We start from the raw sequence: 55,417 nt of genomic DNA, 5'->3' as shown, positions 1-55,417 counted from the left end.
GGTCAAGACGCCCAGTCTTGACCCCGATTCGCGCCTTGCACTTCATCCCAAACAGGGTAAGCTCGCACTCACGCCTATTTATGAAATGAGTTCTAATCATGATGAGCCGCTTGTTGCCGTTGCTCTGTTTTCCTATCGTGTCTTGCCTTCAGCGGCCAAGGGTAAACAAGACATTCAGCATGTCGCTGGCCGCCTGGATAATCTTGGCTGCCGCCTGATAACTTGTCTGGTTCCTGATCATGTTTGCCAGTTCTTCATCCTGATTCACGCCCGACTCGGATTGCTGTTCTTGCTGAATGGCGGTCAGCCTGGCTTTTCCGGCCTTGTTAAGAATATCGACCTCATGGGTCTTGTTGCCGATCATGCTGACCATTTGTGAATACGATCCCTGGAAGGAACTGCTGCCGATGGTGTTTGCCGTCTGCAACGCATTCAACGCCTGGGCATTGCGATTGTCGTTGACGCCATTCGTATTCGGCGAGACGTAGAACTGATCGCCGTTCGCCGGCTGGCCGGTGATCGCAAAGGTGATGCCGCCGGTGGTCAGCTTGTCGCCGGAAGCGATGGCGATATTGGCGCCCGCGGCATAATTCGTGGTGGTGCCGTCCGCGTGCTTCACGGTCACCGCGCCGACATTGGCCGTCGGCGTCAGCGTGTTGCCGCTCGAGTTGAAGGTAAAGCCGAGCTTCGTCCCGGCGGCCAATGGCGTTCCCGCATACGTGGAATCGACGGTCCCCGGCGAAATGACCGCGGTGCCGGTATTGGCAGGCTTGGGCGAAAAGACGAATTTATCCGCGTTGCCTGGCGTGCCGCTCAGCACGAAGCTCACGCCACCGCTGCCATACGTTGCGCCGGAAGCATAGGGAATTGCAGCTCCGGCGGCATACGTTGTGGTGACGCCGGCCTTGGTCGTGACAGTAACGGCAGCTGGTGGCGTCAGCACCAGCGTATTCGGTACACCAGCTGCATAGGTGTATGTTTGCGTAGAGTTAGGCGCAAACACCGACTTGTTGACGTTGGTCGACGTGACTGCGCCGGTCCCGGTATTGCCCGTCGTCACGAGCCCCATATCGGTAACGGCATTTATGGATGTGATGACCGGTGTCGCAGCGGCGATTTTTTGCGTATTCGTGATGGCGACGCCCAGCATGGCGGCGCCGTTGATGCTTGGCTTGATGAGGAAGCTGTCGCCGGCAGCCATCGTCGGTGCGGAATAAGTGACTCCGTCCAGCGTGACCGGAAAGGCAGCTCCCGGCGGCGTGATGGTAGTGGCATTGCCATCGGAGACACGCGTGATCGTGTACCTCGTGCCGTCATAAGCAAGCTTGTAGTCGCTGGCGGTCAGCTTGGATGAATCCGATATCGTCGCCGTCACCGCCGCAGCCGCAGAATTTCCAGGCGCGCCGTTGACCTGCGGAACGCCGACGGTGAAAAAATCCGTGCCCAGGGCGCCGTTCTGATCCTGGCCCAGCTTGTGTTGCGCGTTGAATTGCGTCGCCAGCGCAATCGCCACGCGGCCGAGGGTATTCTGGGCCACGTCCAGGATCTCCGTGCGATAGGACATGATCCCGCCCAGGCTACCTCCTCCAAAGGCCGTATCCGGGATCGGAATGCTGCTGCCGTTGTTCTTGAGGGATACCTGCAGACGCGTCGGGTCGGTGGCGGCCGGTGTCGACACCAGCGTCGACACCTGACTGCCAAGCACCAGCGGCTGGCCGTTCGCGATGAAGACGCTCAGGGTGCCGTTATTCTGCGGCAAGGTCGTGACCTGGACGATTTTGTTCAGCGCGGAAACGACCTGATCACGCTGGTCAAGAAGATCGTTGGGTGCGGCGCCGTTGGCGCCGGATACCTTCATGATCGCCTTGTTCAACTCGTCTATCTGCGCGGCATAGGAATTGATGGTTCCGACGCTCGACGCGATCTGGCCGTTGATACTGGTGCGGCTTTGCGCCATCTGCTCGTCCAGGCTGTGAAACCTTGCCGCTAAAGTCTGACCAGCCGACAGTACCGACTGACGAGCTGCCGCATTGCCCGGCAGCGACGCCAGATTATGCATCGACTTGAAAAAATCCTGCAAAGCCGGCGACAAGCCCGCAGCCGTATCTGCAACCATATTGTCGAGCTGGCGAATCTGGGCATGGTATGCATCCAGCGCGCTGGTTCCCGTCGTCGCCGCAATGACTTGTTTATTCAGGAAATCGTTATAGATGCGCTTGATTTCCGTGACCTGGGTACCTTGCCCGACAAAACCATAGCCATAGTTAATACCACCGGCAGTACTTTGCACCGCAACCTGACGGCTGTAGCCGGCGACAGTCGCATTGGAAATATTATGGCTGGTTGTCGCCTGCGCAGCCTGGGCTGCGGCAAGCGCACTCCGTCCGATACTAAAAATATTGGTGCTCATGCCATTCCTGCTTCAGGATGTCGTCCGGATCTAGCGCAGGCTGATCAAGCTTTGCAGGACGGTATCCTGCACCTTGATGGTCTGGGAGTTGGCCTGGTAGACGCGTTGCGCAACGATCATGTTGACCAGTTCGGTCGTCAGATCGACATTGGAGTCCTCCACTGCGCGCGCCTGCAACGTGCCCAGGCGTCCGGTGGCCGGCGTCCCCAGCAATGGCTCGCCGGCCGCCGCGCCGGCCGCATACAGGTTGTTTCCCAACGGTTGCAGGCCGTTGGGATTGGCGAAATTCACCAGCAGCACTTGTCCCAAAGTCTTGGCGTCGCCGTTGGAATAGCTACCGATAATCTGTCCGTCCTTGCCAATGGAAAAACTGGAAAGCACCCCCGGCGCCTTGCCATTCTGCGATTGTGCGACCGGCGTGAATGCCTGGCCGGTTTGCGTGGTGCCGCTGTAATCCAGCGTAATACCAGCCGCGAAGGTCGCTCCCGGCTTGACGTTGTTGGCGTTCAGATTCGCAGCCGTGAGCGTGCCGGCCGGTTGGGCGCTCGTCAGAACGCCGGCATTGTCGAATGTCAGCGTCCCGACTTTCGCTTGCGTCGCCGCCGTTGGGTAAGGCACGCCATTGATCGTGGCGTAGACATCCCAGTTGGTTGCCGTGGCGGTCGACGTCGTCGCGTTTTTGACATAGTAGGTCTGGACGTTGTAACTATTGCCCAGGCTGTCATAGGTCGTCACGCCGGTCGTGTTGTTGTAGGTCGTCGGGTCGGTCGCGTTGAACGGTTTTGTCGCCGGTGCGATGCCGGTCTTGCGCGAATCCAGATTGAGTTTCGTCGTCACCGCCGTGGTCGCCGTCGCAGGTATGTTTGATGTATCGATCTTCAACGGGACCGGATCGCCCCCGATGGCAGTGCCCAGCCAACCGGTCAGATAGGCGCCCTTTTCGCTGGGATTGACGATGTAGCCGTTTTTATCCAACTGAAATTGCCCGTTGCGGCCGTACAGCGGCGACGTATCCGCCAGATTGCGTTGCATGCGGAAGAAACCGTCGCCGTTGATGGCGATATCGAGCGGGTTATTGGTCGTCGTGACGTTACCCTGGGTGAATGCCTGCTGCACGTTGGGTACGGCGACACCGATGCCAACCGGCGAATTGCCGGAACGATTCATCGAATTGGCGTACATGTCGGCGAACTGGGCGTGTGCCGATTTAAAGCCTACCGTGCCGGCATTGGCAACGTTGTTGCCGATCACGTCCAGATGTTTGGAAGCGCCGTGCAAACCGCTCAGACCTTGCTGAAAACTCATGTTATTTTCCTTGTATGGGAAGCGATTGGTAATTCGAAGAATGGAGATGAAACCGGCTCGATTCGGCTGACCGATGTTCACCGCATGCAGCGCAATCCCCGTGCATTTCGCACTGTGCACGGCACATCAATTAGAAGCCCTCGATAATCTCGACAGTTGTTGCGTCAGGTAATTCTGCGTTGCCGTCATGCTTGATAGCGTGCGGTTAAGGTGGTTAAATCTTTTCGTATATTGATCTTCCAGACTGTTCAGCCTGTTCTGCACGATAGTCTGGCGATCCGTATTGATCTTCAAGCTTGCTTGCATGCCTTTGGTCCTGACATCGATGACGCCGCCGTCCCCCAAGGCGCCATTCAGCAATTTCTGCAGTTTGACCAGAATGCCGCCGGCACCGGAGGCGGCTGTTTTGGTATTGCCGGCTATGCCTGCCGTCACCGTCGCTGCCGACGCGAACAGATTCTCGACACCTGCCAGGTTATTTTTCACTGCCGCATTTAATTTTGCGGAGTCCAGCGCAAGCGTGCCGTCCTTTTGAAAACTGATTCCCACGTCCGACAGGCTGTTGATGCCATTGCCGCCGTCGACCTTGCCGAGCAAAATGCTGCGCAACTGCGTGATCAGGTTTCTGGTCGACGAGTCGGCTGCCAGTGGCGACGACGTGCCGGCTTGCCCCGGTGTCCTGGACGGAGTCTGCAGCGTCAAGCCTTTGACGGCCTTGACAAGCGCGTTGTAGGCAGAGACGAACGTCGTCGCCGAAGTCGTGATGGCGCTCGTATCGTGCGAAACTGTCAGCGCAAAGTTGTCCGATGCAGTGGTGACTTTGCTCAGGTTCAGCGTCACGCCGGCAATTGCGTTGGCCACCTTGTTTGACGCGCTGTCGACAGCAACGCCGTCAATGCTTAACCTGGCATCCTGGGCGGCCGCCAACTGCCCCATCATGCTGCCGCCGAGACTGGAAAAATCTCCCGTTCCCATCAAGGCAACAGGGCTGGTCGCGCTGCCGCCTGAAGGCGTCAACACCAGATGATCGGCGGCGCCGTCGTTCGCAATGCTCGCCATGACGCCGGCATTGGCCGTGTTGATGGCGTCGCGCACATGTTGCAGCGTCCGGCCGGCACCGTTCAGAGGGATGCTGGTCGTTGTGCCGCCTACCTTCAACGTCAATGCACCGGTGCCGGCATCAAAGGTCTGGCCCGGCGGCACGCCGGCGGAGGTGTACTTTCCGCTTGGGTCGAAAGAGAGAGACGCATAGCTTCCTGTTCCCGTGACGCGGATGGAATTGGTCTTTCCGCTCTCTTTCGCCGTCATGACCAGGTGCGAAGAAGTGCCGTCGTTCACAATACTTGCGCTGACCCCGGCATTGCTGGAATTGATCGCATCGCGAACGCCGGCCAATGTGTTCGTTACAGGCTTGATGATGGCAGTGGAACCATTGCCGGTTTTGATCGCGAGAATGCCGCCGTCAAACGCGGCATTCGCCGGAAAACCTGCAGATGTGATCTTTTGCGCCTGCGCCAACTGGGATACCGCGATTGTGTAGCTGCCGGCCGCAGCGACCGTGGCGTCCCGCGGCGCCTGGATCTGGCTCATGGTGCTCGGAATCGATCTGGAAGGATCGTAGTTCAAACCGGACAGCGTATTGTTGGCTTGAATCCTGATCGTGTTTGCCGTACCGGCAGTGTTGGATTCCAACACCAGATGGTCGCCCGTGCCATCCGAGGCGATACTTGCCGTGACGCCCGTCTTGCCTGCATTAATTGCATCGCGCACGCCGGCCAGAGTCGCGTCTGCCTTCAGCGTAATAAAGACAGGCGGATTGCTGCCGACCTTGATCGCCAGCGAATCCCCGGCGTTGAAAATCTGCGACTTGGGGAATCCGACCGACTGAATTTTCTGCGCCAGCACTTTGGTCGACTCATCGCTATTCACGTCTGCGGTGAATGGCTCGGTCGTGAGCGTCGTGCCGGTGCCGCGATTGGCGACGGCGGCCTTCAGCGCGCTGAAACTTGCCGGCGCAAGACGATTGAGTTCGGCCTGATAAGTGGAAACAATGCTTTTAAGACTGCCGTAAGCAGAAACCAGACTGTTGTAGCTGCGCGCCTGTCTGGCCAGAGGATCCAGCGCGACCTTCTCTGCCGCCATCAGTTTGGCGACAAGTCCGGGAACGTCGAGAGGTCCCGCAGCAGTTGAAATGGTGCCGCTAGAGATAGCCATTTTTCCCCCTTACTGAGTTTGCATGCCCCCGATAAGGGCGATCAGTTTGCCGCTGCGGTTATCCGGATTTTTTTCGGCGCATTGTTCCGAGACGGCATTCAATGAAAAGACAGGCAAGCCGAGCGCGTTGCCTGCCGATTTCCATCATTACTTCAGCAACGACAGCACGCTTTGCGGAGCGGCGTTCGCTTGAGACAACATGCTTGTCCCCGCTTGTTGCAGAATCTGCGCACGCGTGAGGTTCGCCGTTTCTGCCGCGTAGTCGGTATCCATGATGCGGCTGCGCGATGCGGTGATGTTTTCGCTCGAAATCTGCAAGTTGCTGATGACGGCGCTGAAGCGGTTCTGAACCGCGCCGAACTCCGCGCGCTTGGACGAGATCAGGTTGATCGCCTGGTCCAGGTTCTTGATCGCCTTTTGCGCATCGCTTAGCGCCGACGGATCGGCGATTGCCTTGTCCAGAGTCAGTTTTGCCGTGTCGATCGCCGATTGCAACGTCACCGCGGAAGATGCCAGTGCAGTTGCCGTCATGGTCGAACCGGTTGCGAACAGATTGTCCAGCGCAGCCTTGGCCGAGGTGTATGTCACCTGGGCGGCATCAACCGCGGTTGTGTTGCCCAGACCGATCAGGCCTTTGGCGCTGGTGCCGATCACGCTGGCGATGGTGCTGTCGTTGGACAGATCGGACAACGAAATACTGATCTGGTCATTGCGCTTGTTGTCGACCACATTGGCGCCGACCTGGAAGCTCAGCGTCAGCGAAGCCGAAACGTTGGCCACGTCGGAGCCCGTACCGGCGCTGGCGCCCGAGCCGATACCGGTGAACAGGCTCTGGCCATTGAAGGTGGTACCGTTCAGGACACGGAAAACTTCGCCCGACAATTGCTTGTATTCGTCATTCAGCGTCTTGCGGTCTTGCGCGCTGTTCGAACCGTTCGACGCCTGGACCGCCAGCTCGCGCATGCGTTGCAGGTTGTCGGTAACGGTACTCAACGCGCCTTCCGCCGTCTGCGCCAGGGAAATACCGTCGTTGGCGTTGCGTTGCGCCACTGCCAGGCCTTTGACCTGCGAGGTCATGCGGTCGGCAATCGCCAGGCCCGCTGCGTCATCCTTTGCGCTGTTGACACGCAGACCCGATGACAAGCGTTGAATCGACGTGGACAGCGAGGATTGCGAGATTCCCAGGTTTCGCTGGGTATTGAGTGAGGCAAGATTAGTATTGATGACGGATGGCATTGCATTTCCCCTAATTTCTGATGAGCACTCGAAGGATCAAAGTCAAAGTTGCGCAAGTGAAGCCGACTTCGCCTGCGGATTGTTGATGCGAACAAATTACAAACATCTGATGCGAATAATTTCTTTGCGCCGCCAGTGCCGGCGCGCACCCGCCACCGCCCATCACCCCTCTTCCAGGACCGGAGGCAGTATCTCGCCGTTGTGTGGAGATTCCGTGCTGCCGGCATGTGCGTTGCGTGATCTTTCGACATGTCGCTCATGCCGCTCATGTTGATCGAGCGATACGAATGGAGCACAGAATCGGCGCACGAGACCGGACCGCTTGAATCTATTGCCTGGTGTATTGAGGAAAGTGAACTTCAAATACGGCACCGCCCCCAGGGGCGTTGCGTGCGAAGGCTTCTCCTCCATGGCAGCGGGCGATCGCCTGCACGATCGACAGCCCCAGTCCGATGCCGCTGCTGCCGCCCACGGCCGTGCCGGAATGCTGGCCGCGCCAGAAAGGATCGAACACGGATGAGCCGGCCTCATCGGGGAGACCCGGCCCTTCATCGGTGACTCTCAATATGGCGTAGTGCCGGTGCGACAGGGTTTCCACCCACACCCTGCCGGGCGATGCATAGCGCCTGGCGTTGTCCAGCAGTGCAAGCAGGATCTGGCGTATGCGCGCACCATCGGCAAACAACATCACCGGCGCCAGCTTCTCTTCAATTTTCAGCCCTGCTTCCGTACACACGGGGCTTGCCGCTGAAACTACCGATTGCACTTCCTTGCTCATATCGATGAACTCACGCAGCAATTCCAGATGACCGTTGTCCGTCCGGGCAACGGTGCCGAGATCGTCGACGATGCGCGTCAGGCTTTCGACCTGGTCGATCAAGGTGGAAAACAATTTCGGGTCCGGCGCAAAGATGCCGTCGGCGAGTCCCTGCAATCTCCCGCGCAAGACCGTCAACGGCGTGCGCAATTCATGCGAGATCACCATGTGCCAGGTCCGCATGTTGCTTCTGCTGAGCTCAAGTTGATGCGCCATCGTGTTGAAGTCGGCGACCAGATGCTGGGTTTCCTTGAACGTCGCACTCTCCGGATGCGAACTCGCGCGCGCGCTTAAATCCCCGGTAGCAATCAGTCTGGCCGCGGAGGCCACGCTATTGAGCGGGAGAATCAGCTTTCTTCCGAAATAGATGGCGGTCAGCGCAGAACCCAGAAGGCCCAGAATCCATAGCGCAAACATGACTACCCATTCGATGGGTTCCGGCCATGGCGCTTCCTTCGCCGCATCTGCCAAAAATTCGAATTCAATCCAATAGAACAGAAACATGCCGGCGCTCAGCCCGACCAGCGCCAGGCCGGTGGCGCCGGCCATGTACAAGACCAGCTTTTGCCCCAGCGTCACGGATTGCTTCATTGAACTTGCACGAGCCGGTAACCGACGCCTCGTACGCTCTCGAGGAATCCATCGATGCCGGCAATCTTCAGTTTTTGCCGGAGTTTGCTGGCGTGGCCGTCGATGGCCCGCTCCAATGCATCGCCCTCGGGAATGCAGGCATTGACAAGTTCTGTGCGCGTAAAGGCTTTGGTCGGAAAATGCGCCATGTAGGCAAGGATGCGGAATTCGGTCAGCGTCAAATCCAGCCTTGACGGCTGTTCTCTCCTTCCCACAATGACCATGTGCGATACCAGATCTATTTCCACATCGTTGACGCGCAGCACGGAGGCATGGATCACATTGCGCACTCTCCGCAAAACAGCCTTGACGCGTCCGACGATCTCCAACCCATTGAAGGGCTTCACGACATAATCGTCTGCGCCGATATGCAAAGCCTGAATCTTGCTCGGCACATCGTCTTGATGACTCACCACAATCACCGGGGTGTCGCCGGCTTCACGCAGTGCCGTCAACACGGAGAAGCCGCTGACGCGAGGCATCTTGAGGTCGAGCAAGACAATATCCGGGTGCGACGAATAATAGAGATCGATCGCAAGCTGGCCATCTACCGCGACGATCGCCCGCAAGCCTTCGCGCTCGAGATGGGCGCACAAAACATGGGCAATTTCGGAACTGCTTTCCGCGACGAGCACGAGTGGATTCATGTCGTCAAACCCTGTTGAAACCAAGGAGTACCGCTTCGATCGCACGGTCCGTCAAAGAGATGCGCTTTCTCGTTTCCGAACGTTTGTGAGAAGGAACATCCATAGGATTGGAAAGGCGGATGTTTTCGCAAGAGATCTGGTAGTCCCCGTCGGGGCGGCGCATGGCCCCCATCTCCCGCCAAAAATCGTCGTAGTCGGCAAGCAGCTTCCCGGTTCGTATCTGGCGGACCAGAACGCGATTCCGATTCCCGACCAGGATCGCCTTTTTGCATCCGCAAGTACGGCCAAGCTCTTGCGCCAAACGCAGCATCAGTGCTTTTGGTCGCAGGCCGAACATGTCGCGGGTGGCGTTGCGGACACGTCCCTGTGCATCGCAGCCTTTCGGCCCTTGCAAACAGCCGATGCCGACACACCAGTGCAAATCACTGTTGTAGAACGTGAAGGCAATGGAGAACAGAGGCCGTTGGTCGCAATACAGCTGCAAGATCAATTCGCCCTCCCGTTCAAGCGGGGAAGCGGCGGACAAGCGCAACTCATAGACAGCTCCGGATTTTCCGGCAAAGCTGCCGAGCAACGCCGGCGACCTTGTCGCACTCAATACCAGCGGTTCAAGCCCATGCCGGCAGATGAAGTCATAGTGGCTGATCAGGACATCGATCCGGTCCCGACCGCGCAAACGCAGTGATTGGTAAGGGCGGTAGATTTTCGGCAATAGCTTGGGCATCGCCCTTGCCAATTCGACGCGCATCGGTGTCGAATTCCAATAAGCCAGCCATCGCTGCGTCCGTCGGAAGTGAAAAATGCCTCTGGCGACGAGCTTGATCTTTTTTACCAGCAGCGCCAGTCCGGGGCGGTCGTGCGCCAGGCATGTCAACAGTTTGACGGGGGCGCCACGGCTGACGCCGCCGGCGCCATTCAAGCCGTAGTACCGGTGCTGCGCCCCCGTTGTCGAAGCAGCGTTATCCGGCATGCTCTCTTTGCGGGCGACAAACAGCATCTTGCCGTGCAGGCGACGCTTGCGAGAGATCGTCGCTGTCAGCACAGATGCCTGGTGCAACGCCCACCTGGAGTAATGGAGGGCCGCATAAAAAGCCAGCGCGAGTACGGAGATTGCGCAACACACCCACAACGACCCGGCGCTTTCCAGCGCCAGGGGCAAGAGTGCAACGTGAAGCAGAAACGGCCAGGAAGTGTATTTGTAATACATCGTCAACTCATGCAAAGAGAAGTTCGGAGAAGCTTTCTACTTTGTATGTGCAACGAGACGGACAAAATGACGGCCTGTTACAAATTATTTTTATTCCGGTCTTTTCTGCGCGAATTTCCCCATAGGCGGACTCATCCGCTGCCGTCAAAACTCGGAGATGTTCGTCAGCAGAAGTGTGCGGCGCGGCTCTACCCCCACCGTCGATGCCGAGAAATCGCTATAAAGACGGCGATTGAAGAGATTTTTGATACCCAGCGTCGTTCTGCCATGCCGGGATCGGTAGTAGATGCTGGCGTCGGTGCGCGTCTGACCTGCCAAACGCACCAGCGTATCGGTTTCACTAAATGCCTGATATCCGCTGCGCATGGTGAGGCCGAGGCCCACGCCCCAGCCGCGCCAGCCTTCCGCCTGAAAATCGTAGGTGCTCCACAGGCTGGCCCGATGCCGGGGAAATTGCGACAGTTGCGGATCCTCGCCCGGAGGCTTGGCATATTGAAAGGCAATATAGCTGTAACTGGCGGTCAGATTCCAGCCGGCCATCAGTCGTCCGGCGATGTTCAACTCGACTCCGCGACTGATCGTGGACGGCAGCAGCACATAATCCACAAAGGACGATGTCGTCTGCTGCACACTGGTAGGCTGCAAAACGTTGGTATGCGTGGCCCGGTAGAGTGCGGCGGAGAATGTCGCGCGATTATCCAGCAGGTTCAGCTTCAGACCGATTTCAACGGACTTGCCGGTCGTCGGAGGGGCGACAATCGTGCCGGGCGGTCCGCCATTGAGGGTCGCGTCGAGAACTCTGTTTCCCGGCGTAAAACTGCGGAAAGCATTCGCATATAGCGTCGCACGCTCGCCAAGCCGGTAGGCAATGCCAAGGTTATACACCGGAGAATTTCTGGGCGGCGAGGTATCGCGTTCTACGCCATTACGATCGACGTCGAGAGAAAAATTGTTTCGTTCCTGCTCGTAGCCCACATTGACCAGCATATGCCAGCGCCGCCATGTCATCTGATCCTGCAAAAAGACATTGCTGGAGTAAATGGTGTCGTCGGTGGCGATGAGGCTTTTCGCTCCCGTGACGGGTGGCAGCTGCATCCCGGACGGCGGCCAGGGTACGTCAACCGCGTCCGGGGAATCGAGATCGTTATAGGATCCCAGCCTGGTCTGGCGATAACTCATTCCGACCAGCATCGTATGTTGCAACGAACCGGTTTGAAATTTCCCCCGTACGCTGGCTTCCATGTACCGGCTGTAGCTGGTGAGCGTCGATTGATCGGGCAAACAAACTCCGGTGGTCGCGCCCAGGTCAGAGGGCAAGCAGGATACGTATCCTGTCGAGTCGTAGCGCAACTTGGCAAACTGCGCCTTGCTGAGAAATGCCCAGCCCTCTCCCAGGCGTTGTTCCAGATCGTAGAAAACCTCGGTTTTTGCCGCGTAGCTGTGGTCGTCGGCACGCCCCCATGGTGAAGTGCGAATATTCGGGCCGGGCCCCTGGTCGGTCAATTGCGCATTCTGGTAACCACCGAACGGCGCACGCGCGAGTTGGTGACTTGCCCCTGCCACCAGCGATGTACCGTCGTGTCGATATCCTATCGACGGTGCAAGATAGAATTCGCGGGCGCCGTCATAGCCGTCGAATGTGCGCGCATCATGCGTAGCGGAAACAACGGTACGATAAGTCCAGATTTGATCGGCCGACAAGCTGCCCGCCAGATCGAGCGCCGTGCGCCGGTGCCCGTCGTTGCCTATTTCCAGCGTCAGCTCCCTGACTGCATCCGCCTGCGGCCGCTTGGTCAGGATATTCACGACGCCACCAGGCTCCATCGGGCCGCCGGCGATGATGGAGTCGGCTCCGCCCAGTACTTCCACGCGTTCAATTGCCGCTATTGGCGTATCCAGCGAAGTAATCGAACGCGATCCCGCTACCCGGCCGTTGGTTACGTTTGTCAAAGAAACCAGGTCTGCCACGCCATTCTTCATGACAGGAGCGACAAAACCGCGCACATAGAGGGTGCCCGCCTGGTCCACGCCACTGCCGCGCTCGAAGGCGACCGAGCTGGCGTTGCGCAAGGCATCGACGACCGATTGCGCCTGCTGCCTCTCCAGCAGATCTGCCGTGACCCCCTGGACCGACTGAGGAATCTCGGACAAGGGCGTGTCAGTCCGGGTCGCGGATCTGGTGGTGCGCGTGACGAAACCGATATCGTTATAGCCATGGCTGGTTTGTACGTCGCTGTTGTTACTGATAACGACCGTCGGCAAAACGGAAGGTGCAAGTTCCAACGAGGAAGCCGATGCCGCAGGACTCTCCGGCGCAGCCGGCGTGGCGGCTTTGGCGGCAACCCGATGCACGCCGAACGAGCCGTCGGGATTGGCGCGGGCTTCCAGGTCGCTTCCTTTCATTGCCTCGCGCAGCGCATCCTGAACGGTGAAGCTGCCCTGGACGCCGGGCGATCTCAACGCCCCCGTCAAAGCGGGATCGAACAGGATGATGCCCCCGACGGATTTGGCAATCGCGATCAGAACATGATCCAGCCGATCGGCAGGAATGTTGAAGCTGACTTTGGCAGGTGTTGCAGCAACGGCAACGGGCTGGTGCGCCGACACCGGCGCAGCGACACCTCCCAGCAGCGATGCGGCAAAAACAGGCATCAACATTCTTGTCGCGTAACGATGTCGCATTGTCGTATCGGAGGAAGGGCGTCGTTGTCGATCTGCTTACGGCTCTGATCAACGCGCTTGGAGACTTGGCGAACAAACGCCAGTCGGTCACGCAGCGCAATGGGAAGGTATTTTAAAGGCTGGACGGGCCGGCTATCCCAGCGCAGAAATCGTGACCCAATAGGGAGTGACGCGCGTGACGGCAATCGGCAGACTGGCGGCCAGCGCCGTGAGGGCGTGATCGGTATCATCCAGCGGAAAGGCGCCACTGACCCTGAGTTGCGCAATGGCAGGTTCGAGCCGGATCACCCCTTTGCGATAGGGGCGCAAGGCGCCGACCACCTCCATCAGCGGCGCGTCGAACGCCGTGTAATAGCCGTCAACCCATGAACTTTCAGTACCGCGATTGGCCTGGATCGAGGCGACGGAATCCTCGGTGAACCACGTATGCTGACCCGGCTGCAATCGCGCGCTTTGCCCCTTGAGCGTCGCCAGGTCGGCAAACGCCTGCAAGGAAACCACTTCCGTGCGCTCTGCCAGAGCGCGAATCAACAGCATGCCGCTTTGCGTGCCGGTACTGCCGTGCACGGTTTCTATCGAAAATGGGCGCAGGGCTTGCGCCGCGACCCGGATCTGCAATTCGCCGCTCAACAGCCTGATCAGCCGGCGGCTCTGGTCGATCCACTGGTCGGCGGAACTGCGCGCGTTCAATGTCACGACGCTGCCATCCGCCAGGGTGTAGGTCTGACGCTCGCCGGTACCCGTATGCAGGTCGGCGCTGATGCCGCGGATCGGCGTAAATTGATTGATCAATGCGCCGGCGCCAACGCCCAGGCCGGCCAGAACGGCAATGCGCCGCAGCGTTTTGCGGCGATCCTTTTGTTGTTGCAGCGTAGTGCGCAATACCTCTGTTGTCGCACCTAGCCGGCGAGGCACGTCAAACTGGTGCACCGACTGCGTCAGATTGGCATAGGCAAGTTCGTGGCGGGGATCGGCAGTACGCCATTGCTCAAAAGCCGCGCGATCTGCATCGGAAACCGTGGGCAACTCCAGCTGGAGCATCCATTCAATCGCTTGTTCCACGATTTTTTCTTCGCTCATGTCAACACTCAAGCCAGGGGCGTAAAGCCGGAGGCCTTATAGCACTGCAAGAGTCCTTTGGCGACGTATCTTCTGGCCACGCTCGGCGAAACGTCCAGTTGCGCCGCAATCTCCGGATAGGTCAGATCATCCAGTTTGTATAACAGGAACGCCATGCGTTCACGCGACGACAGCCCGGCCAGCGCGCGATCCATGGCGCGCAATGCTTCGAGCAACAGCATCTGATCTTCCGGCGAAATTGCATACTGGTCGCTGCTGCCATGCGCCAGCGCTTGCAAGCACGCCTCTTCCAGATCACGACGACGCCACATTTCATAGACGATGCGCTGCGAGATCGTGGTCAACAATGCTTTGGGTTCGCGAATATGCTGCGTAACCGGAGCCGCCAGCAATTGCGTGAACGTTTCAGCGGCGACATCTTCGGCCGCAAACGCGTCGCCGACACTGCGTCGAAGACGCGTTCGCAACCAGCTATGGTATTCAATAAAAATGGCTTCGATATGATTGGCAGTAATTGATGATGTAGTCACAATGTCATTTCTCCCATATGCTTGCTCTCGGTCTCAATCGATGGGATCCGTGAAAAACCTGTAATAACGGTGACTGCACAAATGCGCCTGTGCCGTTCTTTTGGCAATACGGTTCCACGCCACCACACCGCTGACGCCGAGACGATCGTCCGGTCGAATTCCCTTCCAAAACCATGCTTTATAGAGCCGCTATCAGAGCCGCTATCGTTTTTGCTTTGATCAGGCGACATCCGCAAAACGGGCTTTATTTTACCTTCATCTCATTACCGCACTTTTTCTTTTGGTTTTCGCACGCCGTTGTCATCACACCCAGGTGCTACGAGCAGACCAGATCGCGAAGGCAGCCGGCATCGAATAATGCCCGGCAGCGCCATGTTGATCACGCCGATCTCTTGCTGATGGCCATCAGCAGAATGGCGTTCCATACAGGGGTCAATTCTTGGAGTGAACTCTTGGGGCCCTGCATTCCGCCAGGGATTGGCTGGCGCGCGGCGGACCCGTGTCTTGCATGGCGGGCTATGCCGCCGATAGGGACCTGTTGCCGGCAAGAGGTCCCTGCTGAGAAGGCTCGACAAGCGTATAACTTCATCGCCTGGCCTTGGGCCTGCCTCAGGGGATCACTCACCAGGGGAGGCAGTTCTGAAGGCAAATATGCTGGAGGCTGCGTTTTTGTTTCCTGGATCCGGTCGATTCCGTTTCCGGGAGTGTTGCACTTGCTGATCTGAATCCACCCACTGAGATGAGACATTCACTCGCGCTCTTCCCCCTGGAAAAATGGACATGCTGCAACTCATTGCTGAGGTTTTTGATAGACCCTGATATGTTCGATTTCCATCTGAACCGGAAAAATACTATCGTCAACCGGTCCGGCCATATCACCGCCAATAGCCAGATTGAGAAGCATGTATTGAGGAGCGTCGAAAGGCCATTCGGCTACTCCCGATTTGGGGTTTGCATAGGTGAAATAGGCATTGTTATCCACGCCTATTACCAAGCTATCCTCCGTCCAGGTCAATTGATAATCATGAAAAGCCGTACACGCATCCGCAATTTGAATCGAGCCGCTTTTTCCTCCCAAATTTTGGCCGGTCGATGCTGTATATATCGTTCCCTCAATGGACGTCGGATTTTTCCCGACTTGCTCCATGATGTCGATTTCGCCATTGGCGGGATGGGGAACGTTAGCAGTACCCAGCATCCAGATGGCGGGCCAGGTACCTATCCCGCACGGCAATTTTGCGCGTATCTCAAAGAAGCCATAAGTCCAACTCGCCTTGCCACGCGTAGTCAACCGGGCCGACGTATATTCTTGGCCGCCATAGTCTGATGCGGTCGTTAGCGATTCCTTGCGTGCCGTAATAATCAGCTTGCCGTTGCTGACGCGGGAATTCTCCAAACGCGCTTTGGCATAGTATTGCAATTCATGGTTATACCAACCCGTTGCATTCGCTTCAGTGTCATAGCGCCATTTACTTTGATCCGGCAAACCATCGGTCTCGAATTCATCCGACCATACCAATGCATATTCAGGAGGAGCATTGGAACTCATGGTGGGAACCTCGGCAGCGAGTGCAACAGATTCTTTGCCATATCCGCTCCAAAAAACTGACAAAGCTGCCATTGCCAATACCCGAAAAGCGAATGTTCTGAAAAGTTGATTCATCTTTGACTCTTTGTCCTTGCTTCGTTCCGTTCGAGTGATCGGCTAGTTGAACTGAATAGAAAAACGACTGCCGATGGTGCGGCAATCAAGGGCAATTAAGGCTAATGGAGCTTCGTTAAGCTTTGTTGTTGAATTGATGGAGATTGCGTCAATCTGTTGATTGACTCGCGGGATGTCCCCTCTCCAATCAGGAAGCGCTGAAATATCTCCCATCGCAAATATTTATTTAAGGGCCGAAAATCAACCTGCTTTAAATAATTGCCACACCACTGGTATACCAGTATTATTCCAACATGAAATCCACTGCTGCCATGACCTCCAGCCGAGACGTTGCCTACGAGAAAATCCATGAAATGATTGTTTCGGGCACTCTTGCGGCCGGCTCGCCCTTGTCCGAACGCGGCCTTTCGGAAAGCCTCGGCATCGGCCGCACGCCGGTGCGCGAAGCCATCAAGGCGTTGGCGCGGGATGGCTTGCTCGAGATATCCCCCATGCGTGGCACTTTCGTGCGGCAGTTGTCCATCGACGATCTGCGTGAGATTCACGAAACCCGCCTGGCCCTGGAAGGCATGGCGGCTTTCTTGGCCGCGGAACGCGGCCTCACCGATGAGTTGCGCCGCTGTGCCGCAGATCTGTTGCGCATCGCGGAAGAAGACCGGCAAGGGCGACTCGACGTGGCCCTGGCGCAAAAAGTCGGATGGGAATTTCACGAAGCGATGTTCCGCGCCGCCAATAATCAACGACTGCACGAGTTCTATCGCAACTTGCGTGTCCAAAACGGCCTGGCCCTGCAAAAGGTTGATGGCTATGACGCTGAACGCACGCGCGCGGCGGTGCTGGAACATCTGGAAATTTATGCCGCCATCGAAGCACGCCAACCCGCTGAAGCGCAGCGTCGCGTCTGGGAGCATCTGAGTCGTGCCTTGCAGGTCCGCCTGCGAGTGCTAACCCCCGCCGGCACTTTGAATTAAAGCGCGCGCGGCCCCATTGATCTTTTCTCTCGTCTGGAGTTCGTCATGCCGCAATCTCGTGCCAAGCGCTTCATTCCCCTGCCTTTCCAAATGCTGCTCGGCCTTGCGCTGGGAATGTTGTTCGGATTTCTGACGCCGCATCTGGCACAGACTTTGCAGCCGGTAGGTACTGCTTTTGTCCAGGCAATCAAGATGATTGTGGTGCCGCTGGTCTTCACCGCCATCACCCTGGGTATCTATCAAATGGGCAACCAGGCCAGACAACTGGGCAAAGTGTCGGCAATCAGCATGGTGTACTTTTTCGTTGCCACCATCATTTCCATCTGCATCGGGCTGGCGCTGAACTATCTTTTTCGTCCAGGACTTGACGCCAATCTGGCACTGACGGCCAAGATCCCCAAAGACATCAACGCGACCGTTGACTGGACCAAGTTCTTCCTGGAGATGATCCCTTCCAATGTCGTGACAGCCATGAGCGGCAGCAACTTGTTGCCGGTGCTTGTGTTTTCCGTATTGCTGGGTATGGCGCTGGCTTCGATAGGTCCCCGCGCCAAACCGCTGATTGACATGCTGGATGCGCTGATGGGCGCCATCTTCAAATTGACCGGCTGGATCATTGCGCTCTCGCCGATTGCGATCTTTGCGATCATCGCCTGGCTATTCGCGACACAAGGAATCGGCACCATTGTCTCCCTGGTCAAACTGGTCGGCGTGATGTATCTCGGGCTGGCGGTGTTGCTGGTGATTTTTTGGGGACTGCTCAAAGCCATTGGTGAAAAGCCGTTCAAAGTCACCCGCGATATCGGTGAGCCAATGATCCTGGCGTTCACTACACGCTCATCGGAAGCGACATTGCCGCTGCACATGGAAAAACTGGTCGGCATGGGCGTTCCCAAAGCGATCGCGTCGGTCGTACTGCCGCTCGGCTACGCCTTCAATCGCGATGGATCCATCATGTATTTCGCCCTGGCGGTCGGCTATCTCGCGGATGCTTATCATATTCCGCTGGACTGGCACACGCTGCTGTCGATCATCATCGTTACCACGCTGGCCAGCAAAGGCAGCGCGAACGTGCCGTCGGGCGGCCTGGTCGCGATTGCCATGGTACTGACGACAATAGGCATTCCGGTTGAAGCATTGGCGCTGATCGCAGGCGTCGACGCCTTTCTCGACATGGGGCGCACCGCAATCAATGTATTCAGCAATACGGTCGCAATCAAGCTGGTCATGAAGTTGGCCGGCGTTCCTTATGTAGCGGCCGATGCCGTCATTGACGAAGCATCTGCAGCATCTGCAACCATGTCCGCAGAAAACACCAATCCCAAGGAATTCGCATGATCGATTTACGCAGCGATACGGTGACGCGACCGACGCATGAAATGCTGGAGGCGATGCGCTTCGCCACGCTCAATGACGACACCCTGGAAGGTGATCCCACGGTGCGCCGCCTGGAAATTCGCGCAGCCGAACTGAGCGGCAAGAAGGATGCCTTATTCGTCGTCAGCGGCACGATGGGCAATGTGATCGCGACCCTGGCGCATGCGCGCGAGCGCGGCGAAGCCCTGGTCGACGAACAATCCCATATGGCCCGCTCGGAAGCCGGCGGCCTGTCGCATCTGGCCGGTTTGTTCTGCGTCCGCATTCCGTCTCACAAGGGAGAAATGCAGCTCGATGCCTTGCGCGAATCGATCCGTCCGGCCTTTTCCCGCTATGGATTGCCGACCGCAATGATCGCCGTCGAAACCAGCCACAATCATTCCGGCGGTTATGTCCCCAGCCTGGCCTATCTGCAACAGGTAGCCGACATGGCCCGCGCTGCCAAGGTGCCGGTCCACATTGACGGTGCCCGCGCGTTCAATGCCGCAATTGCCCTCGGCGTGCCGCTCTCGACGATTTGTGCGCATGGAGACAGCGTCAGCTTATGCCTGTCGAAAGGTCTCGGTGCACCGATGGGCTCCGTATTGACAGGCTCGGCTGATTTCATCAGTCGCGCCCGAGTCTTCCGACGCATGGTAGGCGGCGGTTTGCGACAAGCCGGCATCATGGCTGCAGCAGGTCTTGTCGCGCTGGAGACAATGACGGAACGTTTAGCCGATGACCATCGCCGTGCCCGGCATCTGTGGGAATTGCTGCGTGCTTCCGCTCCGGAGTTGGTCAATACGGACGCGCCGCACACCAATATCTTGCAGATTCATGTTCCTGCCGACAGCGCCCCTCAATGGGAGCATGCCTTCCATGCGCATGGCATTCTGGTTCGTGCAAGCAATCGCAAGAGCTTGCGCCTGGTCACGCATCGGCATATCGACGATGCGGATATTCATCAGGTTCACCAGGCCATTATTCATATACAAGGCAATATGCAAGGCAACGTGGTTCGACGCTGATCCCTCAAACAGGCAAATAAGCAGTCCTTGCAAACGTCGTACCCATCGTATTTGAGCCCCGGTTGCCGAAAACCGGGCATCAGAATCGGATAGTCCGGAGTCAAGCGGACAAAGTCCCGGCTTCAACGAATTCCGACAATCTGGCGCCTGAAACAATCCCGCCCTTGAAAAACCCCCACTCCGCCCCTATACTTAGCACTCGTTAGGGGAGAGTGCTAACAACTCCTCCTGGCCTACCCACTTTTCCGATGTGGCACGGATTTCTTGCTGCAGGGCTTAAGTACACTTTGCAGCCAATGCCGCAATTTATTTATAACTTATTGAATTTTAAGGAGTTTTCATGAGCCTTCGTCCTTTGCACGATCGCGTTATCGTCAAGCGTCTCGACCAAGAAACCAAGACCGCATCCGGTATCGTGCTGCCTGACGCAGCAACTGAAAAGCCAGATCAAGGCGAAATCCTGGCAGTCGGCAACGGCAAGATCCTGGATGACGGCAAGGTCCGTCCGCTGGCAGTCAAGGTCGGCGACCGCGTTCTGTTCGGCAAGTACTCCGGCCAAGCCGTGAAGATCGACGGCCAGGAACTGCTGGTCATGCGCGAAGAAGACCTGTTCGCCGTCGTCGAAAAATAATCGACGTCCCCTGCTTCGGCGCGGCGTGAAACGTCATGCGCCGGCAGCGAGCAATTCTGATCGAAGCTGATCAAGTCAATTCAAACGAATTTTTGGAGAATCCAACATGGCAGCAAAACAAGTAATTTTCGGCGATGACGCACGTGCAAAAATCGTCAATGGCGTCAACATCCTGGCGAACGCAGTCAAGGTAACCCTGGGTCCCAAGGGCCGCAACGTGGTTCTGGAGCGCAGCTTCGGCGCCCCGACCGTCACCAAGGACGGCGTGTCGGTTGCCAAAGAAATCGAACTGAAAGACAAGCTGGAAAACATGGGCGCGCAACTGGTCAAGGAAGTTGCCTCCAAGACTTCCGACAACGCAGGCGACGGTACCACTACCGCTACCGTGCTGGCTCAAGCGATCGTTCGCGAAGGCTTCAAGTACGTTGCAGCCGGTTTCAATCCGACCGACCTGAAGCGCGGCATCGACAAGGCCGTCACCGCCATCGTCGCTGAAGTCAAGCTGCTGGCAAAGCCAACAACGACCAGCAAGGAAATCGCACAAGTCGGTTCGATTTCGGCCAACTCGGATTCCGATATCGGCGACATCATTGCCAAGGCAATGGACAAGGTCGGTAAAGAAGGCGTCATCACCGTGGAAGACGGCAAGTCGCTGGAAAACGAACTGGACATCGTCGAAGGCATGCAATTCGACCGCGGCTACCTGTCCCCATACTTCATCAACAACCAAGAAAAGCAAGTTGTTGCGCTGGAAAACCCGTTCGTCCTGCTGTTCGACAAGAAGGTTTCGAACATCCGTGACCTGCTGCCTATCCTGGAACAAGTCGCCAAGGCCGGCCGTCCGCTGCTGATCATCGCTGAAGATGTCGAAGGCGAAGCACTGGCAACGCTGGTGGTGAACAACATCCGCGGCATCCTGAAGACTGCAGCCGTCAAGGCTCCTGGCTTCGGCGACCGTCGCAAGGCAATGCTGGAAGACATCGCTATCCTGACCGGCGGCCAGGTGATCGCCGAAGAAGTCGGCCTGACTCTGGAAAAAGCCACTCTGGCTGAACTGGGCCAAGCCAAGCGCATCGAAATCGGCAAGGAAAACACCACCATCATCGACGGCAACGGCGAAGCCATCGCCATCGAAGCACGCGTCAAGCAAATCCGCGCGCAAATCGAAGAAGCGACTTCCGACTACGATCGTGAAAAGCTGCAAGAACGCGTTGCCAAGCTGGCAGGCGGCGTTGCTCTGATCAAGGTTGGCGCAGCTACCGAAGTCGAAATGAAGGAAAAGAAAGCACGCGTTGAAGATGCTCTGCACGCAACTCGCGCAGCGGTCGAAGAAGGCGTTGTGCCAGGCGGCGGCGTTGCCCTGCTGCGCGCTCGCGCCAACGTCAAGAACCTGAAGGGCGACAACGCCGATCAGGAAGCCGGCATCAAGATCGTTCTGCGCGCTGTCGAAGAGCCACTGCGTCAGATCGTGTTCAATGCAGGCGACGAACCTTCGGTCGTGATCAACGCTGTCCTGGCAGGTACCGGCAACTACGGTTACAACGCTGCCAACGGCACCTACGGCGACCTGGTTGAGCTGGGCGTTCTGGATCCAGCCAAGGTTACCCGTTCGGCATTGCAAAACGCCGCTTCGGTTGCCGGTCTGATCCTGACAACCGACGCACTGGTTGCCGAACTGCCGGAAGACAAGTCGGCCGGCGGTATGCCAGGCGGCATGGGTGGTATGGGCGGCATGGGCGGTATGGACGGCATGATGTAATTCGGCTGCGCCTGCATTCTGCGGAATGCGGGCGCACCGGAGAGCACAGCTTTCCATGCAGCTTCACGCAGCAAAAGAAAAGGCCTCGAGCAATCGAGGCCTTTTTTATTGTGTGCAGAGTTTGCTTATCTGCCTGCTGATCAGATCAATCCGCGAACAGCAAACCCTGATTCGGATCCGGCAGCTTGCTGCGGCGCTTTTGCGGGACTGCGGTGCCAGGCTTGTTGTGCAAGGCATGTGCCCCCTCCAGCGTGAGCAGCAGCTCCTTGGCCTTGAGGCCGCCGGCGAATCCGGTCAGCTCGCCCGAGGCGCCGATCACGCGATGGCATGGCGCGATGATGGAGATGGGATTTTTGCCGTTGGCTGCGCCGACCGCACGCACCGCCTTGATGTCGCCCAGTTGCACGGCGATTTCACTGTAGCTGCGGGTTTCGCCGAAGGGGATGGTCAGCAGCGCCGCCCACACCCGCTTCTGGAAATCGGTGCCGGTGAAATCCAGCTCGACTTCAAACTGTTTGCGCTTGCCGGCAAAGTATTCGTTCAACTGGCGCTCGGTTTCGAGCAGCACCGCGCTCTCCGGGTCGGCGCGCATCTCGCCCAGCCGCACGCGCGTGGGCTTGTCGTTTTCCCACAAGATGGCCGCCAGTCGCTCTTCCCTGCCGACCAGCGTCAGTTCGCCGACGGGCGACTGCATCGTTTTGTAGACATATGCCATGAATCGCTTTCTTCCAAGACCGGATTGCCATCTTAGCGGCTGTAGCGAAATGATGCAGACGAAGCCATGCAATACATTCCCGGAAGAAACATTGGAAATACTCGCTTTTTAGCGCCATTCGGGCCGGAAAGCGCTTGGTTATGCCTTTTCCTCATTAAGGAATATGCAAAATGTAGTTCCGCCTGCAACGAAATCCTCATAAAATCACGGCTCTATATAAAAAATATAGGCAGCAGCTTGCCCACGAGGCCGATCTGCTGCCTTTTTCATTGCAAAGCAATATGATCGAAATCCAAGGGGTGACCCAACGCTTCCCGAATGGCAGCGGTACGGTTGACGCCGTACGCGACGTCAACCTGTCCATCCGCAAGGGAGAAGTCTTCGGCATCATCGGCCGCAGCGGCGCGGGCAAGAGCACGCTGGTGCGCACCATCAACCTGCTGAACCGTCCGACCTCCGGCAACATCATCCTCGACGGCAAGGACATGACCACGCTGTCGGCCGACGACCTGCGCGATGCGCGCCGCCATATCGGCATGATCTTCCAGCACTTCAACCTGTTGTCTTCGCGCACGGTGTACGACAACATCGCCCTGCCGCTGGAACTGGCCGGGCTGTCCAAAGCCGACATCGCCAAAAAAGTCGAACCGCTGCTGGAACTGGTCGGCCTGACCGCTTTGAAGGATCGCTACCCGGCGCAAATCTCCGGCGGCCAGAAGCAGCGCGTCGGCATCGCCCGCGCGCTGGCCAACGAGCCGAAAGTGTTGCTGTCGGACGAAGCCACCTCGGCGCTCGATCCGGAAACCACGCGCTCGATTCTCGAACTGCTGCGCAAGATCAACAAGGAACTCGGCCTGACCATCGTCCTGATCACGCACCAGATGGAAGTCATCAAGGTAATCTGCGACCGCGTCGCCGTGATGGAAGCCGGCCAGGTCATCGAACAGGGCGAAGTGCTCGACGTGTTCCGCGAACCCAAGCATGAAGTCACGCGCGCGCTGATCGGCGACGTGATCGCGCACGAATTGCCCAAGGGCGTGCTGGCGCGCCTGCGTGAGCGTCTGGCCAATACCAAGGATGGCGCAGGCACCGACCATCTGTTCCGCTTCGCCTTCACCGGCTCCGGCGTGGATCAGCCGCATCTGTCGGAAGCCGTGCGCCGCTACGACCTGGACTTCAACATCCTGCACGGACAGATCGATGAAATCCAGGGCCAGGCCTTCGGTTCGCTGGCGATCCTCGCCAACGGCACCCCTGAAAACATTACCAATGCAATGAATTACCTGCGTGCGCAAGGCGTCGTGGTGGAGGAGCTGAACCATGTCATCTGAACTGATCGATCTCTTTATCAGCTCCTTCGGCGAAACCCTGATGATGGTCGGTATTTCCGGCCTGCTGGGCGCCGTCTTCGGCGTGCCGCTGGGCATCGCCCTGCACCTGACCGAACGCCAGGGCATCCTGCCCAACGTCGCGTTCAACCGCATCGCCGGCCTGCTGGTCAATGCCGTGCGTTCGACGCCGTTCATCATTTTGCTGGTGGCGGTGATCCCGTTCACGCGCTTCTTCGTCGGCACCTCGATCGGCACCGCCGCGGCGATCGTGCCGCTGACGATCGCCTCGGCGCCGTTCATCGCGCGTCTGGTGGAAACCGCGCTGCGCGAAGTCGATCACGGCCTGGTGGAAGCCGCCCAGGCCATGGGGGCCACCACCTGGCAAATCATTTATAAAGTATTGGTGCCGGAAGCGTTTGCTGGTATCGTCGCGGGTCTCACGATCACCTTCGTCAGCCTGGTCGGTTACTCCGCCATGGCGGGCGCGATCGGCGGCGGCGGCCTGGGCGACCTCGGCATCCGCTACGGCTATCAACGCTTCCTGCCGGAAGTCATGCTGGCAGTGGTGCTGATCCTGATCGTATTTGTACAATTGGTGCAAACGCTGGGGGATGTCCTGGTGCGACGCCTTAGCCACCGCTAAGTCACCACTGGCCACGGCTGGGGCGTTAAAAATATAAGCAGCTATCCGCTGCCATCTTTGAAGAATGAAAGGGAAACAATGAATCGTCGTCAATTAATCCAGTTTTTCGCAGGTCTCGGTGTTGCTGCCAGCCTGGTCTCCGCTCCGGCCCTGGCGCAAGACAAGCCGATCAAGATCGGCGCCACCGGCGGCCCGCACGCTGAAATCCTGGAACAAGTGAAGAAGCTGGCCGAGAAAGACGGCCTGAAGCTGCAAATCGTTGAATTCAGCGACTACATCCAACCGAACGCGGCGCTGGCCGCAGGCGATCTGGATGCCAACAGCTATCAGCACCAGCCGTACCTGGACGCGCAAGTCAAGGATCGCGGCTACAAGCTGGTCAGCGTCGGCACCACCATCACGTTCCCGATGGGCGTGTACTCCAAGAAGATCAAGTCCCTGAAGGACCTGAAGAACGGCGCCCGCATCGGCGTGCCGAACGATCCGACCAACGGCGGCCGCGCGCTGCTGCTGCTGCAAGCACAAGGCGTGATCAAGCTGAAGCCTGATGCAGGCCTGAAGGCAACGCCGCTGGACATCATCGACAATCCGAAGAAGGTCAAGATCGTCGAACTGGACGCTGCCCAGCTGCCACGTTCGCTGGATGACTTCGACGCCGCCGCCATCAACGGCAACTTCGCCGAATCCGCCGGCCTGTCCCCCACCAAGGACGGCATCGCCATCGAAGCCGCCAAGGGTCCTTACGTCAACGTGATCGCCGTGCGCGTCGAAGACAAGGACAAGCCATGGGTCGCCAAGCTGATCAAGGCCTACCACAGCCCGGAAATCAAGAAGTTCGTGATCGAGAAGTACAAGAACTCGGTTGTGACTTCCTGGTAATCAGGACGCTGCAGTACGAAAAAGCCGCCTCATGGGCGGCTTTTTTTATGGGCGACTTTACGCGTCTCGGCTAGCGCCAGTGTCCCGGCTGTTCACGCTCGAACTTGTCTTCGGCCTCACGCAGATGCCGGATCAGGATGTGCGAAATCACATTGGTGCCGACGCCGCCCAGAAAGGCCGGCAGCAGATACAGGCAAAGCGACATTTCCGAATTGAAGAAACCGTCGTCGAGCGAAGACAAAGACGTTCTCGCCAGCCACGCCAGCTTCTTCAGCAGCACGATATCGATTCCCGCCAGCATCAGCAGCAACATGCCGAACAGCAGAACGACGGAACGCGCCAACGCCCGCTTCAACAGCATCGTGGCGAAAATGACTGCCGGCAGCACCAGCGAGAAAAAGATAAGAAGATAGAACTCGGTCTTGAGAAAAACACTATCGGCCATGGTTGCCTCGCGTAAGAAAAGTCATTGCACGCAATGGACGTCAGATCGACGCAGAATCCGCAAAAGCATGCGGAATGCTGAATACATCGCAATGTAAGGTCGATGAAGAGCGGCGAGCACGTTTTTTACAACTCATTACGGCTGCCTGCTGTCGGATACAAACCCGGCGACCACATCGCTACCTGCACGCAATAAAAAAGCCCGCCTGAGCGAGCCTTTTTTCCTGACTGGAACACGGCGCCATTATTCCGGGCGGCCGCGATTCCGTTCCGCTTCTTCCGCCTCGGCTGCGGCGAGTTCGGCAGCCTCTTCCGCAGCCGCAATCGCCAGTTCCTCCTGATACGCCGCCAGCAGTTCCGCGCGCGTCGCCGGCGTTTCCAGCGTGATGCGACCCAGCGCCCCGGTGCGGTAGTCTTGCAGGAAAGTATGCGCAGCCTTTTCATAGTCAAAGTCGCCGCCCTTGAGGCGGAAGCCGCGCTTGGCGGCCACGCCCTCCACCACCGCCACGCCGTCCATGCCTTCGGTCTTGAAACCGTAACGCGCCGCCAGCAGTTGCGGATAACGCTTGAGCAATTCATCGGCGAGGAAAGTCGCAACCTCTTCTTCGATCAGCGCATTGCTGCCGACCGCATGGCTGGCCGCCAGCATCAGACCGTCGCTGGGATGCATGATCTTCGGCCACAGCATGCCGGGAGTATCGATCAGCACCATGTTGTTGCCGAGGTAAAGACGCTGCTGGGTCTTGGTCACGGCCGGCTCGTCGCCGACGGCGGCCACACGCTTCTTGAGCAGCGCATTCATCAGCGTCGATTTGCCGACGTTGGGGATGCCCATGATCATCATGCGCAACGGCTTGAGCGGCGTGCCGCGATGCGGCGCCAATGCCAGCGCCAGCTTCGGCACCTTGGCGACGTCGCTGGGCTTCTTGCAGCTCAGGGCGACCGCGTTGACGTTCTTCTGGCTGTTGTAATGCGCGATCCAGGCTTGCGTGACGGCCGGGTCGGCCAGGTCGCTCTTGTTGAGGATCTTCAGGCAGGGACGCTGACGAAACAGACGGATCTGCTCGATCATCGGATTGCAGCTGGCCTGCGGCAGGCGCGCGTCGAGCACCTCGATGACCAGGTCGACCTTTTCCATTGCTTCCGCCGCCTTCTTGCGGGCGGCGTTCATGTGACCTGGGAACCATTGAATAGACATGCGGAATTCTTCTTTTTGCAAAATAAGCCGCTATTTTACGGCCTGCGGCCTATTTACCCTGCATTTGCACTTAAAAAGAAGCCAATCCGACGCTTATTTCGTCACTGATGCCCCAGCAGCAGAAGTCGCGGCCGAACGCGCATTGACGTAACGCAACACCAGCACCAATGCCAGCACATACACGATCGCAATCACGCCGTAAGCCAGCACGATGCGCGTGGTCCAGCCGCTAAAGGTATGCAGGATCGCACCCATCAACGCCACGCCGACCAATGCGCCGATCTGGCGATTGGCGTTCAGTGCGGCGGCGGCGCTGTTGGAATTGACCTTGCCCGCCACTTGCATCACCGCGGTGGTCATCGCAGGAATCGCCGTGCTGATGCCCAGATTGGCCAAGGCTCCCGCCACGGCGACCATCCAGTAAGGCGTCTCGGGCGTGAGCGCCATCTGCAATGCAGAAAACACCGCGCCGACCGTCAGGCCGAGGCGCAGCGGCAGACGCGGCCCCCAATGCGCCGTCATGCGTCCCGACGACAGATTGCCGATGAAGATCACCGCCATCATCGGCAGCATCTGCAAACCGGTTTGCAGGGCATCGGCGCCACGCGCCTGCTGCAGGAACAGCGCCAGGAAAAAGAACTGGCCGTACACGCCGAAATTGATCAGGAAGCCGATGCCGTTGGCCGCCGCGAACTGCGGCGTGGCGAACAAGGCGCGCGGCAACAGCGGCGCCGAACCGCTGCGTTCGCGTTGCACCAGCGTACCCAGCGCCAGCGCCACGACGATGACGGCGGTGACGATGGACATCGAGGTCCAGCCGTAGACCGGCCCCTGGATCAGCACGAAGCTCAGCGCCGCCAGCATCAGCACGCCGAGGAAATGGCTGGTGATGGTCAGCGCGCGCATGTGCTTCTCCACCGCCGGAATCATCTTGACCGCCATGAACAAACCCAGCAAGCCGACCGGCACGTTGATCAGGAACACGCTGCGCCAGCCGAACGAGTGAATCAGGATGCCGCCCACCAGCGGGCCGACCGCCGCCGCGCCGCCGACGGTGGCGGACCACACGCCCAGCATGCGGGCGCGCACACGGTCGTCTTCGTAGACATGGGTCAGCAGGCTCAGCGAACTCGGCATGAAGAACGCCGCACCCAAACCTTGCAACAGGCGTGCCGCCACCAGCATGCCGCCATTGGGCGCCGCACCGCACAGCAGCGACGCCACCACGAACAGCACCAGGCCGAGCAAGTAGATGTTCTTGGCGCCGTAGCGATCGGCCAGCGCGCCGCCGACCAGCAGCATGGCGGCGAAGCTCAGCGTGTAGCCGTCGACGATCCACACCAGCATGCTCAGCGGCGTGGCCAGGCTCTTCTCAATCGACGACAGGCCGACATTGACGACGGTCACGTCCAGCATCGCCATGACGAAGCCGATGGCGAGCGTGATCAGGGGCAGCAAGCCGGTATGCGCATGCGGCTTGGCCGCAGCGGGTGCGGCTGCAGGTATCGCTGCAGCGGCGGCAGTGGCCGCCTGCGAGGGGCATTGTGTTGACATGGGGCACTTCTCTTTCTGTGGAGGGCTGCCGACGAGCTTGTTTTTCAAGCCGGGCCAGGCAGCCGGGAATACGAGCAAGGATGCCATTCTATGCTTCTTGCACAATGCAATAAATAAGCATAAGCTCATGACTCTGATGCAAAAATGCATCATGAAAGCACCCTTCAATTCCTCCGGAAACAAGCATGGACTGGAATCATGGATTGGGATAACGCCCGTATTTTCCTGGCGATCCAGCGGGCCGGCACGCTGCGCGGCGCGGCTGAGCAATTGCAGATCGACCAGGCCACCGTCGGCCGCCGGCTCAACGCGATGGAAAAATCGCTGGGTGCGCGCCTGTTCCTGCGCACGCCGGCAGGCTATGTCGCCACGCCCGCAGGCGATCTGGCGATTGCCGCCGTGGAAAAGATGGAGCAAGCCGCCGACCAGCTGCAACGCCAGATGCAGGGCATCGACGAGCGCCTGTGCGGCGTGGTGCGCGTGGCGGCCACCGACACCATGGCCAAGCACGTGCTGATGCCGGCCATGCAACAACTGGCGGCCGAGCACCCGGCGATCCGCGTGGTGCTGACCACCTCGACGCAAGTGTCCAACCTCACGCGCCGCGAAGCCGACCTGGCCGTGCGCAGCCTGCGCCCCACCAGCCCCGATCTGATCTCGCGCCATCTGAAACGGCTTGCCGTCGGCTTATATGCGTCAAAAGCTTATCTGAAGAAGCGCGGCATACCGCAACCCGGTTCCGCCCTGGCGGGACACGACGTCGTGATTTACCAGCGCGCCATTTATGCCTCGCAAATCGAAACCATCTGCGGCGAATCGACCGCCAATGCGCGCGTGGCGATGGAAGTCAGTTCAGGCTTGATGCTGATCGAAGCGGTGGCCGCCGGATTGGGCATCGGCGAGTTGCCCACGCATATGGGGGACGTCGTGCCGCAACTGGTGCGGCTCTGGCCGGAACGTTCCGAGCCTTACGACATGTGGCTGGTGCTGCACAACGACCTCAACCGCACCGCGCGCGTGCGCGCCGTGGCCGATGCCATCGTTGCCGCCTACGACAAGCTGGAAGCTTCCTGAGTCAATTGCCCCTCAGTCGAGGTCGGCCAGCACCTTGAGATGCGCCACCACGCTGCGGCCCAGCGCCGACAGGTTGTAGCCGCCTTCCAGACAACTCACGATCCGGCCGCGCGCATATTGCCGCGCCACGTCCATGATCTGTCTGGTCATCCAGGCGTAATCAGCCTCCACCAGCGCCATCTGCCCCATGTCGTCTTCGCGGTGCGCATCGAAACCGGCCGAGATGAAGATCATCTGCGGCTGATGCGCGTGCAGGGCCGGCAGCCATTTCTCCGTCACCAGCTTGCGCACCACGTCGCCTGCGGAGTATGCAGGCAACGGCTCGTTGAGGATGTGCGGCTCGGCCGGATCGGTGCCGCTGAACGGATAAAACGGATGCTGGAAAAAACTCACCATCAGCACGCGCGGATCGTGCTTGAAGGCCTCTTCGGTGCCGTTGCCGTGGTGCACGTCGAAATCGACGATGGCGACGCGTTCCAGGCCATGCATGTCGAGGGCGTGACGCGCCGCGATGGCGACGTTGTTGAACAGGCAAAAGCCCATCGGCGTGGTCGGCGTGGCGTGATGTCCCGGCGGACGCACCGAGCAAAAGGCGTTTTCCAGCTCGCCGGCGATGACGGCGTCGGTTGCGGCCACGGCAGCGCCGGCGGCGCGCAAGGCGGCCTTCCAGCTGTGCCGGTTGATCGAGGTGTCGCCGTCCAGCGGATAGTGCGCCGCGCTGCTTTCGGCCAGTGCGGCGGCATTGTCGCGGATCAGGGCAACCGCGTCGTCGGTATGGATGCGTTCGATGTCGGCGATCTCGGCCAGCGGGGCTTCGCGGCGTTCGATGAACTGGTCGATGCGGCTGGTGATCAGTTGATCCTCGATCGCCTGCAGGCGCAAAGGCGTCTCGGGATGCCATTCGCCCATCTCGTGGCGCTGGCAATCGGCATGGGTATAGAAAGCGGTAGTCATTGTTGTCTTTTTGAATATCTGCCCGTCAGCAGGTCTCGCTCATTGTCATTGTCATTGTCATTTCCATCGCCTCAGGCTTCTCACCGGGCGCCGGGCGCCTGAATGTCGACAGTGACAACGCTAGTGTACATCCCCGAGGCGGGCGTGGCGCGGATCGCCCAGTCGTTCATGTATACTGGCTGACTTGCCTGTCAGCCGGCTTACGAGCAGCCGCGCGACGGAGCACTCCGGTTTCCCTGAATTTCCCCGAATTTCCATGACCTTTTGCGCTTATCCATGTCGATGAAACATAGCTTCCGCTTCCGTTTTCCCTCTTCCCTGCTTGGCTTGTTCGCACTTTCCCTGGCTTGCCTGAACCCGGCGGCGGCCCATGCAGAGTCGACGACGGCAAAGGCCAAGAGCAATGCCGGCAGTAAAACTGCCAAGCAAAAAGCCAAACCGAAGAAAAAAGCCGCAGAAGCCGACGACGGCGAATTCGCCAATTTCAGCCAATGGAAGGAAGTCAACGCCTTCATCGATGAAATGGTCGAGCGCAACGGCTTCGACAAGGCCGCGCTGCAAGCGGTCTTCAGCAAGGCGCGCTATCTCGACACCGCCATCCAGCTGATCAAACCCGCACCCAGCGGCAAGCCGAAGAACTGGCAAGCCTACCGCGCCCGCTTCGTCGAACCGAAGCGCATCAACGCCGGCGTCGATTTCTGGAACGAGCATGAACTGGCGCTGTCGCGCGCCGAAGCCCAATACGGCGTGCCGGCCGAAATCATCGTCGGCATCATCGGCGTGGAAACCGTCTACGGCCGCAACACCGGCAACTTCCGCGTGATGGATGCGATCACCACGCTGACCTTCGATTATCCCAAAACCGCCAACCGCGACGCGCGCATGGCCTTCTTCCGCGGCGAGCTGGAAAACACGCTGCTGTTTGCGCGTGAGTCGAATGTCGATCCGTTCTCGCTGCTGGGTTCCTACGCCGGCGCCATCGGCTGGCCGCAGTTCATGCCGAGCAGCATCCGCCAGTATGCCGTCGATTTCGACGGCAACGGCAAGATCGATCTGCGCAGTTCGCCCGTGGACGCCATCGGCAGCGTCGCCAACTTCCTCAAGATCCACGGCTGGCAGCGCGGCGAACCGACCGTGTTCCCGGCCACCGTCACCGATCCCGCCAAGGCCGCAGACCTGATCAACCAGGGCCTCGAAGCCAAGTTCTCGCCGGATGAGCTGAAAGCCGCCGGCGTCGTGCCTGGCGCCGAGCTGCCTGCCGGTCTGCGTTACGGCGTGGTCGATCTGCAGAACGGCGCGGCGCCGACCGAGCACTGGCTGGCGACCAACAACTTCTTCGCCATCACGCAGTACAACCGCAGCTATTTCTACGCCATGTCGGTCATCGACCTGGCGCGCGCCGTTCGTACCGCGCGCGGACAACAGTAAGCCGTCCTGTCCTGCCCGTATCGTCTCAAGAAAAGTAAAGCAATACCGATGAAACGTTTTTCTCCTCTCGCGATTTCCCTGACGCTGGCCGGCGCGCCGTGCGTCTTCACCACCGGCGCCCGCGCCGAAGAACCGGTTGAAGCCGGCTCGCTGCCGACCGTCAGCGTCACCGCCGAAGACGACTCCGCGCCGACGTATCGTGCACGCTCGTCGAACATCGCCGGTTTCGGCGAGACACCCTTGCTCGATACGCCCGCTTCGGTCGCGGTCGTGACCGAAGCGCAACTGAAGGACCAGCAAGCCCGCCTGCTCAGCGACGTCATCAAGAACGACGCCAGCATCGGCGAGAACTACGCACCGGTCGGCTATTACGAGAACATCAGCGTGCGCGGATTTCCGCTGGACCTGGCGAGCGGTTACCGCATCAACGGCCTGTCGGTCGTCGGCGAACAGAACATCGCGCTGGAGAACAAGGAACAAGTCGAGATCATCAAAGGCTTGTCGGGCCTGCAAGGCGGCGTCGTCAATGCCGGCGGCCTGGTCAACTACGTCACCAAACGTCCGGCCGACGTGCGCTCGGTGATGTTCGGCACCGACTCCAACGGTTCGCGCTATGCGTCGACCGATCTGGGCACGCTGTTCGGCGACCGCAAGCAATTCGGCCTGCGCGTGAACGCCGCGCACGAAGACATCAATTCCTACGTCGACAACAGCAACGGCTATCGCGACTTCGCCTCGGTGGCGGCGAACTGGGACATCACGTCCACGGCGCATTTGCAGTTCAATATCGAGTATCAGAAAAAAGCGCAAAAATCGGTCGCCGGCTATCAATTGCTGGGCGGCACAACCGTGCCGTCCGACGTGTCGCCGAGCACCATGCTCTCGCCGCAGTCCTGGGCGCAGCCGGTGCGCATCGATTCGCTCAACTTCAATACGCGCTTCGACCTCGAACTCAATGCCGACTGGCGCGCCTACGTCAACGTCGGCCGCAGCCGCGCCGTCATCGACGACTACCTGGCCTTCCCGTACGGCAGCAACGTGGCGACCAGCTTCTCGCCGACTTTCGCCGCCAACGGCGACTTCGACGTCTACGACTATCGCAGTCCCGACGACACGCGCCGCAACGACGACGGCCAGGCGGTATTGCAGGGCAACTTCAACACCGGCTTCCTCAAACATGATCTGACCGCCGGCCTGAGCATGTCGCGCCGCGTGGTCGACAAATCGGACGGCATTTCGATTCCGGTCGGCAGCGACAATATCTACGCCGCGACGCCGGCCGTCCTGCCGCCATCGGGTGCCGCCATCCCGGCGTCGTATCGCAATCTGGACAGTCGCCAGCAAGCCGTCTTCTTCACCGACCGCGTGCGGTTCAGCGATCGCTGGCAAGTGCTGGCCGGCGGACGCCAGGTCTGGCTGAAAGAAAAAACCTACGACGCGACCGGCGCCACCACGCGCGACACCGACCGCAATCAGTTCCTGCCGCAACTTGCGCTGATCTTCAAACCGCAAGCCAACATGTCGCTGTACGGCAGCTATGCCGAGACGCTGAGCATGGGCACGTCCGCCGCGTTCTGGGCCAGCAATTACCCGACCACGCTGCCGCCGTCGGTGGCGCGCCAGCTGGAAGCCGGCTTCAAATATGACTGGAGCAAGGACCTGAGCTTTACCTCGGCCATCTTCCGCATGAAGAAGGCCTATGAATATCCGCAACCGGACGCGAGCGGCACCACCTTCACCTACGTGCAGCAAGGCAAGGAAACCCATACCGGCATCGAGCTCGGCGCCTCCGGCAACGTCACCAGGCAACTGCGCCTGGCCGCCGGCGTGGCCTTCATCCAGGCGCGCGCCGACGGTACCGGCACGCCGGCCTACGACGGCAAGCAGGCGATCAATGTGCCGCGCGTACGCAGCGCAGTCTATGCCGACTACGCGCTGGCAAGCCTGCCCGGCCTGAATCTGCAAGGCAGCTGGCTGTACAGCGGCAGCAAGGCGGCCACGCGCGACGGCAGCGCCACCGTGCCGGCTTACCATATCTTCAATGCCGGCTTGCGCTACCGGACCAGCATGAGCGGCCATGCGACCACGGTGCGCCTGACCGTCGACAATATCTTCGACAAGCGCTACTGGAAAGACACCGGCGAATCGCTGGGCGACAGTTACCTGCACCTCGGTGCGCCGCGTCAGGCACGCCTGACGGTGCAATACGATTTCTGACCGGGGAGCGCCTGCATGGAAGCCGCTTCCCATCACCTGACCCGCGTCCTCAGCCACGGCATGAATGCCGATGCGGTGATTTCGGACTGGCCGGCGCTGACGTCGGCGGAAGTCGCGCGCGTACTGCGGCACTATCCGCAGGCCGGCCTTCCCACGCGTCTGGTGTGGCATAGCCCGCGACCGTTCTCGGCGGGATGCGTGATGACGACGTCGACCATGGAAGTATTCGTCAAGCGTCACCATGCCTCGGTGCGCGACGTCGACGGACTGAGCGAGGAACACGGCTTCATCAATCACCTGCGCAGCCGCGGCATCGCCGTGAGTGAAGTGCTGACCACCAGCGACGGCGCCACCGCCATCACCGACGATCACTGGACATATGAAGTGCACGGCGTCGCCTCGGGCATCGACCTGTACCGCGACGCCGTGTCATGGACGCCGTTCAGCAGCCGCGTGCACGCGCACGAAGCCGGCAAGGCGTTGGCGCGCCTGCACCTGGCGGCCGAAGACTACGCCGCGCCCGCGCGCAAGGCGCAAACGCTGGTGTCGAGCTTCACGATTTTTTCGCAGCAGGATCCGCTGCCGGCGCTGCAAGGCTATGTCGACCAGCATCCGGCCATCGGCGATTATCTGCAGCACCGCAACTGGCGTGAGGAAACGGCCGATACGTTGCTGCCCTTCCATGACAGGCTGCATCCTTACCTGGACGAGCTGACGCCGCTGTGGACGCACAATGACTGGCATGCGTCGAATCTGCTGTGGACCGACCGCAGCGCGGCAGCCGGCGTGGAAACCATCCTCGACTTCGGCCTGAGCGACCGCACCTGCGCCCTGCACGATCTGGCGACGGCGATCGAACGCAACATCATCGAATGGCTGGCGATACAAGAAATACAAGATGCGCAGGCAGGCAAGCGGAACGTGGTCCATCCCGATCTGCTCGACGCCATGCTGGACGGCTACCACCTGATCCGTCCGCTGGGCGCACGCCAATGGCTGGCGCTGGCGGCGCTGCTGCCGCTGGTGCATGCCGAATTTGCGCTGGCCGAACTGGCCTACTTCCATGGCGTCACGCGCTCGGCGAAAAATGCGTCGCTGGCCTACGACACCTACTACCTCGGTCATGCCGCCTGGTTCAACAGCGCGCAAGGACAGCGGCTGCTCGAACAAATCCGGCAGCGCGCCAAGCATTCTTAATCGGGAATGACGGCGGTCGCGTCGACCTCCACCAGGTATTCCGGGCGCGCAAACGCCGACACCACGATGCCGGTCGATACCGGAAACACGCCCTTGAGCCAACGCCCCACCACGCGATACACATCTTCACGATAGCGTGGATCGGAGATGTAAATCGTCACTTTGCAGATGTGCTCCAGCTTGCCGCCGGCTTCCTTGAGCAGCATGTCGATGTTGTACATCGCCTGTTCGGTCTGGCCTTTGACGTCGCCGATGCAAACGCTTTCCGAGGTATCCAGGTTCTGCCCGATCTGACCGCGCAGAAATACGGTGGTGCCGCGCGCGACGACGGCCTGGCACAGGTCGTTGTCGATCTTTTGTTCCGGATAGGTATCCTTGGTGTTGAATCTGCGAATGCGCGTGTGTTCCATGAGAGCCTCGGTGAAAGTGTGGGGTGAAGTGATTCGGATTGATTACGCTTTGTTCTTCTTGTCGAAATAACCGGCGCGAATGGTCGCGCCGATCAGATTGACGATCAGGCGGCCGGCGGTGACGCAAGTCAGTTTGCTGGCGTTGTCCTTGACCGGTTGAATCTCGACGATGTCCATGCCGACCACACGCCCCTTCTTCACCAGTCCGTGAATCAGCTTGCGTGCCTGCACGAAACTCACGCCGCCGGGCGCCGGGCCGTCGACGGCCGGCATGATGGTCGGATCGAGACCGTCGGCATCGATGGTCAGGTAATAGTTGCCGCCATCGGGAATGCGCGCCAGCACGGCATCCATGCCGATATCGTGCAACTCATAGGCCGAGATCAGATCGGCGCCCCAGGCTTTGGCGGCTTCGTAATCGGCCGGACGTCCGCTGCCCTGTGCGCGCAAACCGATTTGCACGATGTGCTTCACGAACGGCAGTTCGGACGCGCGGCGAATCACGCTCGACAAACCGTCGCGCACGCCATTGACTTCGTCGCGCCAGTCCAGATGCGCATCGATATGCACGATGGTCACCGGCCCCGCTTCGTCGAAACCGCGCAAGACCGGATTGGTGATGCCGTGGTCGCCGCCCAGCACGATGGGCATGCCGCCGCCGCGCAGGATCTGGCGTATCGCCAGTTCGGCGCGGCGCTGATGATCGCCGGGTACGGCAAGATCGGGCAACACGTCGCCGCAATCGACGAAGCGGATATCGCTGCGTCCTTGCAACAGCGGACCGTCGATGTCGAAATCGTAATGTTCCGGCGCGCGCACGATGCGGTCGGTCACGTCGCGGATCGCTTGCGGCGCATTGCTCTGGTCGTTGGTGAATTGACGCGGCGTATACGCGGATCCGAACGGCACGCCGAGGATGGCGATGTCCGCTTTCAGATCCGTCATGTCGGTGACCAGCTCCGAGTAAAGCAAGGTTTTGTGGCCGGTGCGTGGCGCTACGGTGAGTTGTTCCATGACCTGGGATCCTTTGGACGAGATGTAATAAACGAGAAGAAACAAGCCAATGTCCATGCAAGATCCAACGCCAGCGCATGTGCCGACACAGCCGAGTGCGTTTGACTCTAGCAAGCAATGCGGATAATAAAAAATGATTGTTTTGCAGGTATAGTCTTGAAATTCAATACCTTGCATTTCTGACCTCTACTTACCTTCCCGGCAGGCAATCATGATCCAACTGGACTTCGACGAACGCGACCTGCGTTCTTTGCGCGTGTTTTGCAATGCGGCCCAGGCCGGTGGTTTCGCTGCTGCGGAGAAGCGCCTGCACATGTCCAAGGCCTCCATCAGCCGCCACGTGCGCGAGGTGGAAGAACGCCTCGGCGTGCGCCTGTGCGAGCGCGGACCGGCCGGTTTCAAGCTGACGCCCGAGGGCGAAGTCGCGCTCAAGCTGGCGTCGGATGCCTTGCGTTCGCTGGAACGCATCCGCTCCGAAATCGACGCCGTGCATGGCGTATTGTCCGGTTCGCTGTCGATCGGCATCGTCGAGCACACGCTGACGCATCCCGATTGCAAGATCCCGGAAGCGCTGGCCGTCCTGCGCGAGCGCGCCCCCAATGTACGGCCGGAGATCAGCGTCATGACCTTCCCCGATCTCAACCAGGCCTTGCGCGAGCATCGTGTCGACATTGCGATCCGCGGCAAGTATCCGCGCGAGGGGGAATTCAACTACCTGCCCTTGTTCTCGGAAACCCATCGCGTCTACAGCGCCGCAAAGAAAGCGAAGCGCGGCGCCGGCGATCTGCCGCTGGTATACAGACAACATCCTTACGTCGATCAGGCGCTGGCAACCGAAGGCTACGCGCGCGGGCCGGATGCCGGCGGCCTGGAAGCCATCGGCTTGCTGGTCGCGACCGGTAGCTATCTCGGCATCCTGCCGGTGCACTATGTACAACTGCTCGGCAAGAGGTACGCACTCAGAGTAAGAAACGGCAGCCCCTCTTATCACCATCAGATTTGCGCAGTCACCGAATCGTCTCGTCCTTCGACCTATCGCGCCGATCTCTTCCTCGACATCCTCAGAGAACTGCATCCGGGCAACTAAACTCAAACCAGGCTCACCAAACAGCAGCACCGTTGCAGCATAACCATGTCCATCGTGGCGCACTGGCGATGCACGTGACGAGCGCTGCTGCTCCCGCCGCAGACAAATTGATTCACGCAGCCCTCTGTTTTTGAATCACCGAAATCAAAATTCTCCTGCGCAGCGATTTTTACGGGCGCTGAAACACCCCGCAAAAATGATTCATTTGAATCATTTGAAAAAAATATTGGCACATATGTTGCTTGATGTCCTGCATATCCCGATTGCGGAGCATCAACGTGAATCAAGCCACATCAGCATCGCCAGAGTCACAAAAGCCATCGACGTCACTGAAGCCGTCTGAATCCCTGCGGTCCCGGCAAGCGCTGGTGCTGCACATCAAGCAATGCTTCGATAGCCTGCCGCGGCAAGTGCGTCTGGCCGCCAGCTTCGTGCTCGATCATCCGCATGAAGTCGCCGTGATGTCCATGCGCGAACAGGCGCGGCTGGCCGGCATTCCGCCGTCGACCATGACGCGTCTCGCCAAGTTTCTCGGCATGGAGGGTTACGACGACATCCGCGAGGTGTTCAAGAACAATCTGCGTTCGCGCGGCAACGAATACAGCCAGCGCGCCCACGGCCTGGTCGAGTTGAATCAGAAGATCGGCGAAACCGCGCTCGCGCTGGATGTCGCCAACAACGCCATCGCGCACATCCAGGCGCTGTGCAGCGCCGACACCCTGGCCGCCATCGTGCGCGCCGTGAAAATCCTGTCGGCGTCGCGCACGATCTATTGCCTGGGATTGCGCTCGTCGTTTCCGGTGGCGTTCCAGTTTTCTCACGTCTCCGAATACTTCGCCAAAAACATCACGCTCATCGACGGCGCAGGCGAAAGCGGCATGATGAAGATCATGCATCAGGCAGGCTCCAAGGACGCCTTGTTCGTCTGTTGCATCGCGCCTTACTCGCGCCGCGCCGTATCGATCGCCGGACATCTGGCCAAGGCCGGCGTCAAGCTGATCGCCATCACCGACAGCGACAGCTCGCCGATTGCGCGCATGGCGGCCGAGACCATCCTGGTCGGCAAACAGAACGCCTCCTTCTTCGACACGCTGGTTCCGGCCTTTCTCGTCAGCGAAATCCTGGTTGCGCTGATGGCCGCGACATCCAGGGTCGACGTCAAGGCCTCGGTCTCCGAGACGGAAAAAAACCTGTGGAGCATGGGCGAATGGTGGGGCGCGGAAGAATCCGAATTGCCCAAGGTTTCCAGAGCACGCACGCGCAAAAACGACAACTGATGTTCTCCCGATTTTCAAGACAGAGGCAATGCAATCCGCTTCGGCACTACCCGTACTTCACTACTCACTTGTGCACCACGCATCTCACTGAAAGGATATCGAAATGAAACGCCGCTCTCTCCTGCTTAGCCTGATTGCCGTCTCGATTGCCGCTGCCGTTTCCGGCAATGCCATGGCGGAGGACGCCCTCAGCACCATCCTTGCGCGCAAGGTCATTCGCGTCGCCGTGCCGACCGACTATCCGCCCTACGGCTCGGTCGGCACCGACATGACGCCGCGCGGCTACGACATCGACATGGCGACGCTGGTCGCCAAGAAGCTCGGCGTCAAACTGGAACTGATCCCCGTCACCGGCCCGAATCGCGTCGCCTATCTGCAGACCAAAAAATCCGACCTGACCATTTCCTCGCTCGGCAAAACGCCGGAACGCGAAAAAGTCATCGACTACAGCATCGCCTATGCGCCGTTCTTCGATGCCGTCTTCGGCAAGCAGGAAATCGTCGCCAAGAATTACAACGAGCTGACCGGCAAGGTCATCGCCGTGACACGCGGTTCGATGCAGGATGAAGAACTCTCGCGCCTGGCGCCGGGAGCCGTGATCAAGCGTTTCGAAGACAACAACGGCACGGTCTCGGCTTTCCTCGCCGGCCAGGCGCAGATGTTCGCGACCGGCACCGCAGTGGCCGCCACGATCAAGGCCAAGGATCCGTCGGTGAGCATGGACCTGAAAGTCATCCTGTCCAATGCGCCGTGCTACATCGGCGTGCAAAAGGGCGAACCGCAGCTGGTCGCCAGACTCAACGAGATCATCCGCGAAGCCAAGAGCAGCGGCGCCATCGACGAGATGTCGAAGAAGTGGCTGGGCGCGCCTGCCGGTTCGCTGCCGGAATAAACCGACAACGCAGGCATCCTGCGCCGTCATAGCCTGATGCCGTTTCATCCCGGATGAATCCCGGCGACAGAATCGCATCGGGCAGGCAACACCACTGCTTTCCCCATCCATGACATAGCGTCACACCATGACTCACCCTACCGCCATTGAACGCCTGGCCGATTGGATCTGCGACCTGCAACACAGCGACATTCCCGCTGCCGTCCGCGCCATCGCCACCAACTGCCTGCTCGACACCATCGGCGTGGCTTTCGCCGGCGCCGCGACGGCAGTGGCCCGCACCGCGCGCGCCATCGCCATGGATGCCGGTTCGCGCGGCGATGCCGCAGTCGTCGGCAGTCCGCAATTGTTTTCCGCGCCGGCGGCGGCCTTCGTCAACGGCGCGTCGGCGCATGCGCTGGACTTTGACGATAATTGCTACGCGGGTTTCGTACACGGCTCTGCGGCGATCGCGCCGGCCGCCATTGCGGTCGCGCAAAAGCGCAATGCCTCCGGCAAGGATTTGCTGACGGCGTTCATCGTCGGATCCGAATGTGAATACGCCGTCGGCGCCGCGACCAACAGCATTCTCTACGATCAGGGCTGGTGGACCACCGGCGTGCTCGGTCCTATCGGCGCCTGCGCGGCGGCGGCCTGGCTGCTCAAGCTGGACCGCAAACAAACCGCCTCGGCATTGGGACTGGCGGTGGCCGGCACGGGCGGCCTGAAAGCCTGCTTCGGCACCGACGCCAAGGCATTGATGGCAGGTCGCGCCGCAGAGGCCGGGGTGGTCGCCGCGCTGCTGGCTGCGCAAGGCGCCGGCGGACCCCACGATGCTTTCGAGCATTGGAATGGTTTTACAGGCTTGTTCAATCACGGCGAATTCAACGTCGCCATGATCGCGCAACTCGGTTCAGGTTCACCATGGTTCATGGAATCGCCCGGCGTCGACCTCAAGCGCATTCCGCTTTGCCTGTCTTCGCACGCCGCCGTCGATGCCGCCATGGCCATCGTCACAAGGCACGATATCCAAGTGGACGACATTGCAGAGATCGTCTGCGACGTGCCGCAGATCGTCTTTGCCAATCTGATTTACAACAAGCCGGCGACACGGCAGGAGGCGCAATTCAGCATGCCCTTCGCCGTCGCGGTGTCCTTGTTGTACGGCACGGTGGAATTAGCGCATCTGGATAGTGCGGTCTTGCAGGAGCCGCGCATCGTCGCCCTGATGAAGCGCATCAAGATGACCGTCGGCCCGCGTTGGAGTCTGGCCGGCGCCTGTGAGGCAGCGCCGGAAGGAGCAAACGTGCTGATCAAGGCCGCCGGCCGTGATTGGGTGGAAGGATTCCAGGCGTATGCGCGCGGCGCGGCGCAATGTCCGATGCGCCAGGAAGAAATTGACGGCAAATTCATGAAATGCATCGAAGCCGGCAATGACAGCAACGGTGCCCTGCTGCTGTCCCGTCTCAAATCACTCGACATGCTGCCGTCGGTGCGCGACTTGCTGGCTACGGCTTGATGATCTGCGGATCGATCTGCACCATGTCTTCGTTACTGCCCAGCCAGATCTGCCCATCCTGAATCGTGCATTGCAGTTGCATGGAGCGTTGCGCCAGCTTTTCCAGCGCCTGGCTGGTTTCGGAGGCGATATTGACGACGGTCAGGTTTCTGGCGCGCTCGACGCGGCTGCCGGTCTGGTTCCACCAGATATTGCTGACGCTGCTGTAGCTGTAGACGATCACGCGCGCGGCGCGGCCGCAGGCCTTGAGGATGCGCTTGTCGTCGGGCTGGCCGACTTCGATCCACAGGTCGATGGCGCCGGTCAGGTCCTTTTGCCAGATGTCCGGCTCTTCCACGTCCGACAAGCCCTTGCCGAAGGTCAGCGATTCGCTGGCGTTGAGCGCGAAGGCCAGCACACGGATCATCATGCGTTCGTCGGTTTCCGAGGGGTGACGGGCGATGGTCAGCGTGTGGTTCTGGTAGTAGTGCCGGTCCATGTCGGAAATTTGCAGATCGGCTTTGAAGATGGTTGCTTTGAGCGCCATAGAGGTCTTTTTGTACTTAAGGTAATACGGGTTGCTTGCGAAGGATGTGAAGCATAGCCGATTTCCGGCCGTTTCCGCTGCCTCCCTCGCTGTCCGTACTGTTTTGGGCGCGGACGCCATGAGACAATGCCGCCATGAATACCGCACCGTTTCCTTCCGACGACGAGGTGATTGCGCTCACGCAAGCCTGGATCAGCGAGGCCGTGATCGGCCTCAACCTTTGCCCTTTCGCCAAATCGGTCTACGTCAAAGACCAGATCCGCTATGTCGTCAGCCACGCCGAAACCGAAGCCGATCTCGCCAATGACTTGTTGCGCGAATTGCAGCATTTGCAAGACTGCGATCCGGAAGCAACCGACACCACGGTGCTGATCCATCCGCGCGTGTTGCAAGATTTCTTGGATTACAACAGTTTCCTCGATGTTGCCGACAAGGTACTGGAAAACGCCGGTCTGGAAGGCGAACTGCAAATAGCCAGTTTCCATCCTGACTACCAATTCGCCGACGCCTTGCCGGACGATATCGACAACTTCACCAACCGCTCTCCCTATCCGGTTTTGCATCTGTTGCGAGAAAGCAGCATCGATCGCGCCGTCCAGGCTTTCCCCGAAGCAAGCATGATTTTCGAGCGAAACATTGCCACCATACGGGATCTCGGCTTAAACGGCTGGAATCGGCTGTCTTTTGTCGTATCAAAGAAACAACACCAAATATAGAAAAAATCCTGTTAATATCTGTTACAAATTCGAGGTGATTTTTCGCAACTATTTTGTAATAGACTTTTCTCACCGGATGTACTGGTGTCAACATTGCCGTTTTTGCCAGTGCCGGAGTGTGAAACAGGGAACGAATAGTGAAGGCTGGCAAGTCAGACCGACTGATCCCTGTGGCCTTGGTTCGAGTTGTGTATGTTGCAGTGGGAAAAGAATGGCACCTCTGATGGAAACTGGTTAACCACGTTTTGCAGTTTTACCAAGAACTAATAGCACTTGCACAAACAAGGCCCCTATAAACATCTGCATAATGGAACGTCCGATCATGACTACACCTAATGGCACCAACGATACTTCTCTTTCGGATCAAATCAACTACGATCCCAACCACCTGCTCGACGCCTTGATCGAGAAGCTGCATCTGAAGAACGATGCCGCCCTCTCGCGTGCGCTGGAAGTGGCGCCGCCGGTGATCAGCAAGATCCGTCACCGCCGCCTGCCGGTTGGTGCGTCCCTGCTGATTCGCATGCACGAAGTCAGCGAACTGTCGATCCGCGAACTGCGCGAACTGATGGGCGATCGCCGCGAAAAATTCCGCATCAGCGACAAGCAGTTCAAACCGAAGCCAGGCGCGCCTGCAACACCGGGTATGGAATAAAAAAACGGAGCCTGAGGCTCCGTTTTTTATTGTAGAGAACGCGCAAACATGCGCTCACCATATATTCATCATTTGCACGCTGATTCCCGCGCTTACGCCGGGAACACCCCCGTCGACAGATAGCGGTCGCCGCGATCGCAGACCACGAACACGATGGTCGCATTCTCCACCTGCTGCGCGACGCGCAACGCGACTTCACATGCACCTGCCGCGGAGATGCCGCAGAACAAGCCTTCCACCATCGCCAGCTTGCGCGCCATGTTTTCGGCTGCGGCCTGGCTGACGTATTCCAGCTGGTCGACACGCGGTTTTTCATAGATCTTCGGCAGATAGGCTTCCGGCCATTTGCGGATGCCCGGGATCGACGAGCCTTCTTCCGGCTGCGCGCCGATGATCTGGATCTCCGGATTCTGTTCTTTCAGGTAGCGCGACACGCCCATGATGGTGCCGGTGGTGCCCATGGCGCTGACGAAATGGGTGATGCGGCCTGCTGTGTCGCGCCACAGTTCGGGACCGGTGGTTTCGTAGTGCGCCAGCGGGTTGTCGGCATTGGCGAACTGGTCGAGGATCAGGCCCTGGCCTTCCTTCTGCATCTGTTCGGCCAGGTCGCGCGCGTATTCCATGCCGCCGCTCTTGGGCGTGAGCACGATCCTGGCGCCGTAGGCGGCCATGCTTTGACGGCGTTCTTCACTGAGGTTTTCCGGCATCAGCAAAACCATCTTGTAGCCGCGCATTGCCGCCACCATCGCCAGCGCGATGCCGGTGTTGCCGCTGGTGGCTTCGATCAGCGTATCGCCGGGCTTGATCTGGCCGCGTTCTTCGGCGCGGCGGATCATCGACAACGCGGCGCGGTCCTTGACCGAACCGGCGGGATTGTTGCCTTCCATCTTGCCGAGGATGACGTTGTTGCGTCGCGCGACCTCTTCGCCGCCGATGCGTTGCAATTGAATCAGGGGCGTATTGCCGATGGTATCTTCGATGGTCAGGTAAGGCATGGTCGGAGGAGTCCTTTCAGGATCCTCATTTTAATATGAGTCTTTGTCATGTGCCGGAAGGCCCTAGCGACAAGATACTTATATAGTTATAGCAAATTCACCTAATGGCGGTTTTGTTCTGCATTTTGTTCTGCGTTTTATTCTGTTTTCCCGGCGATGAATGCCTTACACTGTCCGCGCCGTTGTCTGCCCGCCCGTCCACGTACAGGAGCTGCAATGAAAACGCATGAAGTCACCAACCAGGTTCCCGCGCTGAAAGATGTCAATCTGTACAGCACCGACCTGGCCCTGAGCGAAGGCGTGCAGCACGGACAAGCCGGCTGGCATGCAGCCCCGCTTTCCAATTACGGCGCCGAACTCGGCAGCGCCGACGTGCTGCAACTGGCCGAACTGGCCAACCGTCACACTCCCGAACTGCAAACCCACGATCGCTTCGGCAACCGCATCGACCGCGTCGACTTCCATCCCAGCTGGCATGCGCTGCTGGCGCTGCTGCGCCGCGAAGCCTTGCATGCGCTGCCATGGATGCCGGCCTATGAAGGCATGCCTGGCGCGCATGTGGCGCGTGCTGCCGGCTATTTCCTCCACGCGCAGGTGGAAGCGGGATCGCTCTGCCCGACCACCATGACCTTCGCCTCGCTGCCGGTGCTGCGCAATGAAGATGCGCTGTTCCCGCTGGTGCGCGACAAACTGTTTTCGCGCGAACACGATCCGCGCGACCTGCCGCTGGAGCAAAAACGTTCGATGCTGATCGGCATGGGCATGACCGAAAAGCAAGGCGGTTCCGACGTACGCAGCAACACCACCGCCGCGCGCCCGCTCAACGGCAGCGGACGCGGCGCGGCATATACGCTGATCGGCCACAAATGGTTTTTCTCGGCGCCGATGTGCGATGCGCACATGGTGCTGGCGCGCACCGACAACGGCCTGTCGTGCTTCTTCGTGCCGCGCTGGCGGCCCGACGTGCAAAAGAACGGCGTGTTGATCCAGCGCCTCAAGGACAAACTCGGCAACCGTTCCAACTCCAGCAGCGAAGTCGAGTTCGAGGAGGCCTACGGCGTGATGGTGGGCGATGAAGGACGCGGCATTCCGACCATCATCGAAATGGCGAATCACACGCGCCTGGACTGCGTCATCGGCAGCGCCGGACTGATGCGCCATGCGCTGATCCAGGCGATCCACCATGCGCGTCATCGCAGCGCATTCGGCAAGCAGTTGGCCGAGCAGGCGCTGATGCGCAACGTGCTGTCCGATCTGGCGCTGGAAAGCGAAGCGGCAACGCTGCTGATGCTGCGCCTGGCGCGCGCCTTCGAATCGCCCAACGATCCGCTGCAACGCGCATGGCGGCGCATCGTCACGCCGGCGGCCAAGTTCTGGATCTGCAAGCGCGCACTGGAATTCACCGGAGAATGCATGGAAGTCTGGGGCGGCAACGGCTATGTCGAGACGGCGCCGATGGCGCGCATGTATCGCGAAGCGCCGGTCAATTCGATCTGGGAAGGCTCGGGCAACGTCATGTGCCTCGACGTGCTGCGCGCCATGGAGCGCGAACCGGAAGGCTGCATCCTGTTGCTGGAAGAGTTGCAGCAAGTCGCCGATGGCCACCACGTTCTGCAGGCGCCGCTGGACGCATTGAAGCAACTGCTGACCACGCCGCCGGAGCAACGCGAAATGCTGGCGCGCAGGCTGGTGCAACAACTGATCCTGACCGTGCAGGGCGCATTGATGTTGCAACATGCGCCGGCGGCGATGGCGCATGTTTTCGTTCTCAGTCGCAACGACGCCGCCAATGGCCGCGTCTACGGCACGCTGCCGGCCGGCGCTGCGGATGCCGCCGTACTGCAGAATGAGATTTTGCAGCGCGCCTGGCCGCTGTAATTTCATTGCATCAACAACAACAAAATACAAACAACCTACTCCCCATCCTGAAACTGACAAAATTGTCATCTTTCCGTCAGCTTCAGGTTGACCTCCCCCTCGTACAGTAATGCTGTAGAAAGGCGTCGACAGGTATCCTGCCGACGCCCATCGGCATTTCCCTTTGATCTCCCGTCAATGCAACGTCCAACCATGTTTCGGAATCCACCAATGACAGCGACCGCCAAATCGCCACCTCAATACGCCTTCAAACCTGCCCCGGCTTTGTTCGCAATCACGTTGGCCGCAGCCGTCCTGCTCGGCGGTTGCGCCGTCGGACCGGATTACGTTCGTCCGCAAATGGATTTGCCCGCCGCCTATAAAGAACAGGGGCCCTGGAAAATCGCTGAACCCGGCCAGATCGACAGCAATCACCGCTGGTGGGAGTCCTACAAGGATCCGGTGCTGAACGACCTGGTCGATCAAGCCAACAAGGCCAACCAGAATATCCGCTTCGCCGAAGCGCAATATCGCCAGGCCCAGGCCACCGCCGCCATCGCGCGCGCCAGCCTGTGGCCGACGATCGGCGCTTCCGGCGGCCCCAGCCGCGCGCGGACCAACAGTGCTACGTCAGGCAGCCGGCTGACCGATACCTACGCCGTCGGCCTGAATGCTTCGTGGGAAGCGGACATCTGGGGCCGCGTGCGCCGCTCGGTGGAAGCCGGCGACGCCACCAGCGAAGCCGGCGCCGCCAGCCTCGCGGCGGCGCGCCTGAGCATCCAGGCGACGCTGGCGCAGGATTACCTGCAGCTGCGCGTGACCGATCTGCAAAAGGATTTGTATGCGCGCACCGTCGCCGCCTACACCCGTTCGCTGCAACTGACCCAGCATCAATATGAAGCCGGCGTGGCCTTGCGCTCCGACGTGGCGCAAGCGGAGACGCAATTGCGTTCCGCCCAGGCGCAACTGATCGACCTCGACGCCACGCGCAACCAGCTGGAACACGCCATCGCCATCCTCGTCGGCAAGGCGCCCGCGGTATTCACGCTGGCGCCCGTGACTACCGACGGCGCGGCGTTGCAAGCAAGCATGCCGCCCACGCCGACAGGCTTGCCGTCCGATCTGCTGGAGCGTCGCCCCGACATCGCCAACGCCGAACGTCTGGCTGCCGCCGCCAACGCCAATATAGGCGTGGCGCGCGCCGCTTACTTCCCGACGCTGACCCTGAGCGCGACCGGCGGCTATAGCGCGATCGCCTTCTCTCAATTGTTCGATACGCCAAGCCGGGTCTGGTCGCTGGGCGCCACGCTTGCGGCAACGCTGTTCGACGGCGGCGCGCGCAGCGCCCGCAACGATCAGGCAACGGCGGCCTTCGATGCTTCGGTCGCGACGTACAAGCAAACTGTGCTCGGCGGTCTGCAAGAGGTGGAAGACAACCTCTCGACCTTGCGCGTGCTGGATCAGGAAAGCCAGGTCCAGGATCAGGCCGTCAAGGCGGCGCAGTTGTCCGAGCGGCTCGCGCTGAGCCAGTATCAGGCCGGCACCGCGACGTATCTGTCGGTTGTCACGACACAGGCCGCATCGCTGACCAACCAACGCACCGCCGTGACCTTGCTCGGCCGCCAGCTGGTTGCCAGCGTGGCGCTGATCAAGGCGGTCGGCGGCGGCTGGCGCGTCGGCGAAATCAATCAGACAACGGCGACGGCAACGAATACTGCCGCCAAAGCCAACTAAGAAAAACAATCTTGCGAGTAAAAGTATGACTACTTCATTCATTCAAAAACCTTCCACTCTGTTGATTTCCGCTGCGGTTGTCGCCCTCGTCGGCGGCGGTTCCTGGGCGCTGATGCATCGCACCGACGCCGTCGCGGCGCCCAACCCGCAGTCGCAGCAGGGTCCGGCGATTTCCGTGACCACCGTACAAGTGCAGGAGCGCGACGTGCCGTTGTACCTGGCCGGCGTCGGTACCGTCACCGCCAACGCCAGCGTCACCGTCAAAGCGCGCATCGACGGCCAGCTCGACAAGGTTGCTTTCACCGAAGGCCAGGACGTCAAGGCCGGCCAACTGCTGGCGCAAATCGATCCGCGCGCATTGCAGGCCCAACTGGCGCAAGTGCAGGCGCAGCAGGCCAAGGATCAGGCGCAGCTGACCAACGCGAAGATCGACTTGCAACGCTACACCACGCTGCGTCAGCAAGACGCCGCCACGCAACAACAGCTCGATACGCAAAAAGCACTGGTCGCGCAGCTGGAAGCCGCCGTCAAGACCGACGAAGCGCAGATCAGCTACGCCAAGGTGCAGCTCAGCTACACCACCATCAACGCGCCGATCAGCGGCCGTGTCGGCGCGCGCCTGGTGGATGCGGGAAATATCGTCCACGCCACCGACGCCAACGGCCTGGTGGTGATCAACCAGATCGATCCGATCACCGTACAGTTCACCCTGCCGGAAGAAGCGGTGCCGGCCATCAACCGCGCCCAGCTGACCAATCACAAATCACTCAAGGTCACGGCCTACGCGCGCACCAACAACAAGGATCCGCTGGGTACCGGCAACCTGATTTTGCTGAACAACCAGATCGACACCACCAGCGGCACGGTGCAACTGAAGGCGCGCTTCACCAACCCGCAGCACACGCTGTGGCCGGGCCAGTACGTCAACGTCAACCTGCAGATGGATGACCACGGCGTGGCGCTGACGCTACCGGCCGCCGCCATCCAGCGTAACCAGGAAGGCACTTACGTCTACATCGTCAAGGCAGACGAGACTGCCGCGATCCAGCCGGTCGTGGTGGCGCGCATCCAGGACGGCATCGCGGTCATCACCAAGGGCGTGGAAGCGGGACAACGCGTCGTGCTTGACGGTCAGTACAAGCTGAAGCCGGGCAGCCGCATCGTCGAGAACAAAGCCAACGCCGCCGCTGCGAAAGGACCCGCCAAGTGAGTGTTTCCGCTACCTTCATCAAGCGTCCGATCGGCACCACGCTGCTCGCGATCGCTATCCTGCTGGTCGGCATCGCCGTCTGGCCGCTGCTGCCGGTGGCCCCGCTGCCGCAGGTCGACTTCCCTACGCTCCAGGTCTCCGCCAGCTTGCCCGGCGGCAGTCCGGAAACCATGGCGTCCAACGTGGCGCAGCCGCTGGAGCGCCAGTTCTCGCTGATTGCAGGCCTGACGCAGATGACCTCGCAGAGCGCGCTGGGCAGCACCCAGATCACCTTGCAGTTCGACCTCAACCGCAACATCGACGCCGCCGCGCTGGATGTCCAGGCGGCGATCAATGCCTCGACCGGTCAGTTGCCGACCAACCTGCCCAACCCGCCGACCTTCCGCAAGATCAATCCGGCCGATTCGCCGATCATGATCATGTCGGTGCAGTCGGACGCGTTGCCGCTGACGCAGGTCAATGACTACGCCGACAATATCCTGGCGCAGCAGATCTCGCAGATCTCCGGCGTCGGTCTGGTCAGCGTCAACGGCCAGCAAAAACCGGCCGTGCGCATCCAGGTCGATCCGGCCAAGCTGGCGACCATGGGCCTGAGCCTGGAAGACATCCGCGGCGTGATCGCCACGACCACCGTCAACCAGCCCAAGGGCACGGTCGACGGCCAGCATCAGAGCTTCACCGTCTACACCAACGACCAGTTGCTGACTGCCGAACCTTGGAACGACATGGTGCTGGCCTACAAGAACGGCGCCCCTATCCGCATCCGCGACATCGGCGTCGCCGTCGACGGTCCGGAAAACAACAAGATCGCGGCGTGGGCCTTCGCCGGCGCCGCGGCAGCGCCCGACAGCACGCTCACCAACGGCCGCTCGATCGTGCTGGCCATCACCAAGCAGCCGGGCGCCAACGTGATCGAAACCGTGGGCCGCATCCAGGCGGCGATGCCGCGTCTGCGCGCCGCGATCCCCGCCAGCGTGCACGTCAATACGCTGATCGACCGCACCCAAACCATCCGCGCCTCGGTGGAAGACGTCGAGTTCACGCTGATCCTGACCATTGCACTGGTGGTGATGGTGATCTTCGTGTTCCTGCGCAATGTCGCGGCGACGCTGATCCCGAGCATCACCGTGCCGCTGGCGCTGATGGGCACGGCTGCAGTGATGTACCTGGTCGGCTACAGTCTCGACAACCTGTCGCTGATGGCGCTGACGATTGCGGTCGGCTTCGTGGTCGACGATGCGATCGTGATGCTGGAAAACATTTACCGCTACGTCGAAGAAGGCATGTCGCCGATGGAAGCGGCTCTGAAAGGCTCCAGCGAAATCGGCTTCACCATCATCTCGATCTCGGTGTCGCTGGTGGCGGTGTTCATTCCGCTGCTGCTGATGGGCGGCATCGTCGGCCGTCTGTTCCGCGAATTCGCCGTGACCGTGACGCTGACCATCGGCGTGTCGGTGATCATCTCGCTGACGCTGACGCCGATGCTGTGCTCGCGTTTCCTCAAGAACAGCCATGCCGAACAACATGGCAAGTTGTACCAGCTGTTCGAGCGTTTCTTCGACATCATGCTGAACGGCTACAAGCGCGGCCTCGACGTCGTGATGCGTCACCAGTTCATCACCTTGTTGACTTTCATCGGCACGGTGGCGTTCACTGCGTTCCTGTTCGTGGTCATTCCCAAGGGCTTCTTCCCGCAACAGGATAACGGCGTGATCGTCGGCTTTGCGGAATCGGCGCAGGACATCTCTTCGGAGGCGATGCGCCGTCGTTTGTTGCAGGTTGCGGAAGTGGTCCGCAAGGATCCCGACGTCACCGGTTTTGCCATGAGCGCCGGTTCGACGACGTTCAATACCGGCAACTTCTTCATTGCGCTGAAACCGAAGGATCAGGGCCGAACCGCCGACGCCGGCGAAATCATCACGCGCCTGCGTCCGCAAGTCGCCAGGATCCAGGGCGTGAACCTGTTCATGCAGGCCAGCCAGGACATCAACGTCGGCGGTCGTCTGGCGCGTACGCAATATCAGTACACGCTGACCGACTCCAACCTGGACGAGCTCAATGTCTGGGCGCCGAAGGTGGTGGATCGCCTGCGCAAGATGAAGGAACTGACCGACGTCGCTTCCGACCAGCAAAACAACGCGGCGACGGCGACCATCACGATCGACCGCGCACGCGCTTCCAGTTTCGGCATCTCGCCGTCGCTGATCGATGCGACGATCTACGATGCGATCGGCCAACGCCAGGTGGCGCAGTACTTCACCCAGATCAACAGCTACCACGTGGTGCTGGAAGTCACGCCTGAACTGCAAAAAGATCCGGCGCTGTTCAACAAGCTGTACCTGACCTCGCCGATCACCGGCCAGCAAGTGCCGCTATCGACCTTCATCAAGATCGACACGACCAAGACCGCGTATCTGTCGATCAGCCACCAGAGCCAGTTCCCGGCGGTGACGATTTCCTTCAACCTGGCGCAGGGCGTGGCACTGGGCGAAGCGGTCGACGCCATCAACCAGGCGCAGGCGGAAATGGGCGTGCCTACCACCCTGACCGGCGCCTTCCAGGGCACGGCCAAGGCCTTCGGCGATTCGCTGGCTTCGCAGCCTTACCTGATCGCGGCGGCGCTCATTGCGGTGTATATCGTGCTGGGTCTGCTGTATGAGAGCTACATCCATCCGCTGACGATTCTGTCGACGCTGCCGTCGGCCGGCGTGGGCGCCCTGCTGATCCTGATGGCGGGCGGCTACGACCTGAGCGTGATTGCGCTCATCGGCATCATCTTGCTGATCGGTATCGTCAAGAAGAACGGCATCATGATGATCGACTTCGCCCTGACCGCCGAACGCCAGCACGGCATGAAGCCGGAAGAAGCGATCTATCAGGCTTGCCTGCTGCGCTTCCGTCCGATCATGATGACCACCATGTGCGCACTGCTGTCCGGCCTGCCGCTGATGCTGGGCCATGGCGCCGGTTCCGAACTGCGCCGTCCGCTCGGTTATGCGATGGTCGGCGGTCTGGTGCTGTCGCAGGCGCTGACGCTGTTCACGACGCCGGTGATCTATCTGTATCTGGACCGCGCCCACTACTGGTACATGAACAAGAAGGAAGCACGCGCAGCGCGCAAGGCAGCCAAGAAAGGCGCAACACCTGTAATAGAATCGCACTAATAGTCACATGCCCATGAACGCGGTACCAGGAGCAGGAATGAAAGTTCTGATTGTCGAAGACGAGCACAAGATGGCGGAGTACCTCTGCAAGGGTCTGACCGAGCAGGGGTGCACCGTGGATCTGGCTGCCAACGGCATCGACGGCCAGCATCTGGCGATCCAGCACGATTACGACGTGATCGTGCTGGACGTCATGCTGCCCGGCCTGGACGGCTTCTCGGTGCTGCGTTCGCTGCGCACCATCAAGCAGACGCCGGTGATCATGCTGACGGCGCGCGACCGCGTGGAAGACCGCATCAAGGGCTTGCACGACGGCGCCGACGATTACCTGATCAAACCCTTCTCGTTCCTCGAACTGCTGGCGCGCCTGCAGGCGCTGACGCGACGCGGCCGTTCGCAGGAGCCGGCGCAGCTGCGCATCGGCGACCTGCAGATCGATCTGCTGAGCCGCAAGGCGTTTCGCAACAACACCCGCATCGACCTGACCGCCAAGGAGTTCGCGCTGCTGGCGATCATGGCGCGGCGCCAGGGTGAAATCCTGTCCAAGACGGCGATTGCCGAACTGGTCTGGGACATGAATTTCGACAGCAACACCAACGTGGTCGAAGTCGCCATCAAACGCTTGCGCGCCAAGATCGACGCGCCCTTCGAGCAAAAGCTGCTGCACACGATACGCGGCATGGGATATGTGCTGGAGCCGCGCACGGCGGTGACCGCGCATGAATCGCATGAACCGCACGATGACGAGGAAGACGGATGAAGCATTCCATCATTACGCGCCTGGTGATGATGTTTGCCGCTTCGGCGCTGATTATTTTTTCGTTGATCGGCGGCGTGCTGTATGCCGTCGTCAAGAACGAGTTGCTGCGTCATGAACGCGACGGCCTCGTCACGACCTTCAACGATATCGAATACATGGTCTCGCGCATCGGCACGGTGGACCGCTGGGCGCGCGTGCAAACCAAGCTGGATACGCTGACGCCGGCCGACGGCAAAGTGCGCTTCTGGGTGTTCAGCGACGATCCGCGCTTCAGCTACGGCAAGGATCTGGCCGAGCTGCACGAATTCGATTACGACCCCAAAAATATCGGCAGGCTGCGCATCAAAGGCAAAGAATTTCCGCTGCATACGCTGACCAAAATCCTGCCTGCCTATCTCGACCGCCCAGCCATCCGCCTCACAGTGGGCGTCGATACCGAGCCTTATTTTGAAACGCTGCGCACCTTCGTCGCGGCGATGATCGGCTTGTCGCTGATCGGCGTTTTTCTGGTGATCCTGTTCGGCTACTGGATCGCGCGCACCGGCTTGCAGCCGCTCAAGAAAATGTCGGACAAGGCGCAGACGCTGAGCCCGAAAAACCTGTCCGAACGCTTGACCGTCTCCGCGTTGCCGGATGAATTGTCCGACCTGGCGCAAGCCTTCAACGGTGCGCTGGATCGCATGGAGAATGCCTATAAACAGCTGGAAGCCTTCAACGCCGACGTCGCCCATGAGCTGCGCACGCCGCTGGCCAATCTGATCGGCGAGACCCAGGTGGCGCTGTCGCGCGAGCGCAGCGCGCCGGAGTTTGAAACGGTGCTGCAATCGAACCTGGAAGAGCTGGACCGGCTGCGTTCCATCATCAACGACATGCTGTTCCTGGCCCGCTGCGATCAGGGCGAGGCCGCCACCAGCCTGGTGCACACGCTGATTGCCGACGAGGTGCAGAAGACCATTGAATTCTTCGAATTCGTGCTCGACGAAATGCAGATGACGGTGGAGGTCACCGGCGACATCCACGCCAGCTCGATGATAGAAACCGCCCTGTTCCGCCGCGCGCTGACGAACCTGTTGCAGAACGCCATCCAGCATTCGCCCGCCGGCGCCCGCATCAAGGTATCCATCGACGCGCAGAACAAGGATGTGCAGGTCGCCGTCTCCAATCCCGGCGAGCCGATCGAGCAGCGCCATCTGCCGCGCCTGTTCGACCGCTTCTACCGCGTCGACACGGCGCGTCGCGAGATCGACGGCATCCACGGCCACGGACTCGGGTTGGCCATCGTCAAGGCGATCGCGCTCATGCATGGCGGCACCGCCTTCGCGGCGAGCAGAGGCGGCATCACGACGATAGGCTTTACGGTCGGCGGCAAAGCGGCCTGAGGCGGACTGATTTGCGCGCAACCGGAGAAATAACCAAGGGATGTAAAACAGGGATGTCGGCGACGATGTGAATGCGATCGTCGGCGATTTGTTGAGTGCTTCCTGAAGAAAACTTCAAAGGAAGAGGCGAGCCTTGTCTGCGGCACTTGCAGGAAATGGCTGTGGCTGCTTCGTTCCCGACCTGACCAGGTTGACCATGCCACAATGCGCAGGGGCCCGCCGGCACGAATTGTACCTCATCTGCGCCGCCGGCGCGAGCGCTGTTCTTGCGACAGGATAAATTGCGGCGACCGCAAAGATCGCCGCGTGCTTTTGATGAGGCAGTATCCGATATCTAGAACTCATTTCATAAATAGGCGTGAGATGCGTTCTTCCCAGAAAGGGTGCTGGCAAGGCGTGCGACGCGTCGCGTAGCGGTGCTACGCGCAAGGAGCGCAACGCGG

46 protein-coding genes and 1 other RNA gene are annotated in these 55,417 nt (G+C 59.8%); 24 read left to right on the top strand and 23 right to left on the bottom strand.

Annotation, left to right across the window (positions count from 1 at the left end; translation table 11 throughout):
- Window positions 1-148: 148 nt before the first annotated feature.
- From flgK to PMI16_RS17995, 12 genes are all read right to left on the bottom strand, one after another.
- Window positions 149-2,410 carry a flagellar hook-associated protein FlgK gene (flgK, locus tag PMI16_RS18045; protein WP_007882200.1) on the bottom strand — a complete coding sequence of 754 codons (2,262 nt, stop codon included), beginning with the start codon at window positions 2,408-2,410 and terminating at the stop codon, window positions 149-151.
- Window positions 2,411-2,440: 30 nt separating this feature from the next.
- Entirely contained in the window at window positions 2,441-3,715 is a 1,275-nt protein-coding gene (gene flgE, locus PMI16_RS18040; protein ID WP_007882199.1) for a flagellar hook protein FlgE, read from the bottom strand.
- A gap of 126 nt (window positions 3,716-3,841) precedes the next feature.
- Window positions 3,842-5,929 (bottom strand): flagellar filament capping protein FliD, encoded by a 2,088-nt coding sequence (fliD, locus tag PMI16_RS18035; RefSeq protein WP_007882198.1) that lies wholly within the window; start codon window positions 5,927-5,929, stop codon window positions 3,842-3,844.
- Window positions 5,930-6,076: 147 nt separating this feature from the next.
- Window positions 6,077-7,165: a flagellin N-terminal helical domain-containing protein gene (locus PMI16_RS18030; protein WP_007882197.1), complete on the bottom strand. Its 1,089-nt coding sequence runs from the start codon at window positions 7,163-7,165 to the stop codon at window positions 6,077-6,079.
- A 328-nt stretch (window positions 7,166-7,493) separates the two neighbouring features.
- Complete coding sequence (locus tag PMI16_RS18025; protein WP_007882196.1) at window positions 7,494-8,573, bottom strand: sensor histidine kinase; 1,080 nt, start codon at window positions 8,571-8,573, stop codon at window positions 7,494-7,496.
- A complete protein-coding gene (locus tag PMI16_RS18020; RefSeq protein WP_007882195.1) occupies window positions 8,570-9,259 on the bottom strand; it encodes a response regulator transcription factor in 690 nt (229 codons plus the stop codon). The genes PMI16_RS18025 and PMI16_RS18020 overlap by 4 nt, the downstream gene beginning before the upstream one ends.
- Before the next feature lie 4 nt (window positions 9,260-9,263).
- Window positions 9,264-10,466 carry a VirK/YbjX family protein gene (locus PMI16_RS18015; protein WP_007882192.1) on the bottom strand — a complete coding sequence of 401 codons (1,203 nt, stop codon included), beginning with the start codon at window positions 10,464-10,466 and terminating at the stop codon, window positions 9,264-9,266.
- A gap of 144 nt (window positions 10,467-10,610) precedes the next feature.
- A complete protein-coding gene (locus PMI16_RS18010) occupies window positions 10,611-13,124 on the bottom strand; it encodes a TonB-dependent siderophore receptor (protein ID WP_007882191.1) in 2,514 nt (837 codons plus the stop codon).
- A 156-nt stretch (window positions 13,125-13,280) separates the two neighbouring features.
- Window positions 13,281-14,228 carry a DUF4880 domain-containing protein gene (locus PMI16_RS18005; RefSeq protein WP_007882186.1) on the bottom strand — a complete coding sequence of 316 codons (948 nt, stop codon included), beginning with the start codon at window positions 14,226-14,228 and terminating at the stop codon, window positions 13,281-13,283.
- 8 nt (window positions 14,229-14,236) lie between these two features.
- Entirely contained in the window at window positions 14,237-14,758 is a 522-nt protein-coding gene (locus PMI16_RS18000) for a sigma-70 family RNA polymerase sigma factor (protein ID WP_007882185.1), read from the bottom strand.
- 263 nt (window positions 14,759-15,021) lie between these two features.
- A complete protein-coding gene (locus PMI16_RS26030; RefSeq protein ID WP_157212689.1) occupies window positions 15,022-15,183 on the bottom strand; it encodes a hypothetical protein in 162 nt (53 codons plus the stop codon).
- 365 nt (window positions 15,184-15,548) lie between these two features.
- Window positions 15,549-16,421 carry a glycoside hydrolase family 16 protein gene (locus PMI16_RS17995; RefSeq protein ID WP_237719888.1) on the bottom strand — a complete coding sequence of 291 codons (873 nt, stop codon included), beginning with the start codon at window positions 16,419-16,421 and terminating at the stop codon, window positions 15,549-15,551.
- Between the two features lie 293 nt (window positions 16,422-16,714).
- Here PMI16_RS17995 and PMI16_RS17990 point away from each other — a divergent pair, with 293 nt between their 5' ends.
- From PMI16_RS17990 to groL, 5 genes are all read left to right on the top strand, one after another.
- Complete coding sequence (locus tag PMI16_RS17990) at window positions 16,715-17,392, top strand: GntR family transcriptional regulator (protein ID WP_034381162.1); 678 nt, start codon at window positions 16,715-16,717, stop codon at window positions 17,390-17,392.
- A 45-nt stretch (window positions 17,393-17,437) separates the two neighbouring features.
- Window positions 17,438-18,730 (top strand): dicarboxylate/amino acid:cation symporter, encoded by a 1,293-nt coding sequence (locus tag PMI16_RS17985; RefSeq protein ID WP_007882175.1) that lies wholly within the window; start codon window positions 17,438-17,440, stop codon window positions 18,728-18,730.
- Window positions 18,727-19,776, top strand: coding sequence for a threonine aldolase family protein (locus PMI16_RS17980; RefSeq protein WP_007882173.1), 1,050 nt, complete (start codon window positions 18,727-18,729; stop codon window positions 19,774-19,776). The genes PMI16_RS17985 and PMI16_RS17980 overlap by 4 nt, the downstream gene beginning before the upstream one ends.
- A 340-nt stretch (window positions 19,777-20,116) precedes the next feature.
- On the top strand, window positions 20,117-20,407 hold the full coding sequence (gene groES, locus PMI16_RS17975; protein ID WP_007882171.1) for a co-chaperone GroES: 291 nt from the start codon (window positions 20,117-20,119) through the stop codon (window positions 20,405-20,407).
- 106 nt (window positions 20,408-20,513) lie between these two features.
- Entirely contained in the window at window positions 20,514-22,166 is a 1,653-nt protein-coding gene (gene groL, locus PMI16_RS17970) for a chaperonin GroEL (RefSeq protein WP_007882170.1), read from the top strand.
- 145 nt (window positions 22,167-22,311) lie between these two features.
- On the opposite strand, the gene PMI16_RS17965 is transcribed toward groL, so the two are convergent.
- Window positions 22,312-22,881, bottom strand: coding sequence for a methylated-DNA--[protein]-cysteine S-methyltransferase (locus tag PMI16_RS17965; RefSeq protein ID WP_007882169.1), 570 nt, complete (start codon window positions 22,879-22,881; stop codon window positions 22,312-22,314).
- A gap of 281 nt (window positions 22,882-23,162) precedes the next feature.
- Here PMI16_RS17965 and PMI16_RS17960 point away from each other — a divergent pair, with 281 nt between their 5' ends.
- From PMI16_RS17960 to PMI16_RS17950, 3 genes are all read left to right on the top strand, one after another.
- Window positions 23,163-24,212, top strand: coding sequence for a methionine ABC transporter ATP-binding protein (locus PMI16_RS17960; protein ID WP_007882167.1), 1,050 nt, complete (start codon window positions 23,163-23,165; stop codon window positions 24,210-24,212).
- The gene (locus PMI16_RS17955; RefSeq protein ID WP_007882165.1) at window positions 24,202-24,855 is read left to right on the top strand and encodes a methionine ABC transporter permease; all 654 of its coding nucleotides are present in this window, start codon (window positions 24,202-24,204) and stop codon (window positions 24,853-24,855) included. Before PMI16_RS17960 ends, PMI16_RS17955 begins: the two co-directional genes overlap by 11 nt.
- A 78-nt stretch (window positions 24,856-24,933) precedes the next feature.
- Window positions 24,934-25,734, top strand: a complete 801-nt coding sequence (locus tag PMI16_RS17950) for a MetQ/NlpA family ABC transporter substrate-binding protein (protein ID WP_007882164.1) — start codon at window positions 24,934-24,936, stop codon at window positions 25,732-25,734.
- A 70-nt stretch (window positions 25,735-25,804) separates the two neighbouring features.
- Here the strand turns inward: PMI16_RS17950 and PMI16_RS17945 are convergent, their stop codons facing one another.
- The 3 genes from PMI16_RS17945 to PMI16_RS17935 form a co-directional block, all read right to left on the bottom strand.
- On the bottom strand, window positions 25,805-26,179 hold the full coding sequence (locus tag PMI16_RS17945; RefSeq protein ID WP_007882163.1) for a hypothetical protein: 375 nt from the start codon (window positions 26,177-26,179) through the stop codon (window positions 25,805-25,807).
- Window positions 26,180-26,422: 243 nt separating this feature from the next.
- Entirely contained in the window at window positions 26,423-27,376 is a 954-nt protein-coding gene (ylqF, locus tag PMI16_RS17940) for a ribosome biogenesis GTPase YlqF (protein WP_081493436.1), read from the bottom strand.
- A 93-nt stretch (window positions 27,377-27,469) separates the two neighbouring features.
- A complete protein-coding gene (locus tag PMI16_RS17935; RefSeq protein WP_272942496.1) occupies window positions 27,470-28,930 on the bottom strand; it encodes an MFS transporter in 1,461 nt (486 codons plus the stop codon).
- 198 nt (window positions 28,931-29,128) lie between these two features.
- Here PMI16_RS17935 and PMI16_RS17930 point away from each other — a divergent pair, with 198 nt between their 5' ends.
- Window positions 29,129-30,004 carry a LysR family transcriptional regulator gene (locus PMI16_RS17930; RefSeq protein WP_007882160.1) on the top strand — a complete coding sequence of 292 codons (876 nt, stop codon included), beginning with the start codon at window positions 29,129-29,131 and terminating at the stop codon, window positions 30,002-30,004.
- Window positions 30,005-30,016: 12 nt separating this feature from the next.
- On the opposite strand, the gene PMI16_RS17925 is transcribed toward PMI16_RS17930, so the two are convergent.
- Window positions 30,017-30,958 (bottom strand): histone deacetylase family protein, encoded by a 942-nt coding sequence (locus tag PMI16_RS17925; protein WP_007882159.1) that lies wholly within the window; start codon window positions 30,956-30,958, stop codon window positions 30,017-30,019.
- A 276-nt stretch (window positions 30,959-31,234) separates the two neighbouring features.
- On the opposite strand from PMI16_RS17925, the gene mltB reads away from it, so the two are divergent.
- From mltB to PMI16_RS17910, 3 genes are read left to right on the top strand one after another with little or no spacing between them, the layout of a single operon-like run.
- On the top strand, window positions 31,235-32,386 hold the full coding sequence (gene mltB, locus PMI16_RS17920; protein WP_007882158.1) for a lytic murein transglycosylase B: 1,152 nt from the start codon (window positions 31,235-31,237) through the stop codon (window positions 32,384-32,386).
- Window positions 32,387-32,434: 48 nt separating this feature from the next.
- Window positions 32,435-34,603, top strand: coding sequence for a TonB-dependent siderophore receptor (locus tag PMI16_RS17915; RefSeq protein WP_007882157.1), 2,169 nt, complete (start codon window positions 32,435-32,437; stop codon window positions 34,601-34,603).
- A gap of 15 nt (window positions 34,604-34,618) precedes the next feature.
- Window positions 34,619-35,800 (top strand): phosphotransferase enzyme family protein, encoded by a 1,182-nt coding sequence (locus tag PMI16_RS17910; protein ID WP_007882155.1) that lies wholly within the window; start codon window positions 34,619-34,621, stop codon window positions 35,798-35,800.
- Here the strand turns inward: PMI16_RS17910 and PMI16_RS17905 are convergent.
- Window positions 35,797-36,210 (bottom strand): RidA family protein, encoded by a 414-nt coding sequence (locus PMI16_RS17905; RefSeq protein ID WP_007882150.1) that lies wholly within the window; start codon window positions 36,208-36,210, stop codon window positions 35,797-35,799. The genes PMI16_RS17910 and PMI16_RS17905 overlap by 4 nt on opposite strands.
- Before the next feature lie 42 nt (window positions 36,211-36,252).
- Window positions 36,253-37,224 (bottom strand): agmatinase, encoded by a 972-nt coding sequence (locus tag PMI16_RS17900; RefSeq protein WP_007882148.1) that lies wholly within the window; start codon window positions 37,222-37,224, stop codon window positions 36,253-36,255.
- 211 nt (window positions 37,225-37,435) lie between these two features.
- On the opposite strand from PMI16_RS17900, the gene PMI16_RS17895 reads away from it, so the two are divergent.
- Entirely contained in the window at window positions 37,436-38,311 is an 876-nt protein-coding gene (locus tag PMI16_RS17895) for a LysR family transcriptional regulator (protein WP_007882147.1), read from the top strand.
- A gap of 2 nt (window positions 38,312-38,313) precedes the next feature.
- On the opposite strand, the gene PMI16_RS26515 is transcribed toward PMI16_RS17895, so the two are convergent.
- Window positions 38,314-38,598 carry a hypothetical protein gene (locus PMI16_RS26515; RefSeq protein WP_237719887.1) on the bottom strand — a complete coding sequence of 95 codons (285 nt, stop codon included), beginning with the start codon at window positions 38,596-38,598 and terminating at the stop codon, window positions 38,314-38,316.
- Here PMI16_RS26515 and PMI16_RS17890 point away from each other — a divergent pair.
- The 3 genes from PMI16_RS17890 to PMI16_RS17880 all read left to right on the top strand — a co-directional run bounded on the left by PMI16_RS17890 (window position 38,590) and on the right by PMI16_RS17880 (window position 41,978).
- A complete protein-coding gene (locus PMI16_RS17890) occupies window positions 38,590-39,588 on the top strand; it encodes a MurR/RpiR family transcriptional regulator (protein ID WP_237719886.1) in 999 nt (332 codons plus the stop codon). The two genes, PMI16_RS26515 and PMI16_RS17890, sit on opposite strands and share 9 nt — an antisense overlap.
- A gap of 103 nt (window positions 39,589-39,691) precedes the next feature.
- Entirely contained in the window at window positions 39,692-40,480 is a 789-nt protein-coding gene (locus tag PMI16_RS17885) for a transporter substrate-binding domain-containing protein (RefSeq protein WP_007882145.1), read from the top strand.
- 127 nt (window positions 40,481-40,607) lie between these two features.
- Window positions 40,608-41,978, top strand: a complete 1,371-nt coding sequence (locus PMI16_RS17880) for an MmgE/PrpD family protein (protein ID WP_007882144.1) — start codon at window positions 40,608-40,610, stop codon at window positions 41,976-41,978.
- On the opposite strand, the gene PMI16_RS17875 is transcribed toward PMI16_RS17880, so the two are convergent.
- Entirely contained in the window at window positions 41,968-42,504 is a 537-nt protein-coding gene (locus PMI16_RS17875) for a YaeQ family protein (protein ID WP_007882143.1), read from the bottom strand. The genes PMI16_RS17880 and PMI16_RS17875 overlap by 11 nt on opposite strands.
- Before the next feature lie 134 nt (window positions 42,505-42,638).
- On the opposite strand from PMI16_RS17875, the gene PMI16_RS17870 reads away from it, so the two are divergent.
- Together PMI16_RS17870 and PMI16_RS17865 are read left to right on the top strand one after the other, a co-directional pair.
- The gene (locus PMI16_RS17870) at window positions 42,639-43,220 is read left to right on the top strand and encodes a DUF1415 domain-containing protein (RefSeq protein WP_007882142.1); all 582 of its coding nucleotides are present in this window, start codon (window positions 42,639-42,641) and stop codon (window positions 43,218-43,220) included.
- A 322-nt stretch (window positions 43,221-43,542) separates the two neighbouring features.
- Entirely contained in the window at window positions 43,543-43,875 is a 333-nt protein-coding gene (locus PMI16_RS17865; RefSeq protein ID WP_007882140.1) for a hypothetical protein, read from the top strand.
- 92 nt (window positions 43,876-43,967) lie between these two features.
- Here PMI16_RS17865 and cysM read toward each other — a convergent pair whose 3' ends face one another.
- Window positions 43,968-44,870 (bottom strand): cysteine synthase CysM, encoded by a 903-nt coding sequence (gene cysM, locus PMI16_RS17860; RefSeq protein ID WP_007882139.1) that lies wholly within the window; start codon window positions 44,868-44,870, stop codon window positions 43,968-43,970.
- A 216-nt stretch (window positions 44,871-45,086) separates the two neighbouring features.
- Here cysM and PMI16_RS17855 point away from each other — a divergent pair, with 216 nt between their 5' ends.
- The 6 genes from PMI16_RS17855 to PMI16_RS17830 all read left to right on the top strand — a co-directional run bounded on the left by PMI16_RS17855 (window position 45,087) and on the right by PMI16_RS17830 (window position 54,974).
- Entirely contained in the window at window positions 45,087-46,748 is a 1,662-nt protein-coding gene (locus PMI16_RS17855; RefSeq protein ID WP_007882138.1) for an isovaleryl-CoA dehydrogenase, read from the top strand.
- 210 nt (window positions 46,749-46,958) lie between these two features.
- A complete protein-coding gene (locus tag PMI16_RS17850) occupies window positions 46,959-48,461 on the top strand; it encodes an efflux transporter outer membrane subunit (RefSeq protein WP_007882136.1) in 1,503 nt (500 codons plus the stop codon).
- A gap of 25 nt (window positions 48,462-48,486) precedes the next feature.
- The gene (locus tag PMI16_RS17845) at window positions 48,487-49,671 is read left to right on the top strand and encodes an efflux RND transporter periplasmic adaptor subunit (protein ID WP_007882134.1); all 1,185 of its coding nucleotides are present in this window, start codon (window positions 48,487-48,489) and stop codon (window positions 49,669-49,671) included.
- On the top strand, window positions 49,668-52,835 hold the full coding sequence (locus PMI16_RS17840) for an efflux RND transporter permease subunit (protein ID WP_007882133.1): 3,168 nt from the start codon (window positions 49,668-49,670) through the stop codon (window positions 52,833-52,835). The genes PMI16_RS17845 and PMI16_RS17840 overlap by 4 nt, the downstream gene beginning before the upstream one ends.
- 37 nt (window positions 52,836-52,872) lie before the next feature.
- Window positions 52,873-53,595: a heavy metal response regulator transcription factor gene (locus tag PMI16_RS17835; RefSeq protein ID WP_007882132.1), complete on the top strand. Its 723-nt coding sequence runs from the start codon at window positions 52,873-52,875 to the stop codon at window positions 53,593-53,595.
- The gene (locus PMI16_RS17830; protein ID WP_007882131.1) at window positions 53,592-54,974 is read left to right on the top strand and encodes a heavy metal sensor histidine kinase; all 1,383 of its coding nucleotides are present in this window, start codon (window positions 53,592-53,594) and stop codon (window positions 54,972-54,974) included. Before PMI16_RS17835 ends, PMI16_RS17830 begins: the two co-directional genes overlap by 4 nt.
- Before the next feature lie 122 nt (window positions 54,975-55,096).
- Here PMI16_RS17830 and ffs read toward each other — a convergent pair.
- An RNA gene (gene ffs, locus PMI16_RS25420) (signal recognition particle sRNA small type) lies at window positions 55,097-55,195 on the bottom strand.
- Window positions 55,196-55,417: the final 222 nt, after the last annotated feature.

Source organism: Herbaspirillum sp. CF444 (assembly GCF_000282135.1).
Classification (GTDB): Bacteria; Pseudomonadota; Gammaproteobacteria; order Burkholderiales; family Burkholderiaceae_D; genus Herbaspirillum.
Note: the sequence above shows the minus strand (reverse complement) of the source record. Positions and strands in the feature narration are given on the sequence as shown.

Excerpts from the sequence above, each read along its gene's own strand:
- PMI16_RS17855 (WP_007882138.1), top strand. The coding sequence starts at position 45,087 with ATGAAAACGCATGAAGTCACCAACCAGGTTCCCGCGCTGAAAGATGTC.
- PMI16_RS17990 (WP_034381162.1), top strand. The coding sequence starts at position 16,715 with ATGAAATCCACTGCTGCCATGACCTCCAGCCGAGACGTTGCCTACGAG.
- PMI16_RS17965 (WP_007882169.1), bottom strand. The coding sequence starts at position 22,881 with ATGGCATATGTCTACAAAACGATGCAGTCGCCCGTCGGCGAACTGACG.
- PMI16_RS17945 (WP_007882163.1), bottom strand. The coding sequence starts at position 26,179 with ATGGCCGATAGTGTTTTTCTCAAGACCGAGTTCTATCTTCTTATCTTT.
- PMI16_RS17915 (WP_007882157.1), top strand. The coding sequence starts at position 32,435 with ATGAAACGTTTTTCTCCTCTCGCGATTTCCCTGACGCTGGCCGGCGCG.
- PMI16_RS17935 (WP_272942496.1), bottom strand. The coding sequence starts at position 28,930 with ATGTCAACACAATGCCCCTCGCAGGCGGCCACTGCCGCCGCTGCAGCG.
- PMI16_RS17870 (WP_007882142.1), top strand. The coding sequence starts at position 42,639 with ATGAATACCGCACCGTTTCCTTCCGACGACGAGGTGATTGCGCTCACG.
- PMI16_RS17845 (WP_007882134.1), top strand. The coding sequence starts at position 48,487 with ATGACTACTTCATTCATTCAAAAACCTTCCACTCTGTTGATTTCCGCT.
- PMI16_RS17900 (WP_007882148.1), bottom strand. The coding sequence starts at position 37,224 with ATGGAACAACTCACCGTAGCGCCACGCACCGGCCACAAAACCTTGCTT.
- PMI16_RS17955 (WP_007882165.1), top strand. The coding sequence starts at position 24,202 with ATGTCATCTGAACTGATCGATCTCTTTATCAGCTCCTTCGGCGAAACC.
- PMI16_RS18025 (WP_007882196.1), bottom strand. The coding sequence starts at position 8,573 with ATGAAGCAATCCGTGACGCTGGGGCAAAAGCTGGTCTTGTACATGGCC.
- groES (WP_007882171.1), top strand. The coding sequence starts at position 20,117 with ATGAGCCTTCGTCCTTTGCACGATCGCGTTATCGTCAAGCGTCTCGAC.
- cysM (WP_007882139.1), bottom strand. The coding sequence starts at position 44,870 with ATGCCTTACCTGACCATCGAAGATACCATCGGCAATACGCCCCTGATT.
- PMI16_RS17930 (WP_007882160.1), top strand. The coding sequence starts at position 29,129 with ATGGATTGGGATAACGCCCGTATTTTCCTGGCGATCCAGCGGGCCGGC.
- PMI16_RS17980 (WP_007882173.1), top strand. The coding sequence starts at position 18,727 with ATGATCGATTTACGCAGCGATACGGTGACGCGACCGACGCATGAAATG.
- PMI16_RS17985 (WP_007882175.1), top strand. The coding sequence starts at position 17,438 with ATGCCGCAATCTCGTGCCAAGCGCTTCATTCCCCTGCCTTTCCAAATG.
- PMI16_RS17835 (WP_007882132.1), top strand. The coding sequence starts at position 52,873 with ATGAAAGTTCTGATTGTCGAAGACGAGCACAAGATGGCGGAGTACCTC.
- PMI16_RS17880 (WP_007882144.1), top strand. The coding sequence starts at position 40,608 with ATGACTCACCCTACCGCCATTGAACGCCTGGCCGATTGGATCTGCGAC.
- PMI16_RS18005 (WP_007882186.1), bottom strand. The coding sequence starts at position 14,228 with ATGAGCGAAGAAAAAATCGTGGAACAAGCGATTGAATGGATGCTCCAG.
- ylqF (WP_081493436.1), bottom strand. The coding sequence starts at position 27,376 with ATGTCTATTCAATGGTTCCCAGGTCACATGAACGCCGCCCGCAAGAAG.
- PMI16_RS17960 (WP_007882167.1), top strand. The coding sequence starts at position 23,163 with ATGATCGAAATCCAAGGGGTGACCCAACGCTTCCCGAATGGCAGCGGT.
- PMI16_RS18030 (WP_007882197.1), bottom strand. The coding sequence starts at position 7,165 with ATGCCATCCGTCATCAATACTAATCTTGCCTCACTCAATACCCAGCGA.
- PMI16_RS17995 (WP_237719888.1), bottom strand. The coding sequence starts at position 16,421 with ATGAATCAACTTTTCAGAACATTCGCTTTTCGGGTATTGGCAATGGCA.
- PMI16_RS17905 (WP_007882150.1), bottom strand. The coding sequence starts at position 36,210 with ATGGAACACACGCGCATTCGCAGATTCAACACCAAGGATACCTATCCG.
- PMI16_RS18020 (WP_007882195.1), bottom strand. The coding sequence starts at position 9,259 with ATGAATCCACTCGTGCTCGTCGCGGAAAGCAGTTCCGAAATTGCCCAT.
- groL (WP_007882170.1), top strand. The coding sequence starts at position 20,514 with ATGGCAGCAAAACAAGTAATTTTCGGCGATGACGCACGTGCAAAAATC.
- PMI16_RS17885 (WP_007882145.1), top strand. The coding sequence starts at position 39,692 with ATGAAACGCCGCTCTCTCCTGCTTAGCCTGATTGCCGTCTCGATTGCC.
- PMI16_RS17910 (WP_007882155.1), top strand. The coding sequence starts at position 34,619 with ATGGAAGCCGCTTCCCATCACCTGACCCGCGTCCTCAGCCACGGCATG.
- mltB (WP_007882158.1), top strand. The coding sequence starts at position 31,235 with ATGTCGATGAAACATAGCTTCCGCTTCCGTTTTCCCTCTTCCCTGCTT.
- flgE (WP_007882199.1), bottom strand. The coding sequence starts at position 3,715 with ATGAGTTTTCAGCAAGGTCTGAGCGGTTTGCACGGCGCTTCCAAACAT.
- PMI16_RS17895 (WP_007882147.1), top strand. The coding sequence starts at position 37,436 with ATGATCCAACTGGACTTCGACGAACGCGACCTGCGTTCTTTGCGCGTG.
- PMI16_RS17850 (WP_007882136.1), top strand. The coding sequence starts at position 46,959 with ATGACAGCGACCGCCAAATCGCCACCTCAATACGCCTTCAAACCTGCC.
- flgK (WP_007882200.1), bottom strand. The coding sequence starts at position 2,410 with ATGAGCACCAATATTTTTAGTATCGGACGGAGTGCGCTTGCCGCAGCC.
- PMI16_RS17925 (WP_007882159.1), bottom strand. The coding sequence starts at position 30,958 with ATGACTACCGCTTTCTATACCCATGCCGATTGCCAGCGCCACGAGATG.
- PMI16_RS26030 (WP_157212689.1), bottom strand. The coding sequence starts at position 15,183 with ATGGAACGCCATTCTGCTGATGGCCATCAGCAAGAGATCGGCGTGATC.
- PMI16_RS17950 (WP_007882164.1), top strand. The coding sequence starts at position 24,934 with ATGAATCGTCGTCAATTAATCCAGTTTTTCGCAGGTCTCGGTGTTGCT.
- PMI16_RS18015 (WP_007882192.1), bottom strand. The coding sequence starts at position 10,466 with ATGTATTACAAATACACTTCCTGGCCGTTTCTGCTTCACGTTGCACTC.
- PMI16_RS17865 (WP_007882140.1), top strand. The coding sequence starts at position 43,543 with ATGACTACACCTAATGGCACCAACGATACTTCTCTTTCGGATCAAATC.
- PMI16_RS17830 (WP_007882131.1), top strand. The coding sequence starts at position 53,592 with ATGAAGCATTCCATCATTACGCGCCTGGTGATGATGTTTGCCGCTTCG.
- fliD (WP_007882198.1), bottom strand. The coding sequence starts at position 5,929 with ATGGCTATCTCTAGCGGCACCATTTCAACTGCTGCGGGACCTCTCGAC.
- PMI16_RS18010 (WP_007882191.1), bottom strand. The coding sequence starts at position 13,124 with ATGTTGATGCCTGTTTTTGCCGCATCGCTGCTGGGAGGTGTCGCTGCG.
- PMI16_RS17875 (WP_007882143.1), bottom strand. The coding sequence starts at position 42,504 with ATGGCGCTCAAAGCAACCATCTTCAAAGCCGATCTGCAAATTTCCGAC.